This is a genomic window from Sphingobium sp. (assembly GCF_036170395.1).
In the GTDB taxonomy this organism is placed as follows: Bacteria; Pseudomonadota; Alphaproteobacteria; order Sphingomonadales; family Sphingomonadaceae; genus Sphingobium.
Genome location: NZ_JAVHPD010000043.1, coordinates 1 through 54978 on the forward strand (window position 1 = coordinate 1; position 54978 = coordinate 54978).

Consider the following 54978-nt stretch of genomic DNA (forward strand, 5'->3'; position numbering starts at 1 on the left):
ACGATCCGGCCATCTCGTTTGTCGTCAGGCGGCCAACATAACTGTCGTCACACAGGGTCGATCCCTGCGGCCATGAATACCTCTGTGACGACTGCAAGAGCCTGCGCGGACAGCGGCACCACATTCGCTTTGCCATTTTTCGCTCGGTCGCCCGGGACGGTCCAGACCTTCGCCTTGAAATCGAACTCGTCACAAGCTGCATCGAGCACTTCTCCCCGGCGTTGAGCCGTAAGGACAAGCATCTGCACAAGGTGACCGAACGGATAGCCATCCTCGACCGCAGATTGCCATAGCGCCGCGAGTTCTCGGTCGCTGAGTACGCGATCACGAGGTTCATTCCGCTTCGGACGCCACGCGTCCCGGCAGGGATTAGCAGGTATATGCTCGAGTCTGGTAAGTGCCCACGTGTAGAAGGTCGAAAGATGGCGATAGACGATCCGGGCCATCGTCAGGGTTTCCTTGCCCCGCTCGAATGCGATCTTCTCAACAAAGCGGCTCACGTCACCTCGGGTAATGGAGTCCGCGAGGCGGTCTCCCAGCTCGGGCTCAATGTACTTTCGGAAGACTCGATCGAACTCCCTCGCGCTGCGCTTTTTGCCCTCGATCTGCTGGGACAGATACGTCTCGTAGAGCTCGGCGACCGTACCGACGCCCTTTGACCCCTTCCTCTTAGCACCCGGCTTCCTGGCAATGCTCTTGCCTTGCTCGACATCGACAAGCAGATCGCGCGCCTTCTTACGCGCATGGGCTAGGGTAAAACTCGGACCATGGCGTCCGATGGTCACATTCAACCACTTGCCCTGAACCCGCTTGCGCAGAATGTACGTCTTGATACCACTGGCACCCATGCGGAGCCTCAGGCCGGGGACGATACCATCGGCCAGCTCAATTTGACCAGCCGCCGGCGCCTTGAGCCCTGCGATCTTCGCGTCCGTCAAACCCACTTTGTTCGCCATATGTACCTGCTACCTTAGGTAGCTTTTTGTAGTGGATACTGGCGAACATTTCAAGAACAATGCGGACTGTGAATCGCAGATTTCCGCCATTTTTGGAAACATGCGGATGCGCTAGGACCCTCTGATCATGGCTCTTAATCAGCGGGTCCTTGGTTCGAGCCCAAGTGCGTCCACCACTACTTTCTTAATAATTTCAGTGACTTGTCACAGTAACCTAAGGTCGATTTTCGATCAAGATTCCGCTGGTGTGCAGCAAACTGTGCAGCAGATTTCACGTGATGCGAGGCTCCCAGAGGTTCGGGAATGTTCCTGCCAGTGACGCCTTGTTCGCGTGCGCCGACCTCAAAATCTGCCGTGCAAGACCTGACTTGAGGCATCTAGCCCTGGCTTGTGAACGAGCCTTATGCTGCTCACGGAAAGCCGATTCGCAAGCGACGTTCGGGGAAGGCTTTGCCTGCGCACCGTTCGGAACTAGCGGACGTTCGGTCTGCTATCGTGAAAATTGGCTATGGGTTTCCTGGCCGCGATGCCAGAGCCTCATCCCGGGCGGCCTTTCGCTGATCCAACCAGTCATCGATCTCGGAAGCTATCCAGCGGTTCGTGCCTACGCCCAGTTTGATCGGTGCGGGAAAGCGCCCCTGCTTGATCAAGCGTGCCACATGCTGGCGGGTGAAAGGAATATCCTTCGCCTTTAGATCGGAGAATGCCAGCAGATTACGCATTGCAACGTCCGATCGGGTCGCCTGCCGACTTCAGTGTTGTGGTTGAGGGATTGGGGTCTTCGACAGTTGTCTGTCCGCTGCTTCCGCTTCCTTCCCTCTCCCTTCCCTTCCGGCCGATTTGGAACGGTTGGACCGCCATCCGGCCATTACGCGAACGCGTTCGCCGAAGCTGATCGTATGAGTCCGCATGGGAATAGCGCATGGATTGCTACCCTGTGGGCAACGCAGGCAGGCCATGACGCGCAGCCAATCTAGCATTTCCGGAGCGGCTTCCAAAGGACGAAGATCGCGCTTTCAGGCAAGCAAATGCCGCATATTGCGTTCTCGCTTATCATTCCCGCGGCGGGATCTCGTCGCTTAGCTCCGGTGTATGCCACCGCCCGCCCGGAACAGTTGTCAGCCTGTCCCTAAATAATATAGGGGGGTATAGTATGGCACACACATCTCGAAACGACTCCGATCTCATGGCGCGGGTCAAACGCATCGCAGGACAGGTCGCAGCGGTCGAACGCGGCCTCACTGACAAGGCGCCCTGCGCCGATATTCTCCAACTCGTCGCGGCGGTGCGCGGCGCTGTGAACGGGTTGATGGACGAGATCATCGTCGAGCATCTCAATGAGCATGTCGCACGGCCCGGCCTTGACGATACCGAGCGCGCGGCCGGCGCCGCGGAGCTGACAACCGTGATCCGGCGCTATTCCAAATGACTCGCGATACGGACGTCTTGCGAAGCGCCGAGACCCTCGCGCACGATCACAACTTCCTGGGCGCGAGCCATGACGAGAATGCGCGGCGCACCCGCATCGTCGTCGTGCTGACCTTCGCGATGATGATCGGCGAGATCGCCGCCGGCTATCTGACCGGATCGATGGCGCTGCTCGCGGACGGCTTCCACATGGCGACCCATGCGGGCGCGCTCGGCGTCGCGGCCTTCGCCTATGGCTATGCCCGGCGCCATGCGCGCGATCCGCGCTTCACTTTCGGCACCGGCAAGGTCGGCGAGTTGGCCGGCTTTGCCAGCGCCCTCGTGCTGGCGATCATCGCGCTCGGTATCGGCATCGAGTCGGTCCGGCGACTCTTCGCGCCCGCCGACATCGCCTATGTCGAGGCGATCTGGATCGCGATCCTCGGCCTGATCGTGAACCTCGTCAGCGCCTGGCTGCTCGGCAGCCATCATCATGGCCACGGTCACGAGGGCCATCACGATCATCATGCGCACGACCATCACGGGCATTATCGCCATCATCACGAGCACGACAACAATCTGCGCGCGGCCTACTTCCATGTCCTCGCCGACGCGCTGACCTCGCTGCTGGCGATCGCCGCGCTGCTTGCCGGTTTGTTTCTCGGCTGGCGCTGGATGGATGCCGCCATGGGAGTCGTCGGTGCGGTCGTGATCGCCCGCTGGTCATTCGGCCTGCTGCGCGACAGCTCGGCCGTGCTGGTCGACGCGGCCGCCAATACCGAGCTTGAAGACGAGATCCGCGAGGCGATCGAGGACGGCGATGCCCGCATCACCGATCTTCACGTCTGGCAGGTGGGTCCGGGCAAGTTCGCCGCGATCGTCGCTCTGGTCGCGGAACGACCCTTGCCTCCCGGGGATTATGCCAGACGGGTCCGGGTGCATGACGAGTTCGTCCACGTCACGATCGAGCCGCACCCCGCCAGAGAAGAGACCGGGCACATATGCGGGCTGTGTAGTCGCTGACCGTTGGTCTGGATCCAGCTGCGTTGGCCGATCATCGCAAAGCAGCTGTGGCCCTATTTGTCTGCGGGTCAATCGGATCGAACAATATCCGCTCGATGAAGATGCGCCGCAGTTCGGAGCGGTCGCGGGTTTCATATCTGGCCGCAATCATCGCCGCGCCGCCATTGGGGTGAGAGATCCTGCTTGAGCGCGGTGAGCACCGAATCCGATATCATCTCGATGCACTTGCGCTCGATGGCGGGCAGATCGCCGTAGATGAGCTGACGCGGGAACCGCATGCGCTGGCCCGCAAAGAGGATCGAGAAGGCGATATGTCCCGTCGGCATACCGAGGCTGAGCGTGGCTTTCAGATGATCCTCCAGCTTCGTGCCCGGCGCCCCGGCCTCGATCTCGCGCATCCAGCGCGGGCTGCCGCCCATGTTGGCGGCAAGCTCTATTTGCGTGATGCCGCGCAGGTTCCGCTCGTGCCTGATCCGCTCGCCGGACAGCAGCTTGATCTCCCTGAAGATCGACGTGTCGACGGCGGCAAATTTATCGTCGGGCTCCATGATCTCGTCCTCCGCAGCAACGCGTCCTGGCGCGATGGATCGCCCGAAATATCTAATTAGCCCAGACGGTCGTCCGCAATAATAGATGCCGATGATTTTAGAGGAATATATCTACCGAATAGGCATGAATACGTGCCCGCACCAGTCGAATACGGTATAGTCGGCATTTCGTTGCCGAATTCATCCAAAATGGGGTGTTTCGGAGTTTATTTTCCGAAAGTGCGACAGAGCGGCGCGAACGAACCCATCATACCGAAATAAAGCTATTTTCGAGCAATTCCGGCTAATTTCGAAGCTGGCGGCACTCAGCTGCCGGGGCCTGTTGCAATCGACTTCGAATCCCATCAGTCAAACCTCGTTCCGAACAACTCAAGTCGAATCGGGCCTGATACTTCGGATCGTTAAGTAACTTTAACCTTGGCGCGTTGCGCCGACATGGAGTCGTGCATGAAGCCGATTGCCAAAGCGATGACGGCTGCCCTGGGCGTCCTCGTCCTTACGACGACAGCCTGCGCGACGCCGGACAATCGCTCCCAGCGCCTCAGCTCCATGCCGGACGTGGGGCGGCATCGGACCATCGCCGCGACGGCGGACGGCTTTGTGATCCGCGCGGCGGCATCGGCCCCGGCGGAGAACGGCGGCCTGTCGGCCACGGCCCGTGAACACATCCCGGTAGGATCGGGCACGCATCTCGATGCGCGCCTGCTCTCACCTCCGGTTAGCGCCATTCAGGAGATTTCGCATGCGCATCCGTAAGCTCGGGCCAAAGATCGGGGCAGCAGCCCTCGCCCTGCCTCTGATCCTCGCTGCCCAAAGCGCCGCCTCGGCGCAGCAAGCCGATCCGCTCGCCGCGGCGGCGCGCGAAGCCGAGAGCGAACTGCGGCAGACCTTCACCAATCTCCAGTTCGAGGATTTCGGACCGGCGCCGGTCAAGGGTCCGATCTACCAGGCGAGCGCGGGTGGTCGCATCATCTACTACGCGCCCGAGAGCGAGCACCTGCTGTTCGCGGAGGTCTACGACCGCAACGGGCAGAATCTGACCGCGCTGGCGCAGAATTCCACTGCGGCGAGGAAGCTCGCCGCGATCGACACCAGCAAGGCCCTAGCTATCGGCCCCGAAGGCGCACCCGTCGTCCTCGAGTTCACTGATCCCGATTGCCCCTACTGCCGCGCGCTCGACCGCTTCTGGGCAGCAAAGGCCGCCGAGGGCAAGCCGGTGCGCCGCCTCATCTTCTTCGTCTCCGGCATCCATCCCGAGGCTGCCGCCAAGGCCGAGCATGTCCATTGCTCGCCCGACAAGGAAGCCGCGTTCAAGGCGATCTACGCCGGTGCCGCTCCCGCGCAGTTGCGCAAATGCGCGGAAGGCAAGGCGCGGGTCGAAGCCGACGCCGGCGTCGTGCGCAGCGTCGGGATCACCGGCACGCCGACGCTGATCGCGGAAGGCAAGATCATCTCCGGCTTCCGGCAGGCCGAGATCGAGGAGTTCCTCGCCGGGACGAAGGCGCTCGCCAATGCCGGGCGCTGACCACGTCCCGATCCCTGGTGCGGCGATCACCGCGCCAGCCCCATGCCGGCGGCGAGACCCGAGACGGGCCGTCCAGCCTCGCCGCCGGCCGACAGCGATCCCCATCGATGCCGGCAAGCAGATCCCGGAGCGGCCCATCTTCACAGGAGCAAATGCATGTTGAGGACCATCGGTCGGCAGACCGTCTCGCTCGCCAATGTCGGCATCCCTTTGACCGCGCTCGCGCTGCTCGGCGCCGGTGGGGCTCACGCCTTCTCCGCGCCGGCCGCGGGTGACCTCGGCTACGACATCTACGATATCGTCGTGAACCAGGGCGTCAAAGGCCCGCTCGGCTTCGTCGGCGGCGTCGCCGCCTTCCTGTTCGGCGTGAGCAGGCTGTTCTCGAACATCATGATCGGCATCCCGACGATCGTCGCGGCGGTCTGCCTGATCAAGGCGGACTCGATCCTCCAGACCTTCGGGATGGTCATCTGACGGTTCGGTCCGTGGTCCGCCCACGCGGACCGCGGGCCTCAACGGGCCAGCGCGCACAGGCGCGATGGCGAGACAGCCCACGAAGTTCAACCGGCTTCGGAAGGGAGGTCACGACGCAAGGAGGAGAAGGCTCATGAACGAGCGGCTACCCCAATATCTGCACAAGCCGGTCCAGATCCTGTGGTTCGGATCGGACGAATTCGTGCTGGTGATCACCGTCATCTTCGTCGCCGTAGTCCTCGGCGGGATGCTCGGTTGGGCGCTCGTTGCGGGTCTTCTCCTTTTCGTCCCCTGGCTTCGCACCAAGCCGCGCGGGTTCATCCCGCACATGGCCTGGCGCTGGGGCCTCGTCAGCTTTCGCAACTATCCGGGTCCGACGCAGACCCGCTTCTTCGAGTGAGTCCAAGCGATGTTCGGACGCAAATCCCCCGACGCGCCTCCACGCGACCCCCTGCTCGGCAAGCCCGCAAGCTTCGGCATGCACCGCTACCTGCAGGGCGCGAGCAACCTGTTCGAGGAGAACCGGCTGCTGAAGCTCGCCGTGATCGGCCTGTTCGGCATTACCGCCGTGCTCGGCACGCTCATCTACACCTCGAACCAGAACACCCGCACCGTGGTCGTGCCGTTCGGCAGCGGCGGCGACCTCTATGTGACCGGCAGCGAGCCGTCCGAGGCATACCTGCGCACGATTACGCGCAACGTGGTGTCGCTGTCGGGCACCTATTCGGCTTACTCGGCGGACCGGCAGTTCCAGGAGCTGCTCTCGATCGTCCACCCCTCGACCTACAATAGCGTGCGCGACAGTCTCAACCGCCTGCTCGACGAGCTGGCCGACAATCCGACACTCTCGATCGCGACTTATATCCGCCCCGATCAGCCGGTGACCTGGACCAGGACCGAGATCCTCGTTCCCGTCGAAAAGGTGCGCGTGATCGGCGGCGTGATCCGCAAGTTCCGGGGCAATCTGCGGATCCGATACGTGATCGACAACGGCCGCTTCTGGCTGACCGCCCTCAATGAGGAGAAGTTTGATGCACAGCCCCGCTAAGCGGCTGCTGGCGCTCGGCCTCGCCCTGATGCCGCTGCCCGTCATGGCGCAGACCATCGTCGCGCTGCCCGACCAGACCAGCACGATCCGCCTGTCCAACCGCGACATCAATCATGTGATCTGCGCGGGCGGCGAGATCGAGGACGTCAAGTTCTCCGCCGAGAAGGCGATCGCCGTCGAAAAAGCCGGACGCGACGCGTGGATCAAGTTTCTCGTCCGCGAGATCGACGACGCCGGTGCGGTGACGCGGACTTTCGTGACGGTCCCGTCCGAATTCTTCATCACCTGCAACGGCGCGGTCTTTGCGCTTTACGCCGAACCATCCGACATTCCGGCGCAGACGGTGACGTTGCAGCCGGGGGGCGCCCAGCGCGCGCAGGCGAACGAGGAACTGCTCGGACCGCTGGTCGAGGAAGAACGCGCGGTCTCGATCACGCTCTCGATGCTCCAGGACCGGATACCGGCGAGCTTCACCAGCGTCGCACCGCGCTCGGGCCCGCTCCGCCTGGGGCTGCTCCCCGATGCCAGCATCGAGGAACGGCGCCGCATTGAGGTCGACGGCTCGGGCCTCTCGGCCTCGGAGTATCTGGTGTCGGTGGCGAGCGACACGCTGCTCGACGAACGCAGCTTCCTCGACAGCGCGCTCGGCGCCAATATCTTCGCGGTCACGCTCGACCGCGGCACTCTGTCGGCGGGCGAGACGGCCCGGCTGATCGTCGTGCGCCGGGGAACCATACAATGAGCCCCGCCGGTCCCAATGATCGCAGCCCCGGCAATCGCGGCGGTCGCGGTGATCGCACGCTTCAGGACCGGGACGGCGAACTCGACCTCGACGGTTTTCAGGAGGAACGCGTTCGTCCCGACCTCGCCTCGCGCGGTCCGGCATTGCTCGATCTCAAGGCGCGCTGGCAGACGCTGAGCGCGCGCCAGCAGCTGCGCTTGAAGCAGCTCGGCGTCGCCGGCGTGATCGGCGCGCTGGGGCTCGGCCTCTATTCGGCGAGCGGCGACAAGGCCGAGGAAGCCGCCGCGCCGCCGAGTTCGCATCTCGACATGGGTGCGGGACTTCGCGGCGACAGCCTCGAGATCAAGCTGCGCGGCGACCTGAAGAAGATCCTCGACGGTCAGACGCTGCTCGGCGAGCGCGTGACCGCGATCGAGGAAGGCAAGATCGTGCCTGGGACCGGCACGGCGGGCGCGATCGACGGCGACCTGCCGCCGGCGATCCCCGGCGCGGTTCCCGACTTTCCCGAACCGCCCGCGACCGGCGACATCGATCCATCGGCGTCCGCTCCTCCGGCGCCTCCCGCGGCCCCGCCCGCACCCCCTGCTCCGCCGGTCGAAAAGACAGTGGGCGCGATCGGCGCGGCGACCGCGCCGGTCGGCGGCGGAGATGCGGCAGCGGGCGCTAAAAAAAAGGCCCGGACGATCTATTTGCCGCCTGGTTTCATGAAGGCGCGGCTGCTGACCGGGATCGACGCGCTGGCGAGCCGGGACGCGACCAACAATCCCGAGCCGCTGATCGCGCGTGTCCAGGCGCCTGCCGTGCTGCCCAATGACGTCAAGGCCAACCTCTCCGGCTGCTTCGTCATCGGCAACGCCACCGGCAGCCTCGCCAAGGAGCGGGTCGAAGTCCAGCTGGTCTCGCTGTCCTGCGTCGACTTCGACGAACGCTCGGTGGTCGATCAGCCGATCAAGGGCTTCTTCGTCGATGCCGACGGCAAGAAGGGCCTCTCCGGCAAGGTCGTCACCCGTGCCGGCGCGGCGCTGGCCCGCTCCTTTATCGCGGGCACCATCACCGGAGTCGCGCAGACGGTCGAGAACACGGTCGGCAATGTCTCGACCTCGGCGCTGGGCTCGGTCCGCACGCTGGATGCGGGCGACGCGGCGCAGGCGGGCATCGCCGGCGGCCTGTCGCGCTCGTCGGACAAGCTGACAGACTTCTATCTCGATCTCGCGCGCCAGGCCGGCCCCATCGTCGAGGTCGGCGCGGCCAAGGATGTCGTCGTCGTCATCCAGGAAGGCGTCAGCCTCGAAATCAAGCCCACCGCGGGGAGCAAATTCTGATGCGCCCGCCAGCAAACACCAGGGGAGTACGTCCCATGTTTCATCGTCCGCGAGGCCGCGCGATCCGGGCCGCTGCATTGATCCTCACGCTTCCCTTGCTCGGCGGCTGCGCGACGCTGGGATCGGTGATGTCGCCCTACAGCGAGAAGTTCAGCTGCAAGAACGACGATCATGGCCAGTGCATCCATCCCGACAAGGCCTATGCCGACGCCGTGGCTGGCGTGGCGTCGAAGTCCGATCCGGCCGTCACCAACGACAGGAAGCTGCTGAAGGACGGCAAGCCCGCGCGCGGTTCCGGCAAGGCAGGCACCGCAAAGACAGGGTCGGGCGCGTTCGCGGGCTATCGTGACTCCGTATATCGCGAACTGCAGGGCCTGATCGAGCAGCCAGTCACGCCGATGCTGAAGCCCCCGCGCACGGTACGCACCCTGATCCTGCCCTATGCCGATCGGCAGCGGCCCGACCGGCTCTACATGCCGCGCTATGTCTATTCTTTGGTCGAGCGCCCGCAATGGGTTGTGGGCGACTATCTGGTCACGCCCGTATCTCCGGCATCACGCGCGAACGTGCTCGAACAGGTCAGGGATCGTGCCGACGACGGCCAGAACGACACGGGACCGCGGCCATGACCAGCTACCAATCGGGCATGACGCTCGCGCGGCTGCGCCGCAGCGTCGAGCGCGACAGCTATTCCGACTATCTGCCGCTCGCCGCCTGGGTCGAGGAAGAGCAGGCCTTCCTCACCATCGACGATGGCTGGGGCTACGCCTGGGAGCTGGTTCCCACCGCCTATTTGTTCGCGCATGTGCATGAGGCGTTGCTGGGGCTCCTCAATGTCAACTTTCCCGAAGGGACGATCCTCCAGCTTCAGAGCTTCGCCGATCCGCTGGTCGAAGGCGCTCTCGATGCCTTTCTCGATCTCAAGACGCGCCCCGATCCGCTGATCCAGGCATCGGCGCGGCGGACCTTCGACTATCTCCAGGCGGGAACCATGGGGCTGAAAGCGCTCCACGGCATCCCGGTCCGCAATTTCCGCACTTTCCTCTCGGTCAAGGCCAGGGCGCCGATGGACAGCGATCTGCGCCGGCAGATCGAGGAGCAATTATCCAAGCTCGGTATCCGGCCGATGGGGGCGGGCGAGATCGTTAGTTTCTATCGCCGCATCTTCAACGGCGTCCATGCCGCCGCGCCCGGCGTGTTCACCCAGACCGCCGATGTCCCCTTGCGCCGCCAGATTATCGACGCGGGACCGGCGCTGCGTTTCGACGGACCGGAAGTGTTTCTCGGCAACCAGGTGGCGCGCTGCCTGACCCCCAAGTCGCCGCCCAAGCGGATTACCGCCGAGCGCGCCAATCGCCTGACCGGCGGCATGCGCGGCTCGGCCGAGGACAGCGACCAGATCGGCGGGCCGTTCCTCTTCACCCTGAACGTGTTGTTCGACCATTCGCAATTCGAGATCCACAAGCGCGCGCAGATCCTCTCGGCGCAGAAGGCCGCGGGCAGCTTCGCGGTCGAGGTCGGCAAGCAGATCGAGGAGATTTCGTGGATCCTGGACGAAGTGGGCAACAGCCGCTTCGTCTCGGTGATCCCGACGCTCTGGGTGTTCGGCCGCGATCGTCACCAGGCCCGCGAGATGGCGGCGCGCGCCAAACGCCTCTGGGAGAGCGAGCCGCTGCCCTGGATGGTGCAGGAGGAAAGCTACCTCAATCCGATCCTGCTCGCCGCGAGCCTGCCGTTCGGTCTCTATCCCGAGCGCCGCACGGTCCGCATGCTTCAGCGCGATTTCCGCGTGCCGGTGCGCGCGGGCGTGCTGATGTCGCCGATCCAGACCGATTTCCGGGGCGGCGGCCGGCCGGCGCTGCTCTACACGGGCCGCAAGGGTCAGCTTATCACGCTCGACCTCTTCGATCCTCGGATCAACAATTACAACTTCATCGTCTCGGCCGAGTCCGGCGCGGGCAAGAGCTTCCTGCTCAACAACCTCTGCCAGCAATATTTCGCGCAGAACGCGCTCATCCGCATCATCGACATCGGGGGCTCCTACCGCAAGCTCTGCTCGCTCTGCTCGGGCCGCTACATCGACCTCGGCGAAGAGCATCTCGTCCTCAATCCCTTCGATCTGGGCTTGGCCCTCGACGGCGACGATCGCGAATCCGCGATCAGCATGGCCGTGTCGATCGTCGCGGAAATGGCCAATGCCGCGACCCGCAAGGGCGTCACCACCTCGGAATGGAACCTGCTCAAGTCCGCGGTGCAATGGGCGATCGACAGCGGGCGGGCCGAAGCCGGGATCGACGCGGTGCGCGAATGGCTGGGAGCCTATCCCGCCAACACCGCCTCCGATCTCGACCGCGTGGACCATCTGGTGCCGACCGCGCGCGAGCTCGCCTTCAACCTGCGCGATTTCGGTTCGGACGGGGCTTACGGCCACTATTTCAACGGGCCTTCGACCTTCGACATTTCGAGCGACGAATTCGTCGTGCTCGAACTCGAGCGCCTGAAGGCCATGCCCGACCTGTTCAACGTCGTGATCATGGTCGTGGTCAACGCCGTCACCCAGGAACTCTACCTGTCGGCGCGTGACCGGCCCCGCTTCGTGCTCTGCGATGAAGCCGCGCAGTTCATGACGCGCAGCGACGGGCAGGATCTGTCACGGCTCGCCGAGGCATTTTCCCAGGGGTATCGCCGCGCCCGCAAATATCGCGGCAGTTTCGGCATTGTCCTCCAGAGCATGAACGACCTCATGCTGTTCGGCGGCACCGGCCAGGTCATCCTCGAGAACGCCGCCACCCGCTTCCTGCTGCAGGGCTCGACCTACGACAAGGCGGTCGAGAACAAGATCCTCGACTATTCGGGTTTCGTTCTCGATCTCCTGAAATCGGTCCGCAATAACAAGCCCAACTACAGCGAGGTGTTCGTCGACTCGCCGCTCGGGCTCGGCATTGCACGCCTCGTCGTCGATCCCTTCTCCTACTGGATCAACACCTCGGCGCCCGAAGATGTCGCGGCCTTCGAGGCGCTGGTGCGCCGAGGCCGATCGCCGCTCGAGGCGGTCTGCGATCTTGCCGGCGTCGATCCCGCCGAGGTCCTCGGAAACGCGGGCCAGACGGACAGCGCCGTCGCATTCAAGCGGGGTGCGCGGTCATGAGCCGGCGTTTTGCCTCCCCCGACCAGCTGCCGCTCCGGCTCGTCGAGAACGGCGACAATGACCTCGAACGGATCGTCGAGGCGCGCGTGGCGAAGCGCGCCGAGGCCGATGCGCTGCGCTGGCGGTTCCGCCTCGTCGTCATCGAAACGGTGATGATCGCATCGCTGGTGCTCGTCGCCGGGCTGGTTCTCGAGCAGCCGACCGGACTCGTCCTGCGCAGCGCTGCGCTGGTCGGCGCTGGCTGCTTCCTGACCGGATTGCTGATGATCGCGCTGACCGGTGCCGTGAGCCGGTTGCTCGCGAAATTGCGGAGGCCTCGATGATCCTCGACCCGCTCCCGCCCCAAGACACCAATCCCCTGGCGGCCGTTCAGCGCCGGCCCGACGAAACGCTGCACGCCTACCTGCTCCGCTGCCAGGAGGAACTGAGCGGCCGGATCCAGCTGCTCGCGGCGGTCCGCGATGCCTATATCCAGATCCTGGGCATGGAGCGCATCCGCTGGCGGCGGTGCAAGCTCCTGCTGGCGTTCACCGGGCCGGTGATCGCCAGTCTGGCCTATGCGGGCCTTGCTTGCTGTGCAGCCACGGACAGCGTTCCCGCGCCGCTCATGGCCGCCCTGATCGCCTGTGCCGGGCTCGCCGGCGCGGCGCTGGCGCTCGCCGTCGCGCACATTCTCGATCGGCTTCCCGATTGGATGGCCGCGCGAAGGTCACGGAGATGGCGATGAACGGCATCTTCTCCGCCTCGCCCTGTCCGTCCTCGATCCGCCTGCTGGTCGGCACGCATCTGCTGCTGATCGTGCAGTCGGGGCTGGTGCTGTGGTCGGCCCCGGACCTCGGCGGCAACCAGGCGCTCATCTGGCTGACCCTCGTGCTCGGCCTCTCGGCGTTCATCTGTGCGGTCTGCGGCGAAAGCCGCACGCCGCCCGTGCCGTGGAGGGAGCGCCGCCGTGGCCGATGATCGCACCCGCCAGCGCTGGCCCATCGTCGCCTTCCAGTCCGCGACGATCGCCGGGCTCCTGGCCCGCGCGGTGCTGATCGCGTCGTCCGCCCGTGCCGACACCTCGACCATCGGCCGCACCTGGCCGATCGCCGAGCCCGACGCGATGGCCGAGATCGAGGCCCGCGCCGCGCAGCAGCCGCCCGATATCAGGGCGAAGTTCGGCCCGCGTTCGGCATGGAGCGCGCTCAAGGGTGCGACTCTCGCCACCGCGCGCGAGAATCGTGTGCGCCATGTCGTGCCTTTCTACACGCTCGACCAGGAAATCCGTCTGCCCGACGGCAAGCTGCTCTATCCCAAGGGCTTCACCTTCAACCCGCTGACCTATGTCTCGCTGCCGCAGCGCCTCGTCATCGTTCACCCCCGCGATCTCGCCTGGGCGCTGAAGACGGCGACGCTTACCGACTGGATCGTCCTGACCGGCGGCGGCGATCCAAAAGACGATGCCCTGTCGCTCGGCGAACGCCACAGCCGCGCGCTGTTCATGCTCGAGGAACGAGTGAAGGACCGGCTCGGCCTCACGGTCGCGCCCGTCATTGTGCGGCAGGTCGGACAAAAGCTCGAACTCACCGAAGTCAACCTGTCAGCCAAGGGAGGGCGAGGCCAATGACCCGCCTTGCATCCGCTCTGCGCGTCGGAGCCGCCGCGATCCTGCTGTCGCTGCTCGCGCCCACCACGCCCGCGCATGCTTCCAAATGCCCTTCGGACACGGTGTTCAATCCGATCACCAAGGTCAGGTGGAATTGCATCTTCCCGATCACCATCGGCGGCGTGCGCGTCGGCAGCTACGACAAGCTCGACAAGGCGCTCGACGCGCAGTCGGCGTCCAAGCCGCTCTGCGCCTGCCGCAAGGGCGCGACCTTCTGGTTCGGGGTCAAGGTCAGCTTCTGGACACCCAACCGCATGGTTGACGTCGTCACCGAGCCCGGCTGCATGATGGCGCTCGGCGTCGACCTCCTGCCGACCGGCGGCAAGCTCCAGGGCAGCCAGTCGTCGATCTCCGACGGGACCAACACCACCAAGCTGTTTGCGCAGGCGCATTACTACATCGCGCCGGTCTGGAAGATGCTCGACATGTTCACCGACCTGCCGTGCATCGAGGATGACGGCTTCGATGTCGCGATGATCACCGAGGTTCTGCCGACCTGGCAGTCGGGCACGCTCGGCGCGATCATCCAGCCCGAGGGCATCCTGTTCGGCAATCCGGCAGCAGGCCTTGCCTGCATGGCCGACAGCGCCGCCGCCGCCGCGGGCAAGACCATCGATCCCCTGTTCTGGTGCATGGGGTCGTGGGGCGCGACCTATCCGGTTGCCGGCGACATCCATATGGGCGACCGGGTCGAGGCCTGGGCCGGGCTGGCGGCGCGCACGACATTCATGATGGGGCGCCTGGGCGCACTCACCATCCATTCCGAGGACGGCTGCTCGTTCAAGGCTCAGCCGATTTGGACCAAGAGCCGCTACAAGCTCCAGATCATGGAGCCCGTCAAGGGCGGCAAGTGCGTCAACATCGGCCGGCCCGGCGCGCTCTGGACCAGCGGCAAGCATGCGCCGGGCAAGGACAACGCCCAGTTCATGCTCTTCGAAAAAGCGATCTGCTGCGCGGGGATTTCCACGCCATGAGCCGGTCGCTTCCCCCATCCCGCGCATCCGGCACGGGCGGTTGTCCCGCTCGTCACGGAAGGCTCCCCACCGTGAGCGGGCGCGCGGACGGAGCGGCGGCGGTGCCCCCTGCCGCCGTCGCTCCACCTATGGTCAGCGCGGCCGAATGCCCCCCATCGTGGGCGGCAGGCCCCCCTCATGCCGCGCCGGTGGCGGCCGCGCTGACCACCTTCGAGGGCCAGGCCGTCTTCCGGATACTCTCGCCCGGATCCAGCGCATTCCGCGCGGGAGACGTGTTCCGGTTCCGGCGCGGTTCACGCGGCACGCGGGCGAGGCAGCCATGAAAGTGCGCTGTCTCCTCCTGCTGGCGGCGACCGCCACTCTACCAATGTCGGCCTCGGCGCAGACAGTCGAGGATCGCGCCCGCGCCGCCGCCGAGGCCTCGCGCGCGAAGACGTCCGACAGCGATGCGATCCAGGAGAACTATCTGACGCCGGGCCTTGCCGGGCAGCCGATCACGACCGTCGACAACAGCAAGACGTTCAACCCGAATATCGCGTGCCAGAAGACGGCGACGCTGCTCGAACTGCTCGCGCAGCCTGCCGGAACGGGGGACATCGGGACGCTCCGCATTTCGCGCGACAAGGATCTCGACGGCAGCGTCGACCAGACATTGACCTTGCCCGTGCCGGTGTCCGGCATCTGCGCCAACGGCATTGTTTCCTGCCAGCCCGGCACCTGGAACCAGTGCAAGACGTTCAAATGGGATGTCGCCTCGAGCGGCGACCTCAAGCTCACCGAGGTCGGGTTGACCGATCTCGCCGGCTGCTACTGCATCAACAACAGCTGCGGCGCGAACCTGGTCTGGGGCAATATGGCCTCGGTGCTGAAGGACCTGGGTGGCGGGGTGATCGGCGCGCTCACCACCGCCGATCCGCGCGTCGGCGTCGCGCAGGCCGCGATCGACGGCCCGGTGATCCGCTATACCGGCGCGCAAAGCACCGCCTGCACGCCCAATCCGTCGCTGCCCCAGACCGCCTATCGCGCCAATCCGACCGCGATCCAGGGTGACGCCTCTGCGGCGTCGACTTCGAGCAGCATCTTCCAGGCGCTCAAGGCCTCGCCCGCTGGCGTCGGCAAGGCGGATCAGGTGAGGCTCTGCACGATCGAGCGGGAAGTGACGCTGGCGCCGGCGATCTATGACGACATCATCAGCGTTTCCGGACAAGTCCAGTCGGTCACGAGCTGCGGAACCGACTGCCGGCGCTACCGGATTGGCGGCAACGGCAATTGCTCGGCCGCACCGCCCATATTCACGGCGACGTTCCAGGTTCTGAGGCCAGACGGCCTCGTCTCTGCCCGCATCGTCCGGCAAGACGCCAATGACTGGCTGCAATCACGCGTCAACGGCGAGGTCGTCGGCTATGCCGGCAAGCGGCCGTGGCTGGGCGACGCCCTGCCTTCGGGCGACTGCAACGTCGATGCCGAAACGGTCAACCTGACGCCGATCGATCTCACCGAACGGTTCCGCGCTGGAACGGCGGCGCTCGGCGTGCGCGTGCGCGGCGGCGGTGACGGCCGTTGGGGCTGGGTCGATATCGAGGTCCGGGTCGATGCGAGCTGCGGTGTCTCCGAACGCCTCGTCGATCTCTGCTCGGGCTATGCCGCCGATTCCGCCTGCCGCCTCGATGGCGAGACCGTCGACGGCGTGCAGACCGTCAGGAACGGCGTCGGCACCGGCCTCACGCCGCTACCGCAAACGCGCCTGTTCGGCAATGGGATCTGCACGATCCGGCTGACCCGCGATTTCTTCAAGCGCGAGCGCCGCTACAAATGCGCCGTCGATCTCGGCTCGCCGACGCCGCCCGATCTCAGCCGCGGCGCCTATATCATCGACCATTCGACCGAGGCGCTGCTCGCCGACCGGGTGAAGACCGCCGATGACGGCTATACGACGTCGTCGCGTCCCTTCGCGCTACCCGATCGCGGTACGGTCCCGGCCTGCGAGCCGGTCTGCAAGACACGCGCGCCCAAGGCTAATGACGGCGTGGCATTGGATGGCGTCGTCAGCTCCAAACAGAACGCGCCCACGGGTTGGGACACATTCTACTACGCTTGCAAGACCGGCAGCGCGGGCGGTGACATCTGCCCCGCCGGTCCGGGCGAAGAGATCGTCTCGGCCTGCGGCTGTCTCGACGATTTTCCCGAAGCAGTCGTGATGATGCAGACTGTCCGTCTCGGCGGCGCCGATCTCGTCTGCACCGGAGAAGTGCGATGATCTGGCGTCCTCTCCTCTGGCCGACGCAGGTTGCCCTGATCGCGCTCGCCATCTGCGGGTTTCTACTCGCCGGTCAGTTCGCTCCGGCGCAGGCGCAGCAACCTGTCTGCGCGGTCGACCTCGACGGCAATGGCGATGCCGGCGATCCCGGCGAGGTCGTGAGCTGCTCGGCCATGGCCGACGACGCCTGGCTTTGCCCGACCCAGCAGACGATGTGCGTCGCCGATGCGCAGGGCGCCTATAGCTGCCCGCTCGGATCGCAACATCAATGCCTGACCCCCGTGGGCGGCGGCACGCCGATGTGCTCGCCCAATGCCTGCACCGGCAGCGACGGGACGGGAATCGAGGACGATCCCGTTGTCGATGATCCGGGCGCGCCCGCTGACGGTGCGGTCGATGCCGAAGGCCATTGCCTCGGCAACATCGAGATCTTTGCAGGCCGGGCGACCCGCTGCCGACCCGCTGGTCTCAGAACCACCTTTTCGAACTGCTGCAAGGACAGAGGCAAGATCGTCAAGGACGGCATGGGCGGATCGATCTCGTCGATCGGCACCAAGATCGCGGTCGCCAAGGGCGTGTTCACCGGCATGAAGGCCGCCTATGGCGCGTTCAAGGCCGGCGCGACCGCGGGCCAGGCCGCGACGTCGGGCGCGAACGCCATCATCGCGGGCATCGATCCGACGTCGATCGCGATCAGCCTGGCGATCAACTTCATGATGGATTTCCTGCTCTCGGGCTGTGACCAGCAGGACATGGAAGTCGGCATGCTCCGGGGTTCGGGCATGTGTCATGAAGTGGGGACTTATTGCAGCTCTAGGATTCTCGGCATCTGCGTGCAGAAGTCGAAGGGCCATTGCTGCTTCAACACCAAACTTGGTCGCATCATCCAGGAACAGGGCCGGCCCCAACTCAAGAGCTTCAACCGCGTCGGATGGGGCACGCCCAAGAATCCCTACTGCCGCGGCTTCACGCCGGAGGAATTCCAGGCTCTGGATTTCTCCAAAATGGACCTTTCCGAATATTATTCCGAGATCGAGGCCCGCGCCCAGGCCGACATCCAGATCGACATGAAGGACAAGATCGATGCCTATATGCAGGTTATCGGCCAATAGCGCGCGCCCTCTGGCCATCGTGATGGCGATGCTGATTTCCGCCTCCGCGCTCGCGCAGGACACGCCGCGCCCGGACAATGCGCGCGATCGCGCCGCAGCCGAAGGCGATGCCGCGCTTGACCGGCTCGAACGCGCCACGGCGGCGCGTAAGCAGGAAGCGCAAACGCGCGGTCCGACCGCGCTACCCACGCCATCGGAAGAAACCCGCCGCCGCGCCTTCGATGGCTTGCGCAAGCGCGCACCATCGCCCGCCATGGATGCACGCGCTCGGGCGGCGCTCGACAAGGGCAAGGATGCCATGGCCGCCGAGCGCGAAGCGATGGCGCGGCGTTTGGGTCACGCGCTCGGGCTCGAGGCGCCCGACATGGAAGCGGTCTTCGGCGTCGCCGCGCCGCCGAGCGCCAAAGGCTGGGTGCCGGTCCTGTTCGTCTCGTCGTCCATGCCGGTAACGACGCTGCGGACCTATGCCGCACAACTCGAGAAGGCGCGCGGCATCCTCGCCTTTCGCGGCATGCCGGGCGGCCTCACCAGGGTCGCCCCGATGGCGAAGCTCTCGGCCGAGATATTGCGGCATGATCCCGGCTGCGAAGGTCCGGCCTGTGCGATGCGTGACGTGCAGCTGATCGTCGATCCGCTGATCTTCCGCCAGCATGGCGTCGCCCGTGTTCCCGCGCTGGCCATGGTCCCGGGCGATCCGGCGCTGCCTTACTGCGAACGCGAGGACGAGAGCCCGCGCGCCGTCCATGTCGTCTACGGCGACGCGGCGCTCTCCGGACTTCTCGAAGAATATGGCCGTCTCGGCGGCAAGCAGGAGGTGCGCGATGCTGAAGCTCGCCTTCGCTGCTGCTAAATCGGCCTGGGTGGGACTCAAGGCTCTGCCGCTGAAAGCGGCGGTGGCGCTCGGCAGTTCCGGGCTCGGCCAGCCACCGCGCCCCAGGCAGCTCTGGAAAGCGTTCGGGATCGTGCTGCCGATCGGGCTGCTGACCTGGTGGGCGATCCCGCAGGCGACGATCGTGATGAGCCCGTCGATCGATGCATGGGCAGTCCGCAATGCGCCGGGGCCGATCGGGCGCGGCGATTTCGTGTCGTTCACGCTGTCGCACCCGCTCGCCGGCCCCAAGCCCGTCCAGGTGACCAAGATGGCGCTGTGCCTGCCCGGTGATCGCATCGACTGGATCGAGAAGCCCTCGCCGATGCATCCGGGCGAATGGGATGGCTGGTATTATTGCAACGAGACCCTGCTCGCAGTGAGCAAGCCTTTCGGCCATAACGGTCAGCGTCTCGAGCACTGGCGGCCGATGATCAGGACCATTCCGGCGGGCATGGTCTATGTCGGCTCGAGCCATGCGAGCGGGTTCGACAGCCGCTATTACGGCCCGGTCGCGATCGCGCGGCTCCGGCGCATGGAAAAGCTGCTGTGAGCCGGGTCCGCCTTGCCCTCGCCGCGGCGCTGCTGCTGGCCCCGTCGTCCGCGCTGGCCCAGGGGTCGGGCGATGGCCGCACCGGCTATTGGTGGTATCAGCCGCCGCCGAAGCCGGCAGAGGGGGAGCCCGATCCTGACGCGCTGGTGAAGCCGGCCATCCCGCCGATGGCGGAGCTCGCCACCTGGACGCCGCCGAAGATCAGGAAGCTGATCGAGCAGCAACGCGACTACGCCGCGACGGTGCTGACGGTCGATGCGGTCGCGGATTTCTGGCGCTTGCAGGATTTCGCGAGGCGCAAGGCGCGCGCCTTCGCGGGAGTCACCCAGATCGCCATGCTCCAGAATCCCGAACTCAGCGCGAAGTCCGCCAATCCGATGGTCGGCGAGGCCCGCGACCAGCTTTCCGCGCAAAAGGATCAGGTCCGCCGCCAGTATCTGCGCGGCCGCGCCAATGAGTTCGCGCTGGTCATGTTTTCACGCTCGACCTGCGGCTATTGCCGCGTCCAGTGGCCGATCGTCCAGCGCTTCCAGGAGGAGATGGGCTGGCAGGTCACCCTGATGGACATCGACCGCAGGCCCGAGCTGGCCCAGCGTTTCGGGGTCGAGATCACGCCGACGACGATGGTCATTCGCCGAAACAGCCAGCAACGCATGGTGATCGCGAGCGGGGTCGAGGCTTATCCCACTCTCATTCAGACGGCCTATCAGGCGGTGCGGCTGCTCGCGGGCGATATCCGGCCCGAACAGTTCCTGACCGGGGCCGGCGAAGAGGACGGCTTTTTCGATGCCCTCTCGGCCGGGCCGGTGTCCGCCACCGATCCCCGCGCGCTCGGCGGCGATCTGGTCGGCGCGAGCCTGGAGCCGCAGCGGTGAAGCGGCTCGTGGCCTCGGCGCTGGCCGGCCTGCTCGTGGGCGCTGTCCCGGCGTCGGCGCAGGCTCCGACCCGCGAACAGGCGATGCGCGCGGCGATCCATCCCGTCGCGACCGAAGCCGAGATGCGCGGATGGCTCGCCCGCGTGCCGGTGACGCGCGACTGGCCACCCGATTTCGCGGGAACCATGAAAGGCCAGGGACCGGCCTTCATCGTCGAGATGAGCACGGCACCGGGCTGCATTCCCTGCGCGGACCTGTGGACCAGGCTCGGTGCGCTCGGACAACGCTATGGCTGGAAGGTCCGCACGATCGGATCGCAGGAAGCGATGCTGCGATCCGGACGGCTCGGCTTGCCCTGGGTCGGCCATCCCGTCGCGTGGGTGCGCCCGGTGTCGGACGCCAACCGCATCATTCCGGTCGCCATCGGCACCGATCACGAACCGAACCTCGCACGCAATCTCTATCTCGCCGCCAAGATGCTGACCGGTGTGAAACCGTCGGTCGGCGTGCGCGGCATGTCCAAATTCACCGGGATCGTGGGCGTAGCCTCACCTCCCTCATCCAACCGGGCGAGGAACTGACATGGGGAGCCGGATCCTCGCCCCCTCCCACGAAGGTTGCTTGTCATGGCTACCCTGCGCCGCCGCCTGACCCTGCTCGCGCTGCCTCTCCTCACCACCCTCGCCACAACCTCTCCCGCTTCCGCGCAAAGCTGGGCGGAGTCATGGTTCGACAATGTGACCTACACGTCGCCGGGCAGCTTCGAGGATCAGACCCGCGGCTACATCACCGCGGGCGGCATGTCGGGCCGGGTCGACGTTCACAACGACTATCTGATGAGCGTGACGCTGCCGAAGATCAGGGCGGGCTGCGGCGGTATCGACATGTTCCTTGGCGGCATGTCGTTCCTCGATCCCGACTATCTCGTGCAAAAGCTTGAAAGCATCCTGCAGGCCGCGCCGGCGGTCGCCTTCCAGTATCTGCTCGAAACGCTCGATGAGAAGATGGGCAACATCATCTCGAAGATGGAAGCCGCCACCAACTTCCTGAACTCGATCCAGGTCAACGACTGCCGCCTCGCCAACCGCATGGTCCAGATCGCCAAGGGCGACGACAATATGAGCGGCATCATCGAGGAGATGACCGGCTACAAGTCAGTCCGTGAAGGCTTCTCGAAAAGCTATCAGCAGAGCCGCGAGAAGATTCAGGCCAACCAGGGCAACCCGACCGAGGACTTGAAGGACGCGCTCGAGAACTGCCCTGCCGAAGTGACCGAGATCTTCAAGACCGGCTCGCTGCTGGCCCATGCCGCGGCGCGGGTCGGCGCGTCTGAATGGGCGGGAGTCATGCGTGCCCGCGTTGGCGACGTCTATATGCGCTGGGACGCTATGGACCGCGTGCCGTTGTTCAGCGCGATTCCATCGTGTCCGCGCCAGGATACCGAAAGCGTCGACGATTTCCTGACAGGCCGGGTCCAGACCCGGGCCATCGCCGTGCCGCCCACATCGGCAGACTGCTCGGTCGATGGCAGCGGCAAGGGCGCGCTGATCCTCGCGCGCGGCCGGATGGAGTCGATCGCGGTGAAGATCCGGACGCGCGCGGCGTTGACGCCCGAGGAGCGCCAGTTCGTCGCCAATGTCCGCACCCTGCCGATCTACCGCCTGCTGGAATGGGGCGTGCGGCAGGGCATGGTCGACAGCGTGATCGGCGATACCGATGAGCTGGTCGCACTGACGCTCGCCTATCAGATGCTCAACGATCTGACGCGCAGCATCGATTTCGCCGTGTCCAACGCCGAGCGCGGCGCGAGCGCGGCGGGCGCAAGCGACGCGGGCAATGCCAAGGTCTGCCAGACTCGTATCCTCTCCAAGGGGATCGAGCAGCTCGGGGGCCTTCGAGACGAAGTGCTGCGCCAGCGCGCGCAGATGCGTCAGTCCTATATGGCCGCGCTCAACCAGGCGAACCTCTCGGCGAACTATGCCGGCGTCGTTCGCCAGCGCGACCGTGATGCGCGCGACGCCGCCGGCGCCGCCGCTAACCGCAACCGCTGAGCGAGGGCCGCGCCATGATCCGTATCCTTCGCGCCCTGTCGGTCCTGATCGCTCTCTTCGCGGCGACGCCCGCGCTCGCGATCGACACCAGCTTCCATACCTATGACGGCTTTGCGGAGACCGTGGACGCCTTCCGCCTGGTGTCGATGATCTTCGGCGATCCGCGCTACGAGACGCTGGTGCTGATCGTTGCGGTGGTCGGCATCGGTCTCGGCGTGCTGCTCGCCAGCATCCGTGGCTCGGGCATGGGGTTGGTCGGGTTCGGTTTCCAGATGCTGATCGGCGTCGGCCTGTTCGTCGGCATGGTCGCGACCACGGGCACCGTCCATGTCTATGACCGCGTCCGCAACGCCTATCAGCCGGTGGGCGATGTACCCAATCTCATCGTGCTCGTGGCGGGCGTCACCAACATGATGGAGCGCGCGCTCGCCGAGGTGATCGACGACAATACGACCGATCCCCACGCCAAGCTCGAGTTCGGCGCGGGCGGCCACACGTTCGATCTCTTCCTCAATGCGGCATCCCCGCGCGGCCCGATGACCGACACCTTCCTCGATGCGACGATCAAGGATTATGTGCGTCAATGCTATCCGGTGGCACGTGTCTCGCCCGCCTACGGCGTTGACGACGACATGCTGTTCCGAACCGCGACCGATCTGCCCGCGGCCTTCGCAGGCATGGCGGGACCGGCAACCTTCAGCACGGTGTTCACCTCCACCGACAAGGGCGGCACGACGGTGAGCTGCACCGAAGCCTGGGAGCATATCTCGACCCGGCTTTCCGAGCCCGCGCTGTTCGACAATTATGTCGCGCAGGTCTGCACGCGCACCGGATACGACATCGCCAATGCCACCCAGCTTCAGCGCTGCCGCGCCAATATCGGCGAACTCGGCCAGATGATGATGGATGCTCCCCAGTCGCTCCAGCAGTTCCTGACGAACGTGATGCTCGGCAGCACCGTCGGCGACGTGCTGTTCGAGGACAGTCCGGCAACCGCCGCGCGCGTCATGGCCAATCGCGCGGTGGTTTCATCCGGCCTCGCCACCATGTCGACGGCCAATGAATGGATGCCCACGATCCGGGCCACGGTCTTCGGAATCATGCTGTTCATGATGCCGATCGCGCTGCTGTTCATCCTGACCCCGATCAACCTGCGCGTGGCCTCCTTCGCGCTCGGCCTGTTCGTGTTCGTCGCGCTATGGGGCGTGATCGATGCCGGGATCTATCAGCTCACGCTCGGCCGGGCGACCGATGTGCTGGCCGAGATGCGCGCGAACAATGTCGCGGCCAACGCCTGGATGCTCGCGCCATCGTCCGCGATGAAGGCGCTCGCCATCTTCGGCAGCTTCCGCACGGCTGCGGCGGGGCTTGCCGGCGCCTTCGTGTTCACGGTGTTCCGCTTCTCGGGCAATGTGTTCACCTCGTTCACCAGCGGAGCCCTCGGTGTCCAGGGCCAGGGCACCGCGGCCGCCGCGCCGCTCGCGACCAGTGAGGGCTATGCCGGTGCGCTCGAGGCGCAAGCCACGGCGGCCGGCACCATGGCGCGGCGCGGTGCCGCGTCGAACTTCGGGGACTTCGGGGAGCGCTCGACCTTCGGGGCCAATCGCGCGTTCGGCGCCGCAAGCCGCGTGCTCGCTGAGCATGGCGGCGGAGCGAACGGCACGGCCGCCTTCGGCATGGGCAAGCTCGACGCCGCACGCGAGCTCGGCGGGCTCTCGCCTGCCCTCACTGGACGCAGCCTGACCGATCCCGAGACCGTTCGTGCCGTGCGCGACAATGCAGCGACGACAGCAATCCACAACTTCGCAGAGAAGGATGCGCTGCGCACGCTCGGCACGGGCTATTTCGGGCAAGGCCAGGCGGGCGAAAGCGCGTTCGCCGCCTTTACGCAACGGATGGTCCAGTGGAAGGCGTTCGGCGATACGCGCGCCTACGACATGATGATGTCCGGCGCGCAGCGGCACTTCGAGCGGAACGGCTATGACCAGAAGGACGCGGCGCTGAAGGCCTCGACGGTGATCGCGCAGGCGTCGGCCGATCCGACCTTCGCCAAGCTCATCGCCAACACCTTCGATCAGGAGCAGATGCTGAGGAACGACCTAACCGCCGCCCAGGTCCAGGTCGGGGCGATGGAAGGCCGGCGCGATTTCGCGGGCGACAATGTGGCGCGGATCGAGCGCGGCAATGTCGCGACCGAACAGGCCCATCGCACCGGCAGCAATGAGGGCCAGCGCAATGCCGCATCGATGCTCGGCCTCGGCGTGCAGGAAACCTCGCGCCGCATCGCCTTCATCAATGCGCTCTCGGGCGAAGCCCGCTCCTCCGCCATCACCCAACTCTCGCGCTCAACGGGGCGCAACGAGGCGCAGGTCATGCGCGCGCTCGAAACCTATAATGCCGCCGTGCAGGTCGGCACCGCCGACGGCGCTACCGCCGAGGCGGCGCGCGAGGGGACCAGCGTCTATGGGCGCACGCGCGAGGCGGCTGGCTACGATTTCGCCGAGCGGTCGGGCAAACTCGATGCGCAGCGCGAGGTCGGCCACGATGGCACGCGGTCGGCCGCTCGGATCGGCGAACAGCGACGGCAAGCCGACAATGCCGGGTTCGCAGAGGGCGCGGCGGCCGCGGGCATGTCGGTCCGGCAGGCGGCGCGGCTCGACAGCTTCATCCGCACCTTGAGCCAGGGCGCTGGTAATCAGGTCGATATGGCCGAAGGCGGCGCGGCCGGGATCGCCGATCGCGCGCGCAACGAGCGCCTGACCCGCATTGTCGACAATGAGCGCCTGACCCGCATGCAGCAACTGCTGGGCGAGCATGGCGTGCAGATGTCCAAGCGCCAGATCGCCATGGCGCAAAATGGTGACCTGAGCCTCAATCTGACGCCGGAGACCGCAGCGCAGATGTGGCGCGGTGGTCTGATCAACGAGAGCCAGCTCGGTGCGATCGCCAATGGCGGGCGTGCGCGATTTTCGTTCGCCGACAACGATGTGCTGGTATCGAGCTCGGTCGGGTTCCAACAGTCGGCGCGCAACGACACCAGTACGCGTTTCGAGGCGGGCAAACAGGCCGGGCCCGACACGATCGAGCATTTCCTGAGCAGCGGCGAACAGGGCCAGGCCATGATGCAGAACTGGCTGCGCGGCGGGTTCGAGATGGACCGGCACGGCAACTGGCGGCTCAATCCGCAGGTAGCAGATACGCTCACCAGGGACGTCCAGGCGATCATCGCGCAGACCGGATGGCAGCGGGGGCTGTCGCGCTCGGCGCAGGATCAGGTCACGATTGGTACGTCTGTCGGTGCTCATGTCGGAGGGAGTATCGACTCTCAGGAATCCGAAGCTATTGGCGGCCGCGGACAACCGGCCGGCAAGGGACAGCAATCGAGCCAAACGCCGACCACCCAGAAGGGCCGTTCCACCTCGGGACGTGTCGGCGGAAGTCTGGGGTTCGAGAGCCGTGATGTTGGCATTTCAACGGAGAATGCTCAGTCGAGCCTGGATATCGTGAACTACGACGTTCGAGAGGCAATTGCTGCCGCCGAACGTGCCGCGGCCCGGTCCAGCGATCCGGCTGCAACCTTCTCCCGCGAACTGTCAGATCGCATCCTTGGCCCGGATGGCATGCGTAACCGCTACCTTCAGGACGCGGATTCCGGGCGCGCGACATTCGACGTTACTGGCCCTCTCACATCGGTTGAACAGAACGCGGTTCTGAAGGGCGGGAGATTCTCCACGGACATCGAGGGCAGCCCGGGCGATGGCGACAGCAGCTTCAAAAAACGCTGATACGAGCGCCATTGTTAGGGCTTATCGGATTGCCGATGTATAGCGCCCCGGAGCGCGGATCGTGGATATCGCTGCCGGCTCGGATATCTTCCATAGCGCGATCATGCTCTTCCCACAGACGGGCAATTCTAGCCCGCGCCTCATCGGATATAGGATCGCCCTCGCCCTGCGGCGCAAATGCCGTCAGCCAATCCTGCGCGTAACCGACACCCAGCGCCAGGAGCGCAGTCATCGGGAAGAAAAGCACATTGAGAAAACCGGCAGGCGCGCTGTCGTAGAAGGCCTCCAGCGGCGCGATCTTCGTGGACGCCGCCATGCCGATCCACCAGACCGGGATCGTGGCCCACCACGCCTTTGCATACCACGGACGCCACAGCCAATCGGCTAGCCTCAGCCGCGGCGCTGCAGGATCGGTTGGGGGCATGTCGGCTGCGGTATTCATCGATAGTTCCTCGCAGCCGACTATAGCAGAGATCTTGTCATTGTTCCATCATTCATAGCCGGTTTCGTGCGGCAAATCGCACTGGAACACTGGTTTGACCCCGCTGATTCTGTTCTCTGCAAGCCGATCTGGAGCGCGCCTCAGCCTTCGGGTTCCGATGTGGATATGGTCGCGCGAGTGACCCCGGTGTGGAGCTCACGTCGAAGACAAACGACATTGCACGGCGCATCGCGCCCTGAACGCCTAGAACTGGCCTGCAGCTCTCAATTCACGTTCGAGTGTCGCAAAGGGCAATATGAGCGTCAGCGGTTTGTCGTGCAGCGGAATAGCGCCGTAGCCGGCATACCAGTCCGCGGCGCGCTCGTTTTTGGCGTCGATGATCAGCATAACCCCGCCGACCTCGGTCGCGACGCGAATGCATCTGCGCCCGATCGCGCCCAGGAGCTGACCCCCGAGCCCTTGCCCCTGCACACGCAGATCCGTTGCTAGCCGCGCGAGCCGGAAGCCCGGCACCTCATGCCTGGCGAGTCCTCGCCTCGCCAGTTCTGGCGTATCCGCATGATCCATGCTGCCCGGAGCGATGCTGTAAAAGCCGAGAACCGTCTTGCTGTCGGTGTCGTCGATGGCGAGGAACGTCTTCGCCCCGCCTGCCTCGTGGCTTTGCCGCGCATAACGCTGCAAGTAGACGTTCAGATCATTGTCGCCGCAGTCGAATGAAGTCCGGTCATGCGCTTTCGAAATCGCTTCCTCGTGCCATGAAGGAAGCGTCATGCCAACTTCGGCATCGCGGCGATGGCAGCGCGCAGTTTCGCATTCACCGGCGGCGGGTTCTCGAGCAGATCAAGAACGAGCAGGCTGTCTCTCTCGCTCAGTTTCGTCCGCTCCGACTCTTCGATCACGTTCTCGGCCTCGCGCAGCGCCGAACGTGTGACAAAGGTCGTGAGATCGGTATGCTTGAGCGCAGCCGCCCGGGCAAGCAAAGCCTTTTGCTCCGGCCGAATCCGCAGGCTCATGCGTCTGTTGTCTTCCACTACTGCTCGCGGCATTGTGTGCCTCCACTCGTACAGCTTCAATTGGTACACCCTTCCGCTGCCGTTCGTCAAGCAGTGTACGCTTTGAAAGAGCACCGGGGCGCTTGGGGGCGTTAACGCGCTTCCCCACTCACCACCTTTCCGATTCTACTCCACCGCCTCAACCAACCTCCACCCTTCCGCGCTGCTCGCCGCAAAATGGTCCAAGCCGTATCTGGCGCATCGTCCGCTCCCGCAACGCGATGTGAGCTATCCACGCTCCGGCTTGTCGTCGGCGCTCTCGGGCACCTTGCTATCCCTGTCCTGGCCATCACGGATGACCTGAGCATCGATGATCGCGCGCGCGACCAGCTCCGAGCGCCTGAAGACGCCGTAGCGTTGCTTCGCTCTCGTTATGAAATACCGAACCGTGGTTTGGGCGATCCCGAGGATCTGGCCGATCTCCCAATCGGTCTTGCCGAGCGCGATCAGCGCCGTGCATTCTGCCTCGCGGCGCGTAAGCCGGGGAACATTGCGGTCGTGCATGGCGTGATGGAGATAGAGGCCCGCCCTGAACGCGAAGCCGGCGATGATCTGGAGCGTGGTCATCAGCGATGGCGTGATCTCGATCGGTTCCGGGCGGGCGAAGGTGCATGACGCGTAGGACTCGCTCGGGATGTGTAGCGGCACGGTGACGCCGTGAACGATCCCGTAGCGCCCCGCTTCCTTGAAAAGGGCATGCTGGTGATCGGCAAGCTCGACGACGTTGCTGATCTCCTCCCAGCCGAACGGCCGATCGAGAAGCTGGCTCACTTCATAGACCGGGTCGATAACATAATAGTGGTTTGCGATGTAGGATTGGACGAACTTCGCCGGATAGTTGGTGACTACCATCGAGCACTCGACCAGCCGCGGCAGACCGCCGTGTTGGACCAGCGCGATATAGGGAAAGCCCATTTGCCTGGCGGCATCAGCCAGTCCGTCGCGCAGTGCGTCGGTCGACGATGCCATGTTGAGACGGGATAGCGCTTCAAGCAGGCGGGGTCCGACATACACGGGTTTCTCCTCCTCGCCGGCGCAGATCTTCGTCCAGTCGCAGGCTTCCGCTCCGACCAGACTAGGCGGAAACTTCTCGAAGAAGGGACGCATCTGCGGTTGTCTTAGCGTCTTGCGGACGACAACTTTTCTGATCGCGTGAGCTTGAAAAGCAATTTTTAGCCGAATCGAGGCCGGTCGTGCTAATATTCATAAAGGATGGATCCTTTGCTAGATTTGAGGGGCCTGCTGCTGCTCCAGAGCGGCCGTGATTATGGCGGCCTGCATGTGCGGCAGAAAAAGCAGTATCCTCGCCGCCTCTGGATGAGCAATCGGGAAGGGCGCGCGGACGTTCATGTTCGCCCCGTTGGGAGTATTGTCGGTCATCATTCAGTCTCTTTGGCGTAAGAGGTTGACTGACCGACCGGCCTTTTTCCAGCAATGCGGGATTCTACGCACCAGGGTCTGTTGCGCGCCGCCTAGCGCTATCGCCGTCGCAACCAGGCTCGCGATCGAACTAGCGTCGAGCTTGCGCATGATTCGGGCGCGATGAATCTCAGATGGCCGATTTGCCGCAACACTCAGGGTATTGGCGTAACCTGCTGGTATAGGTGCTGGATATTGTCTGGTCTGGCGAGATCGTGACCCGGGCTCATCACGGCGGCAGCGCCAGCAGCAATTCCGAAGCGGAACGCTTCGGCCGTATCCCAGCCGATCGAGATCGCAAAGAGCATGGCGGAGAGGAAACTGTCACCGGCGCCAACCGCACTTTTCGCCTCTATGGAGGCGGCCGGCAGAAAAAGCTGTCCGGTGGCAGTGGCAAGGATTGCGCCGTCATGGCCCATGGTCACGGCGACATGCGCGGCTTGTCCCGATCGAACGATTTCCATTGCGGCATTGGCGATCTCGTCGGGTGTCGCGAGTTTCTGGCCGGTGAATTGCCGCAACTCGCCGATGCTGGGTTTTACGAGAAAGATGCGGCCTTCCTGAAGGCCACCCTTGAGACCGGGCCCTGAACTGTCGAGCACAACCGGGATATTGCGTCGGTGCATCAGCGCCGCGACCTGACCGTAGAAGTCACCGGGCATACCCCGGGGTAGCGAACCGCTTAGGACCATGAATTTGCACTGCGCGTTTTCAAGCTGGGCAAGACACGCCTGCCATTCGACAGGCTGGATTGTCGGGCCGGGCGGGACGAAGCGGAATTCCTTGCCGCTTTCGATCTCCAGCACGGCAGATGCAACGCGGGTGTGGCCCGCGATGGTGATGCGATTGCGAACAAGCTGATGAAGGTCGAGCAGGCCGTCGAGCGCATCGCCCGTTGCGCCACCCGCCATATAATAGTTTCGAGCATTGCCGCCGAGGCGGACGAAGACCCGGGCGACGTTGATGCCGCCACCGCCTGGGCTGTAAAACTCGGATTTTGTCCGCATCTTGCGCGTGTGGAACATGCGATCGACTTCGTAGGCGACGTCGATCGTGGGGTTCAGCGTCAGGGTGGCAATGTTCGTCATTCTGCCATTGAGCGGGCCGGCCGCATTCCGGTCTATCCGCAATATCCCCAATTCAACCGGCCCATATTCGCGGATGTGATCGAGGATCGACGACGTCGCGGTCAGCGCGATGTGCTCGGCCAGTACGGCAATGCCAGTTGACGCGGCCCACTACGGGATATCTCGCATAGCTCGAGTTATAGGGGTGTCTAAGGGTCGGACTGTTGCAGACCAAGCAGGAGCAGAGTGAGCCGATGAGTAACGAGCCCAAGATCACCTTCCACGGCGCTGCAGGGACAGTCACCGGCTCGTGCATGGAACTGCACTATGGAGGGAGTACTGTGCTTATCGACTGCGGCCTTTTCCAGGGATCGCGGACTCTCGAAACGCTCAATCGGGACCCATTTTCATTCGATGTGCGCAGGATCGACGCGGTCGTGCTGACCCATGCGCATATCGATCACAGCGGGCTTCTGCCCAAGTTGTCGGCCGAGGGCTACCGTGGCCCGATCTACTGCACTCCCCAGACCAAGGATCTTCTCTACTACATGCTGCCGGATGCCGGACGGATCCAGGAGAGCGAAGCGGAGCGACGCAATCGTCGGCGTGATCGCAGGGATGAAGTGCCGTTCGAGCCGATCTACACCGAAGCGGATTCGATGGCCGCTTACAGCCTGTGCGACACGGTCGAACTGAATGAGTGGTTCGAGCCGGTACCGGGCTTCAGGACCCGGTTTTGGAATGCAGGGCATATTCTGGGGTCAGCGTCGGCCGAGATGCACGTCGGAGGCTCGCACCTATTGTTCTCGGGAGACCTTGGACCGCATCACAAGGCATTCCATGCGGATCCGGAAGCGCCGGTTGGTTTGGACCATGTCGTGTGCGAAAGCACCTATGGCGACCGGGTTCGGGAGGATGTCTCGATAGAGGAACGCCGGACGCAACTCGAGGCGGAGATCAAGGCCGCCCTGACCCGCGGCGGCAATCTGGTGATCCCAGTGTTTGCACTTGAACGTACTCAGGAATTGCTGCTCGACATCGCGACACTGATCAACACCGGGCGTCTGGCATTTCCGCAGGTGTTCATCGATTCTCCGTTGGCGACACGGGCGACCGAGGTGTTCGCCAAGCACGCCAACGACCTTGAAGACATGGGTTCGGGGGAGATCTTCCATCACCCGTCGTTCCACTACACCGCCACCACCATGGAATCGATGCGGCTGAACACGATGTCGGGCGCAATCATTATGGCCGCGTCCGGCATGTGCGAAGCGGGGCGTATTCGCCACCATTTGCGGTACAATCTCGCGCGTCGGGAATCGACGATCCTGTTCGTCGGCTTCCAGGCGGCTGGCTCGCTCGGCCGGACGATCCTCGACGGTGCCAGTCGCGTCCGGATCTGGGGACAGGACGTCGCGGTCCGTGCCCAAATTCGTCGGATCGACAGCTATTCCGCGCATGGCGACCAGACGGATCTCAAGGAATGGATCACGGGGCGGATGCCGATCAATGGCAGTCTTTTCCTGGACCATGGCGAGCCAGTCTCCATCGAGACGCTACGCCGCTTGATGCAAGGCGAAGGAGTGTTGTCAATCGTCACGCCGCAGATCGGCGAGACCTATTCGTTGCCCACAGGAGCGCCGGCCAAGCGCCTGAAGACGGGCGATGTCGAATTGCAGAGCGCGGTTGGGCGGGATTGGCAGAACGACTATGCCGATTTCTCGGTCCGGTTGAAGAAGGAACTGCAGGATATCGAGAGTGCGTCGGCACGGCGCGAGGCGCTTGCCCGGATGGGCGAGATCCTGCGTTCCTACCAGTCCCACCGCGAGAAGCGGAAGAGCCGGCAGGATTAGCTGCCCGAAGCTCCTTGCTCTGCTCGACCAGGCCTATCGCCCGAAGCTGATGGGGAACCTACTTATGGGCGCACCCGGGTGCGTCCTCTATCACGCTTGCATAGGCATCTACGGAGTAAGACATGTCGAACACACCGCATAATTTGAGCGAAGAGTTTCCGGGCCAGTTGGACAAGATCCATGCGCTGAAGGTCTCAAACCCGAGCTTTGCACAGTTGCTCATCGACTATGATGAAGTGAACGACGAAATTCACGTGGCCGAGACCAATGTCCAGCCGACGTCGCACGATCATGAAACCGAGCTTCGCAGGCGCCGCTTGGCGATAAAGGACCGGATCGCCGCAGCACTCTCGAATTAGCCCAATGGGTCAAGGGGTCTTGCGCGGCGCTGTCGGCCTTCGGATACGCGCCGGCGGGAAACGGCTCATCTCATGCACGCTGTATGATGAGGTAGCTAAGGTACGCCACGTAGGCACTCACGAAGAGGCCACCCTCGCCCCGCGTGATCTTGCGGCCGCTAACGAAAACCGGAATGCAGAACAACGCTACGCCTAGCATCACCGGGATATCGATGCCGATAAGGTGAGTGTTGACGTCGATGCCATCGGCCGGAATGAGGCAGGTCACGCCAAGGATCACAAGAATGTTGTAGACGCTGCTGCCGATCAGGTTGCCGATGGCGATGTCACGCTCACCTCGGAAGGTGGAAATGATCGTGGTCACGAGTTCGGGCGCTGAGGTGCCGATGGCGACGATGGTCAGACCTATGAATGCGTCCGAGACGCGCCAGAGACGTGCCAAACCGACGGCACCCTCGACGAGCCAGTCGGCGCCGGCGACGATGATGACAAGGCCGGCGGCAAGCATCAGCATCTCGGTGGCCGCCTGGCGATTGGCGAGGCGCCGGGGCCCGTACTCACGGGCAAATTCCAACTTGACCTTAATGCTCTCTTGCCGGGCGACGCGGATGACCGCCAGCGTGAACGCCGCGCCCATGGTGACGAGTAGGAGCCCCTCCAACCGCGAGAGCGTGCCGTCCCATGCGAAGGCGAGCAGCGTGGCCGAGGCGATGACGATCACGGGGAGTTCCAGGCGCAGTGTCTGCATCTGGATCGCCAGCGGCCGCAGCGCGGCGCTCAGCCCGAGGATAAGGAGGATGTTGACGGTATTGGTGCCGGCGATATTCCCCACCGCAAGCGAGCCGTTGCCCTGAACGGCGGCATCGATGCCGACAGCCAGCTCCGGAGTGCTCGTTCCGAGCGCGACGACGGTGAGTCCGATCAGCAGGGGTGAAACGCCGAGGCGTGCCGCCAGAGCCGACCCGCTTCTCACGAGCAGTTCGGCGCCAGCGATCAATGCGGCAAGCCCGACGCAGATCCAGACGATCGCAAGAGTCATCGGGAGGTCAGTCTGCCTTGCGCTTCGCGGGATCGGGCACGAGGAGGACGTCGCCGGGCACGGCATCGATGATCTTGCGCGCCGTGCTTCCGATCAGGGCTTCATAGACCATGCCGCCGCCATGAGTCCCCACCACGGTGAGATGGCGCCGCGAAGTCTCGGCATAGTCCTGCAACAGCCGCTCGGGCACTCCGTTTTCGATCATGCGGCTGACCATGCGAGCCGTATCGGGCGCGATCCCGGCTTCGGCCAGGAACTTGTCGGTCGCGTCCTTGCCATAGTCCTCGAATTGCTTCTCGACTTCCGCGCGGCCGAGATAGCCGGCAAAGGGCACGTCATAGGCGTGGAAGAGCGAGATGCCCGCATCTGGGAAGAACCGGACGGCCGTCTCGAGCGCGACACGGGAAGACTTCGAAAAATCCGTCGTGACGAGCATGTTGTGATAGCGCTCGAAGGCGCGGTCGCGGACGATGAGAACGGGAACGGGAGACTTGCGGATCAGCCGGTCGACAGTGTCGCCAAGGAACATGCGCGCCAGTAGTTCGTCGCGGGCGACGCCGGTGACGATCAGCTCCGCATGGGATTTCCGGATGACCTTCAGGACGACATCTGCAGGCGCTCCCGCCTCGACATGGACTGCGATGTCGATGTTCGGGTCCTCGCGCACCAGATCCCGGAACATTCGATCGCGGACCTTTCGAACCGGGTCAGGCGGGCGACGCCAGGATGGCTGGTCGCGCAGGCTCCCGAACAGGGTAATATCGTCGGGTGGGGCAAGCGCGTGGATGACTGTGAGTTCGGCCTGCCACGCCTTGGCGACCATCAGGGCCCGGTCGAGCGCGCGGTCGCAACGATGGCTGAGGTCGGTTGCAAGCGCGATACGTTTGGGGAAAGTGTCCTGGGTCATTTCGTCCTCCTAGTCGTTGAGTTCCTTGAACCAGCCCAGACGCCGCATGAGGTGCTTTTCGCCCTCGAGCAGGAGCATGAGAGCCGCGCCGGCGAGCACGAGCAGCGCAAGGTCGTCAACGGTGAGCGGTCGCGAGCCGAAGATCGCGTTCATGAACGGGGCGTAGGTGAAGAGCGCCTGGCCAAGGAGCAGGATCGCAATCGCGATCAACACGGCGGGGGTTCCCAGCGCGCCGCGCCACGTCAGGGACGTCATGTGCAGATAGCGGACGTTGAAGAGGTAGAAAATCTCCGCGACGATGAACATGTTGACGACCATCGTGCGCGCCACTTCGAGGCCGCGGCCCTGATCGAGCGTGTGGAAGAAGAGGCCGAGGGTGACCGCGGCAAACAGCACGGACACCAGCACGACGCGCCACAGGAGAAATGGCGAAAGCAGAGGCGCGCCGCGTTTGCGTGGGCGACGCTGCATTACGCCTGGCTCGGTGGGTTCGAAAGCGAGCACCAGACCGAGCGTCGCGGCGAGGATGAGATTGACCCACAGGATCTGGGTTGCTGACATTGGCAGAGCAAATCCCAAGAGGATCGCCAGAACGACCGCCAGTGTCTCGCCGCCATTGGTGGGGATTTCCCAGGAAATGACTTTCCGGATATTGTCGTAAACGGTCCTGCCCTCGCGTACGGCGCTGACGATCGATGCAAAATTGTCGTCGAGGAGCACCATGGAGGCGGCTTCCTTCGAGGCTTCGGTCCCCTTGATGCCCATCGCCACGCCGACATCGGCCTGCTTGAGCGACGGGGCATCGTTCACGCCATCGCCGGTCATGGCGACGATCTGGCCCTGTGCCTGCAGGGCGCGGACGATGCGAAGCTTGTGCTCGGGACTGGTCCGGGCGAACACGGAGATGCGAGCGACGATCCGTTCGAGTTCCTCGTCCGAGAGCTTCTCGATATCGAGCCCGGTCATCGCTTGCGGATCGTCGGCAAGCTCGAGCTGGCGCGCGATTGCCAGCGCCGTCGCGGCATGGTCTCCCGTGATCATCTTGACGGCGATCCCGGCCGAGCGGCATTCGGCGATCGCCTCCTTCGCCTCGAGGCGCGGTGGATCGATGAAGCCGACCAGTCCGAGCAGCCGGACGCCGGCCATGACGTCGTCGAACGAGATGCGCTCTGCATCCGACGGCATGGGCTTCGCTCCAAAGGCGAGGACACGCTCGCCCTCGTTTCCGGCTTCAGCGATGGCGCGTTCCCAATCGCCGATGTCGTCGGGCGAGGTCATCGCGAAGAGGGCCTCGGGTGCGCCTTTGACGAGGAGAGCCGTCGCTCCGTCAGACCCACGACAAAGCGTCGCCATGAAGCGGTGCGCCGCATCGAACGGGATCTCGTCGAGCCGCTCCCATTCCGTACGTTCCAGTTCCGGGTCGACGGCAGCCTTCATTGCCAGGGCGAACAGGGCGCCTTCCATGGGATCGCCCTCGACGCGCCAGTCTTCGCCAACCTTGCGCAGTGACGCATCGTTGCACAGGATACCACAGCGGATCAGCGGCATAGAGGCCGCCATGGCGTCGGCCTGATCGCCTGTTCCCGCGATCTGGAGATGTCCCTCCGGAATGTAGCCTGAGCCGCTGGCGATCATGGTGTGCCGGGCGGAGATGATCCGGCGGGCCGTCATCTCGTTGCGCGTAAGCGTGCCGGTCTTGTCCGAGCAGATCACCGAAGTGGCGCCGAGCGTTTCAACCGCAGGGAGCTTGCGGATAACGGCATTCCGGGAAGCCATCCGGCGCACGCCTATGGCAAGCGTGATGGTAATGACTGCCGGCAGACCTTCCGGCACAATGCCGACGGCAAGCGCGACAACGGCGATCAGAGCATCGATCCAGTCGTAGCCCCGCACCAGAACGGCGAACGCAAACAGCGCCAGGCCTCCTGCGAGCACGAACCAAGTAAAGCGACGGGCGAACTGGTCGATCTGCTTCAGCAGCGGCGTCACCATCGCTTCGACGGACTGGATTAGCTCGCTGATCCGTCCGATCTGCGTGTGGGGCCCGGTGGCAACGGCAATTCCGTTCGCTTGTCCGGCGGCGACCAGCGTGCCGGAGAAGGCCATGTTTCGCCGGTCTGCGAGAACGGTCTCTTCGGGCAGCACCGCCTCCTGCTTCTCGGCCGCGACCGACTCCCCGGTCAGAAGGGCTTCGTCGATCAGGAGGCGGCGGGCATGGAGCAGCCTGAGGTCGGCCGGGACACGATCGCCAGCTTCGATGAGGACAAGATCGCCAGGGACGATCTCGGAGACCGGGATCGTCTGCCTGATGCCGCTGCGGACAACGCTCGCCTTTGGCGCGATCATCTGCTGGATCGCTTCGAGAGCCTGTTCCGCCTTCCCTTCCTGGATATGGCCGATAACCGCATTCACAATTACGACGGCCACGATGACAGCCGCATCGATCATATGGTCGAGCAGCGCGGCTGCCAGCGCCCCGGCGATCAGAACGTAGATCAGGGTATTGTTGAACTGGGCCAGAAAGCGCAGCAACGGGCTCCGCCGAGGCGACTTGGGCAGCGCATTGGGACCAAAACGGGTAGCTTGTCGGCCTACTTCCGAAGGCGAGAGGCCGGTAAGATCCACGTCGAGGATCTTGGCGATCTCGCTGCTCGGTAACGCATGCCAGCACACTTCTTCCAAATCGATGGGCGCCGACATCAAGCCTCCTTGGGATAGGTTCGGATCATGGGAATTGAGCACACGGAAGCGTGGGCCAGACCTCGCTTCCTTTGGTTCCTGAACTGGGCTCCGAAGTCCTCCAATTCGATCGATAACTGGGATCAACTAGCTGGAGAGACCGGGTAGATCGCAATCCGGTTATATCCGTAGAGACGCTGCTCCCACCGCCCGATAGGCTGGGGTTTAGAAATGGACGAGTGCGTTCGCAGGACCCGCGCTGGGTGCGATCGGGGTGTTCGCGAACCGCAGGGTAGATCGCCTCTGCGGACCTCGAACAAGGCTGGCATGAACGGCCCATCCCGCTAAGAGTCCAAGGAGACACCGACCCTCCCCGCTTGTTCGAGGCCGCTTTTGGAAACCGTAACGCTTGTCCTGACTTTACTTTTCGCCGTCGTCGTAAGCGGCATACTGGCTCGGTTGCTTCCGCTCCCGATACCGCGGCCGCTGGTGCAGATCGCCCTGGGCGCCGCAGTCGGACTGGTCGCAGACTGGCGCGTAACGCTCGATCCGGAGATTTTCTTCCTACTCTTTCTGCCGCCGCTCTTGTTTCTCGATGGCTGGCGCATCCCGCGGGAGGATCTGTTCAAGGATCGGTCGACCATCCTCGAGCTTGCGCTTGGACTGGTCGTGTTCACTGTGCTGGGCATGGGATTCTTCATCAACTGGATGATCCCGGCGATGCCGCTTGCGGTGGCGTTCGCCCTCGCCGCAGTAGTATCGCCGACCGATCCGATAGCGGTCTCCGCAATCGCCCAGCGCACCCCCGTTCCCAAGCGGATGATGCATATCCTCGAGGGAGAATCCCTGCTCAACGATGCCTCGGGTCTCGTATGCTTGCGTTTTGCGGTCGCCGCCGCGTTGACTGGCGCCTTTTCCCTGGGGGAGGCAGCGATTAATTTCCTGTGGGTCGCGATCGGCGGAATCGCCGTCGGGATAGCGCTGACCTGGCTTGTCGGTTGGGCGAAGAGCATCGTCACGCGATACGTGGGCGAGGAAAGCGGCTCGCAGATCCTGATTAGCCTGCTCATCCCGTTCGGCGCCTATCTGATCGCCGAGCATCTCCATTGTTCAGGAATCCTCGCAACCGTCGCAGCCGGGCTTACCATGGGTTTCGTTGAGGCGCGCGGGAATGCCCTGGCTGTCACACGCATCCGAAGAACAGCGGTGTGGGACATGATCCAGTTCACCGCCAACGGGGTCATCTTCGTGCTGTTGGGCGAGCAACTGCCAACGATCCTCGCCGATGCCGCCGATACCGTGCGTCTCACCGGTCATCACGAACCGTGGTGGCTGGGTGTTTATGTCATCGCGATCAATTCTGGACTCGCAGCGCTTCGTTTCGCCTGGGTGTGGTTGTCGTTCCGCCTGACCTTGTTCCGTCGGCCGGAGGACCGAGAGCGCCCGAATTGGCGGATCATCGGGGCGATGTCCTTCGCCGGTGTGCGAGGCGCGATCACGCTGGCCGGTGTGCTCACCCTCCCGCTTGCGATGGTGGACGGCTCGCCCTTCCCCGCCCGCGATCTCGCGATATTCCTGGCGATGGGCGTGATCATTCTGTCGCTGATTGCCGCATCCATCGGTCTGCCCTTGATGATGCGGAGCCTCGAGATGCCACCCGAGCCGACGGGAGAGGCCGAGGTGGATGCCGCGCGCGTTGCTGCCGCGGAAGCGGCGATCGGCGAGATCGAACGAACGCAACATCGCCTCGCCAACGGCAAGAGGGATCCGGACACTTACGTTAATGTCGCGTCGCGGCTCATGGATTTATACCGTGATCGGATCGATCATCAGATCGCCGAGCCCGAGCAGAAGGATGTTCACCGGCGCGACGAGAAGATCGAACGCGAATTGCGGCTCGCCGCGCTCAAGGCCGAGCGGGAGGAAATATCCCGGCGGGTTCGCAACCGACAACTGGGCAGCGAGGCCGCGCGCAAGCTCATCCGAGAACTGGATCTCTTCGAGACGCGGCTTGCAGGATGAGATAGTGCCTCGCCTGTGAGGCATTTCGTTATGAAGCCAGCGCGGTCAGGATTGGAAGGAGGCGCGCCATGCCTCGCCCGTTATGAAGCCCTGCGACCGAAATTCAGCTCAGGAGAGGTATTTTTCATGAACAACAATGATCTTGCCAAAAAGATCGCCCGTGAACACGGCATCACCAAGGCCGATGCGCGCAAGCTTGTCGATGCGATGTTCGCCGGGATTGGCGAGGCCGCGGCGAAAGGTGGGGAAATCTCATTCAACGGCTTCGGCAAGTTCAAGGTCAAGGACAGCCCTGCGCGGGAAGGCCGCAATCCGACAACCGGCGAGGCAATGACCATCAAGGCATCGCGCAAGTTGGGCTTTTCGGCCGCCAAGGCCTTGAAGGACAAGCTCAACCCGTAACCCCGATCGGCGGTGCCTCTTAGCATAAGCCGGGGCGGCGCGATCAGATCGCTCAACCGAGGGCCAACGAGCCTTGTCGTGGGTGCTGTGGCGGTGCTGACTGGGCATGGCCTGTCTGGAGCAGCTTTCGAGCGATGGGAGAAAGCGTGTAGAACGCTTGGCGCTGGGTGCCGCGATTATGGTGGTCGACCCGATAGCCCTGATAGTGCCGATGCAGGATCCCGGCGCGAACGAGAAGGATTTCCTTCACAGGAGACTTTGCAGCATCGTCTTGCAAAATGCTCTGCACAACTTCAGCGGAAGTCGTCGGACCAATCGTTCGGGAGAACGGCCTGGAGCCTGGTGCCGCGCCGCAGAGCAAATGCGGAAGCCGCCAGCCGCTCGATCTTGCCGCACCACGCGGCGATGTTCTTCTCGACGCCGCCTTGGCGCACCGGACCGAACTTCGTGATCCGCAGCGGCTTGAAGCCACAGAAGCCGAGTATCTGGCCGCGCCAGCGCCGCACCACCGGATTGCCGTAGGCCCAGCGCAGATACCAGGACGGCGTATCGGTGGTGATGAGCACATCAGCCGAGCGCCCGGCTAGCAGCCGGTCCCAGAGGGGATTATCGCGGTGATAGCGGAAGGCGAAGCCGGGCAGCAGCACGCGGTCGATCAGCCCCTTAAGCTGGGCCGGCTCGCTGCCCCACCACATCGGGAAAGCGACAACGAGATGGTCGCAGGCGGCGATGGCGGCGCCGACGCGCTCAAGGTCGGGCTCCCAGGGCTGCACGACTTTGTAACCGTGCCGCAGGATCGGATCGAAATCGAGATCGCGCAGGGCGATGCGCTCGACTTCCGCATCCGACGCGACCTTGGCGTGATAATGGTCGAGCAGATGCGTGATGAGGCGGCCATCGTCGGGATGCCCATCGAGAATCAGAACACGCATCCACCTGGCTCCGCCTGCCTTCAGAGTAAGCCGGTCATATCACATCCAGCGCGCAATCACGTGACGCTCGCCAGGAAAAGCGCCCCGCCTGATCGGACGCGCCGCGGGGTCGGTTAATTCGCGGCCAGGTCGTATTCGCTCGTGGCGCATGGCAAGAGACCGGCAGCGCAACCGCCCTTCCAAGGGGCCCCTCCTATGTTTCACACTGCAGCGTTCCGATTGCTGCGCGGACACGCCCTTGGTGATCAGAAGCTCCCCGTGAGATTGAATGAACCATAGCGCGTCCACCGCCCCGGCGGCGCGTTGGGCGCGTCGCGAAGGAACCGACCCTTGGCGAGCAACAGGCCATCAAACTCGAAGCGCAGCCGTGTCGGCATAATCCAGTAGCGAACGCGCGCTTCGATCTGGTGTCCCGCGAAACCGCCCGATTGTGCTGAGCTATCGCGCACGCCGGTCGTGGAGAAGCTGTCTTCGTCGGCGGCGAGCCACATCGGCCGGTAGACCGCGAACCAGTCGAGCCGCTTGCTGGGCGTCGCCTCGATCCGGACGCCCGGCGTCATGATGTTGGCGCGAGCAACCGCATTGTAGAGGCCGGCGGGCGCCAGATCGGCGCGCCGCATCCCGAACAGCGTGTCGAACCGGCCGAAACGCCCGCCCGGCTTGTCGCCGCTCGCGCGGTCGAACTCGACCGAAAGACGTGGTTTCCAGGGTCCGGCGAAGCTGTAGCCGACATCGGCATGGATGAAACTGGCGCTGACCGACTGCCGGGCCGCGGTCGGCACCAATGAAGCGCTCACATGGCCGACCTGGTATAGCGCCTCGATCTCGTAGTCGAACGCGCCCGTGCGCGGCTCGGCGATGAGCCTCCCGCCGAAGGTATCGAGCGAGCGGTCGCGGGTCGGACGGCCCGGCGCGTCGCGCTCGCCGACGTGGAAATAGGTCAGCTCCGCCGTCGCCGGACCGAGCGCCTTGGCCTTGCTGAGCTGGCCGCCCCAAAGAACGAGATCGAAGCTCTCCCTGTCGAGGCGCACCTTGGAATCGCGGATGCCTTCGTTGTCGTCGGGCAACCGGACCTGTGGCAGCGTGTAGATGAACGTGGCCTTCCAGCCCTGCGGTGCCGAGATGTCAGCGCGAAGCCCGGTATAGCCGTTGGTGGTGTTGCGATAATCGTCCGCGGCCACGAGCCGCCGCGATCCCAGGTTGAGCGTCATGCGGCCTGCGGTGAGCGTGAGCTTCGTGCCCCGGCCGAAGGCGCCGTTGAAGTCGGCTGCCACATAAGCCTGGACCGGCTCCAGCGTATTGACCTCGTTGGTCGTCACCGGCGTTCCGGCATCGTCGCCCCAGACGCGGCTGTCGAACAGCTCGACTCCGAACCGGACATCACCCTTGCGGTATTCGGCGAGGATGTTGGTGCGCAGGTTCACAAGCTCGTCGCTCGTGTTGAACCCGGCTCGCGCCTGTCCGTCGATCGCCTCGTAGCGCAAGCGGACCGAGCCCGAGAGCGTCAGGCCGTCCTGCGGCGGCGGCGCCTCGACACGCGCCGGTGCCTGCTGCGCCGAGGCAGGTTGCGCGACGGCCGCGATCAGCGCGGCGGGCGATAGGAGATATATATGTTTCATCGAATCGCTGACGATGATACATATGCACTATGACCGACACAACCGGCTGCGAGCATTGGCTGGCCTTGCTGCACCAGCTTCCGGCGAAGCCGCCCTATCTACGCGTCAAGATCTGGCGCCGCCTGCAGGCGATCGGCGCGGTGCCGCTCAAGAACGCGGTTCATGTCCTGCCGTGGCGCGAGGACAACGAAGCCGCCTTCCGCGCTCTGCTGACGGAGATCACGACGAGCGGCGGCGAGGCGGTGCTGATCGACGCGCAGATGATCGACGGGCAGAGCGACGCCGAGCTGCGCGCCCTGTTCGATGCCGCACGCGACACGGACTATGAGGAGTTGGCGCAGGCCGCGCGCCGCTTGCTCGATACGGGCCCGCCGTCGGGTCCCGAGATCGCCAAGCTCCAGCGGCGGCTGGCCGAGATCGTCCGGCTGGACTTCTTCGGCGCGCACGGCCGGCAAGGCGCGGAGGCGGCGCTGCGCGACCTGGATGAGCAGCGCTACGCCCATCCGGATATCGGCCGCACGGGCGAGCCGGCGCCGCTTTCGCCTGCCGATCTCAAGAACCGTGTTTGGGTGACGCGGCGCGGCGTCCATGTCGACCGCATCGCCTGCGCCTGGCTGATCCGCCGGTTCATCGACCCGAAGGCCAGCTTCAAGTTCGTCGATGCGAAGAACCATGCGCCCGAGGCGGGCGAGCTGCGCTTCGACATGGTGGACGCGGAGTTCACCCACGAAGGCGATCGGTGCAGCTTCGAGACCTTGCTGCTGCGTGCCGAGCTTGAACGCGATCCGGCATTGGCCGTGATCGGCGAGATCATTCACGACCTTGACATCGGCGACGGCAAGTTCGGCCGGCCCGAGACGCCGGGGCTGGGCGCGATGCTGTCGGGCGTCTGCGCCTCGACCGACGACGATCTCCAGCGCATCGCCAGTGCCGGCGACGCGCTCGACCAGTTCCACGCCTATTTCAGCACGAGAAAGACCGAGCGATGAGCATCGCCACGACCGAGCTACCCGCAAATGCAGCCGCACCCGCGAAGGATCACGGCATAGCTTTCGGCGAGGCAGTGCGCGTCTGGGCGCGGATCGCGTCGCTGAGCTTCGGCGGGCCTGCGGGGCAGATTGCGGTGATGCATCGCATCCTCGTCGATGAGAAGCGCTGGATCGGCGAGGAGCGGTTCCTGCATGCGCTCAACTATTGCATGTTGCTGCCCGGCCCCGAGGCGCAGCAGCTCGCCGCCTATATCGGCTGGCTCTTGCACAAGACCAAGGGCGGGCTGGTCGCGGGCGCGCTGTTCGTGCTGCCCGGCTTCCTCGCCATTCTCGCCTTGAGCTTCGTCTATGTGCTGCTCGGGGCTTCGCCGCTGATCGAGGGGCTGTTCTTCGGTTTGAAGGCTGCGGTGCTCGCGGTGGTGATCCAGGCGGTGGTGCGGGTCGGCTCGCGCGCGCTCAAGAACAACGTCATGCGCGGGATCGCGGCGGCGGCTTTCGTCGCCATCTTCTTCCTGCGCGCGCCGTTCCCGCTGATCGTGCTGGCGGCGGCGCTCGGCGGCTATGTCGGCGGGCGCCTCGGCTTTTCCGCGTTCAAGGGCGGCGGCGGGCACGGCCCGGGCGGCGGCAACGTCGTCCACGATCGCGATACCGCGCTCGGCGAAGGACTGCCCGATCATGCCCGGCCCGATCTCGCCTGGTCGCTCAAGATTTCGGGGGCGCTGCTGTTCCTTTGGCTGGCGCCGGTCGCGGCGATGCTCGCGCTGTTCGGCCCCGACGACGTATTCAGCCGGATCGCGACCTTCTTCAGCCAGATGGCGGTCGTGACCTTCGGCGGCGCCTATGCGGTGCTCGCCTATGTCGCGCAGGAGGCGGTCGGCACCTATGGCTGGCTCCAGCCCGGCGAGATGCTGGATGGCCTCGGGCTCGCCGAAACGACGCCGGGGCCGCTCATCATGGTGACGCAGTTCGTCGGCTTTCTGGCGGCGTTCCGGGATTCCGGAGCATTGCACCCGCTGGTCGCGGCGACATTGGGCGCGGTCCTCACGACCTGGGTGACGTTCGTGCCCTGCTTTCTGTGGATCTTCGCGGGCGCGCCCTTCGTCGAGCGGCTGCGCGGCAACCGCGCGCTGTCGGTCGCGCTCGGCGCGATCACCGCGGCGGTGGTCGGCGTGATCCTCAACCTCGCGCTCTGGTTCGCGATCCACACGCTGTTCCGCGAGGTGCGGACCGTCGGCATCGTCGGCGGCGGGTTCGACGTGCCGGTGCTCACGTCGCTCAACCTGCCGGCGCTCGTTCTCGTCCTCGGCGCGGCGGTCGCGGTGTTCCGCTTCAAGGCCGGCATGATCCCGGTACTGTTCGCCTGTGCCGGCCTCGGCGCGGCCTATGTGCTCATCGTTTGAGAAGGAGAGGTTGGGTGACGGAAGTCTCACGACGCACGGCCGTCAAGGCCCTTGGAACAGGAGCAGTTGCAATGGCAGCAATGGATAGCGTGGAAGCGCAGCAACCGGCGCCGGCCCCCGCGCCGGCCTTTGCCGGCGGGTATCAGCCCAAGCCCCTGAAGTTCGATCCGGCGAAGCTCGACGGCCTGTCGGAGCGGCTGGTCCGCTCGCACTGGGAGAACAACTATCAGGGATCGGTGAAGACGCTGAACGCGGTTCGCACCCGGCTGGCCGCCGCGCTCGCCGACAGCGAAACGCCGCCCGCGCTCTATGGCGGCCTCAAGCGCGAGGAACTGCACCGCACCGGCTCGGTGGTGCTGCACGAGATCTATTTCGACGGTCTGGGCGGCAACGGCCAGGCCGCGGGCTCGGTGCGTGAGGCGATCACCGCAGCGTTCGGCTCGTTCGCGACCTGGGAAGCCGAATTCCGCCGCACCGGCATGAGCCTCGCGGGCGGCTCGGGCTGGACGATCCTCGCCTACAATCTCCACACCCGCTCGCTCAATAATCATTGGGCATGGGATCATATGCACGGCGCTGCGGCCGGCGTGCCGCTACTCGTGCTCGATATGTACGAGCACAGCTTCCACATGGATTACGGCACCCAGGCCGCCAAATATATCGACGCCTGGTTCAAGAACCTCGATTGGGAGGCGGTCGATCGCCGCTACGCGCAAGCGATCGCCGCCGCCCGCACCTGACACAGGAGGTTGCCATGAAATGGGTCACGCGCGAGCGCCCCAAGATCGACCGGATCGCCTGTCCCTGGCTGGTGGCGAGGTTCATCGACGAGGCGCCGGAGTTTCTCTATGTGCCCGCCGACCAGGTGTTCGCGGTCGCGCAGGCCGAAGGCGCAATCGCCTATGACATCCCCGGCGCGGAGCTGAGCCATGTCGGGGAGAAATGCAGCTTCGATGCCTTCCTCGACAGATACGGGCTGACAGAGGACGCCGCACTCCAGCAGCTCGCGGTCATCGTGCGCGGCGCCGATACGTCTCGGCTCGACCTGACCCTGCAATCGGGCGGCCTGTTCGCCATCTCGCTCGGCTTGTCGGCGATCTACGCCGACGATCATGCGATGCTGGCGCAGGGCGCTCACAATTCTCCAGAAAGCTGAATGAACCGCGTGCGTGCCGATGAAAGGAACCGAGATGACGTCCATCAAAACCGCCGCATGCGCCGCTGCGCTGCTCTTCGCACCGCTATTTGCCTCCCCCGCCCTCGCGCAGGCGCGCGATCATGGTGCAGCCGGCCAGTCCCAGACGCCGCAGGGCCAGGCCCCCAAGCCGCGGGAAGTGCCATGCCCGATGATGCAGAGGCATGATGAAATGAAGATGGACGGCAAGGCGATGCCACAGGGCGGTGCCCAGCATCCTACCACGGGTAACGTGACAGGCGGCACGGCCGAAACGAAATGCATGCACCACGGGGCCGCCGCGACGCCCGCTCCGGCACCCGAGGAGCAGCACAACCACGACCATCCGCCCACTAGCAAACCGCGGTAACGCGGCCGATCCCACGAAGGGGGAAACGATGACCGGTTTCAGCAGGAACTTCGCGATCATGCTCGCCACCGCGATCGTAGCGGCGGCGCTGTTCTGGCTGCTGCGCGACCATTGGGGCCATGCGCTGGGGGCGCTGCCCTATTTGCTGTTCCTGGCCTGTCCACTCATGCACCTGTTCATGCATCATGGCCACGGCGGTCACCAGTACCATAGCGGCGGTGATGCTTCGCCGCCCTCGCGGACGCCCTGACAATGGCGCCGACGGCGCTCGGCGATCCAGGTCGCCCGACGCAGCGGCCACGGCATTTTGAATCGAGACGCCTGCTGCCCGCCGCAGCGGTCGCGGTTTTCGCCCGGCTCGACGACCAAACCCGTCTTGCCGCGCATATGGAGAAGCCGTCCGCGATGATGGGCGGCGGACGGATGACCTACGCGTTCGACGCGAACCGTGGCATGGCCGTGGGCTCACTCATTCATATGGGCGGGTCCGCCTTCGGCCTGACCATGGCGGTCGACGAGGTCGTGACCGAGCGGACGCCGCCGTATCGCAAGGTCTGGCGCACGGTTGGAACGCCGCAGCTTGTCATCGTCGGCGGCTATGAGATGGGCATTCGGATCGCCAACGCGCCCGGCGGCTGCGAACTGACGGTCTGGATCGACTATTGGCTGCCGCGCGGTTGGCTCGGCGCGCTGCTGGGCCGGCTGCTCGGCGGCTTCTATGCGCGCTGGTGCGTTGGCCGCATGGTCGCCGACGCCGCAACGGCCTTTTCGAGTCCAACCGGCGCGCCGTCCGCGGCATAAGCGGCATATGAACATCGGCCAGGCTTCGGAAGCGAGCGGCGTCTCGCAGCGGATGATCCGCCACTATGAGAATCCCGGCGCCGCCGCGCCGCGCCGCGGCAGCGGCTATCGCGACTACTCGGCAACCGACCTTCATCGTCTCGGGTTCATCGCCAATGCGCGTGACCTTGGTTTCCCGATCGAGGATATCCGCCAGCTGCTTGACCTGTGGAACGATGGAGAGCGTTCGAGCGCCGAAGTGAAGGCCCTCGCGATGGCAAGAGCCGACGAGCTTCAGCGCAAGGCGGCCGCGCTCGAGGCTATGCGCCGCACACTGGTGGAGCTCGCCGAGCGCTGCGATGGCGACGACCGGCCCGATTGTCCGATCATCGCCAGCCTTGCTGACAATGATCGATGTATCGAATAGCGCAGGCGTCAGTGGGAAAACAGCAGCGGAATCGATGCCCCGCCAAGCAGGTCTCGGGTAACGCCACCGAGGACCATCTCGCGGAGGCGGGAATGTCCGTAGGCTCCGAGCGACAGCACTGCGACACCGCGCTCACAAGCAGCTTTGACCAGCGCCTCAGCGTCAGACAGCGCGGTCGCGTGGATAGGGACCACCGACGACATGAACCCGTGCCGGGCCAAGTGGTGAGCAATGTCCGCACCCGGCTCGGAACCGTGGCCCTTTGCCGAGGGCTGCGCGTCGAGAACCAGCACGTCGACCTTGGCCCCCGGCGCGGCGAAGGTCGTTGCATTACGCAGGGCATGTGTCGCCTCGCGCGTCGCATTCCAGCCGATCGCGAGATGCTCGATCGCACGCGGTTTGTGTCCGTTCGGAGCGACGAGAACCGGCCGGCCCGACGCGAACAATATGCGTTCGATCGTTTCGCGCCGGATTGGCGGATAGTCGTAGTTGTCGGCCGGGCCGAACAGGACGATATCGGCGTAACGCGCGTAGACTGCAGCCTTCCCGTAAATGATCGCCGGCTGGTCGGAAATCGTGCGGACCTCGACATTGGAGGCGCCGGCAAGCTTGGCAATGCGCTGCTGCTTGGCTTCGACCGCCTCCGTATAGTCCTGAAGAAAGGAATAGGGTGGTACGATCGTCAGCGCATAGTCCGCCGACGGAAGCGCCGAGAGGATGACGATGGATAGATGGGCATCATGGAATTCGGCAAAGGCGAGCGCGTCATGCAGGAACTGCTCGTCCGTGTCGCCGGTATCGACCACGGCGAGAATATCCTTGATAGCCATTCTTACCTCCGCTTGTCGGCATTTTGCTACCGCGTGCCGGAGAGGGATTCATTTGGGTGTTCTACGTAGTCGTTTCGCGTCGACCACCGTGAGCTGTCTGACCAGTGCCTGGCCGAGCAGCGGCCCAAGGGCGACAGCATTACTCGGATGAGCTATGCTGTCAGTGGTAACTATGCGGCACCCGATCGCCTTGAGGAGTTCCTCCGCTCCCGGAGCGAAAAGGCCATGGACTGCAAGACAGATCGGGGCTGGAAACCCCTGAGCGGTGATCTCGCGCGCGGCGTGGGCGAGCGTCTGTCCCGAAGAGATCACGTCATCGACCAATATCGGAGTACGCTCCCTCCACACCGTCAGATCCGAGGCTGCGATAAGGACATCCCGGTCGCCCCGGCGCAACTTGGTGAATACGGCGTGCGGCGCGCCGATATGTGTGGCGATAGCTCCGGCCCATTGCTCGCTTTCGCTGTCGGGACCGATGATGAGCGGCCTTTCGACGTTGTCGCGAACCCACTCGGCAAGAAGTGGCGAGGCTGCCAGCGACTCGGTCTCGATCGAATAGATCTCCTGCAGAGCGCGGTAACGGTGCAGATGGGGATCGACCGTGATGAGCCCGTCGAATTCACATGAGATGAGCTGCGCGAACTGGCGGGAGGTCAGGGCCTCGCCATCCTGAAAGCGGCGATCCTGCCGCATATAGGCGAGATACGGGGCGACAAGTTGGATCGAGCGCGCTCCGTTTTCGCGCAACAGCCGCGCCGTGAAAAGCAACTGCAGGAACTGCTCATCGGCGCGCGCGAGCGTGCACACCACCGCGACGGCGCACCCCGCCACCAGTGAGTGGAGCCGAACATAGCTTTCGCCGTCCGGGAAACGGCGCAATTCGAGCTTGCCGACCGAGAACCCGGCCCGGTCGGCGATGGTGCCGGCAAGCCGCTCATTTCTGGGCATCGGGAACAGCGTCATCGTCATGGAGCGATCATGAGCATGTCTGGATTAGAGGCGGCGTAGGCTAGGCCGTAGGCCATTTCACCCTGGGATTCCGCATGAAGGGTCAGCAGGGGCTGACCGGCGATTATGTCATCGCCGAGGCGCACATGCAGGCGCATTCCTGCCGCCGGTGTATCCGGCGCACCGGCAAGTTTTGCCAGACGGGCGATCCGGCGATTGTCGATGTGCGTGACACGGCCGCTGTGGGTCGCAACGATCGGGTGCGTGAGCCTTGCCGTGGGCGGCGTGCGCATTCCGCCTTGGGCGTCGCATATTCGCTGGAATTTCTTCCACGCGTAGCCATCGGTCAGCGTGCGTTCGGCAAGTGCCCGCCCCGCCCCCGCCGCGGCCGCCTCGCCGATTTCGAGGATGACGCCCGCAAGGACGCAGGCGCGATCGCGAAGATCCGGAGGTGCGTCGGGGTCACCCTTGAGAACGGCGATCACGTCACGGGCCTCGAGCGCGGGGCCGATCGCCCTGCCGACCGGCTGCGCTCCATCGGTCTGGATGCAGCGGGTAACAAGGCCGAACCGGCCGGCCACGGATGTCCTCGTCGCGGCAAGACGGTCGGCGGCTTCCGCGCTGCGGACCTTGGCGGTCGGCCCCACGGGGATGTCGAGCACGACGTGGGTGGCGCCGGCGGCGATCTTTTTCGACAGGACCGAAGCGATGAGTTGTCCTTCGGTGTCGATGTCGAGCGCGCGCTCGACGCCGATGAAGATATCGTCGGCAGGACTCAGGCAGACCGCTCCGCCCCAGGCGAGGCATCCGCCTTCGGCCGTGACCACCCGTTGCATGGCGTCAAGATCGAGATCGATGCTGGTCAGCGTCGCCATGGTATCGGCCGTGCCGGCTGGCGAGGTAATCGCCCGTGAGGACGTCTTTGGCATGGTGAGGCCGCAGGCGGTTGCTATGGCGACGATGATCGGAGTCGTGCGATTGCCAGGCAAGCCGCCCACGCAATGCTTGTCGACTATGATTCCACCGGGCCAGCTCAGGCGGTCGCCGGCATCGACCATTGCCTTGGTGAGATGGTAGGTCTCGTCCTCGTCGAACGGCAGCGCCGCCGTGGCGGTGAGGAAAGCGGCAAGATGCACGTCCGCATAGCGGCCGGCGACAACGTCCTCGACGATGCTGCTCAATGCGGCGGCATTCAGCCTGTGCCCATAGATGCGTTGGCGGACGCAGGCGATCGATTCAAGCGGCGGCGCGTGGCCGACGTCCACAGTGGTCCCTTCGTCTACTCCAAGTGCTTCCCAGGCAGCTTCGGAGAGACCAATCTCATCCTCCGCGAGGAACGCGTCATCGACCTGGAAGAGCGTCGCGACGATCGGCCGGCCGCCGTTGCGGACAAAGATCTGGGTGTGCGGGGCGAGACCTTCGGCATGGCACACCGGACTGTCGGTCCGCATGACGGCGACCAGTTCGTCATGGGTATGAAGCCGCAATCGGCGCGCGCGCGCGATAGACGGTTCGACCCGGCCCGAAACACCGAGATCGTATTGCCCTTGCAACGGATCGGCGAGACCGCCGGCAGGATTCTGGATCACGCGGCGATAACCACCTTCAGAGCCTGGGTATCGGCCGCATTCGAGAAGGTCTCATATGCGCCGAGGATGTCATCGAGCGCGAAGCGATGGGTAACCAGTTGCTCCGGCCGGAGCCGCTTGGATTCGACCGTCTTGAGCAGCATCGGCGTGCTGACGGTATCGACGAGGCGGGTCGTGATCGTGATGTTGCGCGACCAGAGTTCTTCCAGATGGAGGTCGACTTTCGCGCCATGCACCCCGACATTGGCGATCACGCCGCCCGGCGCCACCAGTTCCTCGCACAGCTCGAACGTGGCGGGCACGCCGACCGCCTCGATCGCCGCGTCGGCGCCCTTCCCTCCCGTGAGATCGCGAACCATGCGAACGACCGCATCGCGCCCGCTGTTGAACGTGTGCGTGGCGCCGAACCTGCGCGCGACGGCCAGGCGGTTGTCGTCAAGATCGATCATGACAATGAGTGCCGGCGCGTAGAACTGCGCGGTGAGCAGGGTGGCAAGTCCGATCGGACCCGCACCCACGATCGCCACGCTGCTCCCCGGCGCAACCTTGCCATTGAGGACACCGCATTCATAGCCGGTGGGAAGGATGTCGCTGAGCATGACGAGCGCTTCCTCGTCCGCTCCAGCCGGAATCGGATGGAGGCTGTTGTCGGCATGGGGGATGCGGACGAATTCCGCCTGCGTTCCGTCGATCCTGTTGCCCAATATCCACCCGCCGTCGGCGCAGTGCGAATACATTCCCCGGCGGCAATATTCGCAGCGCGCGCAGGACGTGATGCAGGAGATCAACACGTGATCGCCGGCCTTAAAGCTGCCTACCGCGGAGCCGACTTCATCGACAATCCCGACACCTTCATGGCCGAGCACCCGGCCCGGTTCGCAGGTAGGGACATCACCCTTGAGAATGTGCAGGTCGGTGCCGCAGATCGTCGTCTTGGTGATGCGGACAATCGCGTCGGTGGGGGCCTGAAGAACCGGCCTGGGGCGCTCGTCCAGGCTTTTCTGACCAGGGCCGTGATATACTAGGGCTTTCATGGCACGCTCCGTTTGCAGTCATTTTTGAGCAATCGTCAGTGCACGAAGACGATTGGCAATCGCTGGTGCGCGATGAGTTCGCGCGTCACGCCGCCCAGGACAAATTCCAGGGCTCGCGAGCGTCCGTAGCCCCCGATGACGAGCACATCGGCATGCTGCTCGGACGCGAAGATCTGCAGCGCGCCCGACGTCCCGTGTTCCGCCGAACCGATGGCGTGAACGACGGCATTGTGACCATGACGGGCGAGATGGCGAGCGACCTGAGCCCCCGGCACGGGCCGGTCGGATCGATGGCCGTCGAGCGAGTCCACGACGATGACATCGATCGCCGCGCCAGACTCGACCAGATCAAGGACCGTCCGGGCCGCGCGGAAAGCTTCAAGCGAAGCGTTCCACCCAAGCGCGGCATGCGTGATGCGCGCCGGCCGCCAGGTCGCCGGCACAACCATTGTAGGTACGCCCGCGAACATGAGCACTTCGATGACATGGCGGCGCAAGCCGTCGCTCTGCCAGCTACCGGCTCCGGGGATGAGGGCGATATCCGCGTACTGTCCCTCAGCCTTGGCGAGGCCGGGGAGAAGGCCGGGCGCTTCGAACAGCGCATGGACCTCGACCTGAACCGAAGCACCTCTGGCGCGCTCGCGAACCGCCGCGACATGCTCTTTGCGCAGGGTGTCCGACGCCGCTATGGCTTCGGCGTAGGCCATCGGATCGATCGCTGCCGCCAGAGCAAGGTTCTCGGTTACGACGACGATCGTGAGCGTCGCCTCATGGATGTCTGCATAGGCTAGCGCTTGATCAACCGCGGCCAGCGAAGAGGGCGTGCCGTCGACAACGGCGAGGACGTCCTTAATGGATGTGTTCTTGTTCATGGTCGCACCATGGTTCCGAACGACCGGCGTGGCACTCCGTAACTTTACCAAGGGCGACTTGCGTTGAGCGCGCGCCGGATAACAGGCTGAAATCGCTTCTAGCGTCGATAGTCTCCCGGTTCTCCCGGAAGGAGAACGGCCGCGCCAACCAGAGCGCCTGCGCGCACCCGTTCCAGGGCGATGTTGGCATTGGCAAGGGAGAACGCGGTCGCGACCGTCTTGACGCGAGCCTTCTGCACGATCCTGAAAAAACTCGTCCCATCGTCCCGGGTGAGGTTCGCGACCGAGGCGATCACGCGTTCGCCCCAGAGATCGGCATAAGGGAACGCAGGGATGTCGCTCATATGAATACCGGCGCAGATGACGCGCCCGCCTTTGTGAACCACGCGGAGCGCGAGAGGAACCAGCGCGCCCACGGATGCGAAGAGGATCGCGGCATCGAGTTCCACCGGAGGCCGCTCGTCCGACGATCCGGCCCAGGCGCAGCCGAGCGACCGGGCGAAGTCCTGGCCCTCGCGATCGCCCGCCTTCGTGAAAGCGAAGACTTCCCTGCCCTGCCAGACGGCGATCTGCGCGATGATATGCGCCGCGGCGCCGAAGCCGTAGAGCCCGATGCGTCGCCCATCGCCGGCGGCCCGCAGTGATCGCCAGCCGATGAGCCCCGCGCAAAGCAGCGGCGCCGCCTCTTCGTCCGAATAGAGATCGGGAATCTGGAAGCAGAAATGAGCGTCGGCGACGACGTGGGTCGCATAACCCCCGTCCCGCGTGCATCCGGTAAAGCCCGGCGTGTCGCACAGATTTTCCTGCCCGGAACGGCAATAGTAGCAGTAGCCGCAGCTATGGCCGAGCCACGGAACGCCGACCCGGTCGCCTGGCCGGAACCCGGTCACACCCTCCCCGAGCGCGGCTACGATCCCTACGATCTCATGGCCCGGAATGATCGGAAGCCGGGCCGCCACTTCACCGTCGATGATGTGGAGGTCTGTCCGGCAGACACCACAGGCGGTTACTTCGATCAGCAGTTCCCCCTGCCCCGGGTCCGGAACGGCGCGGGCGACGAGTCGGAGCGGGCCGCCCACCGCGCCGAGTTCCATCGCCCACATGCCCGTCATTGAAGCTGCTTCGACACGATGACCAGCGTCGCGTCGCCCGGATAAGCCTTCACCGTGAAGCCCGAGTCCCGCTCCACTTCGATGGCCTTCTGGTTGAGCCGGCTCTCGACCGCTTCCAGCGTGCGGCTGCCCCGCGCCTTCGCATAGTCCGCGGCGCGGTTGAGAAGCGTCCAGCCCACGCCCCGGTGCTTGTAGTCCGCCCGGACGGCGATCGCCACTTCGGCGCGATCGCCCGACGGGTCGATCGCGATCATCGCCGATCCGACCAGCGTTCCGTCATCGACGAAGGCCAGGAGATCCTCGGTCTGCTTGTGGTCGACATCGACCATGGCCGCGATCCGGTCGTCGGACACCTCGAGCATCGCCGTGAGGAAACGGAAGCGGAGATCCTCGGGAGTGACCCTGCCGAAAAAGTCCTTCAGCACAGGGCCATCGTCGCGCGCGACCGGCCTCACGGACAGCCTGAGCCCCGATCGGGTCACCACCTCGGTGGAGGAAGCAATACCGGACATGCGATCACCTTTCTTCGATCTCGGCCCATGCAGAAAGGATCATCAGGATAACCGACCGACGGGCTCGATGGGCTTGGGAAGTCTACGTAACCGAAGCCGCCCTCATCAGGCCATCTCCGAGATGGCCCTCCGGAACTGCGCGAGCGCAATGGTGAAGAAAACGCCCCCGATCGCAACTATGGCGAGGAGCTGAGGCCACACGACATCGATACCCGCGCCGCGAAACAGGATAGCCTGGCCCAACTCCACGAAATGGGTGGTCGGCGCGGCCAGCATGACGTTCTGGACGACTTCCGGCATGCTTTCGCGCGGCGTCGTGCTACCGGAAAGCATCTCGAGCGGCAGCAGGACGAGGACCGTGAGCATCCCGAACTGAGGCATGTTACGCGCGATGGTGGCCATGAAGATGCCGATGGACGTGGTCGCGAACATGGAGAGAGCGGCCCCGGCGAAGAACAGCGACAGCGATCCCGCGACGGGAATGTCGAGCAAGGCCCGAACCACGAGGTTAATGGAGAGAAACGACGCCAGCAGCACGACCAGCCCCATGGACCAGACCTTGCTCGACATGATCTCGAAAGGCGTCACCGGCATCACGAGCAGGTGCTCGACAGTGCCGTGCTCGCGTTCCCGGATCAGCGCCGCGCCGGTCAGGATGATCGACAGCATGGTGATCTGATTGATGATCTCCGCGAGCGCGCCGAACCAGGACTTGTCGAGAGTCGGATTGAACCGCGCGCGCAGCTCGAGATCGACGGGCATGGCCGCCTGCCCGCGATAGCCCTGCACGAAGGCGGTCACTTCACCCAGCGCGATCTGCTGGATGTAGGAGC

The 54978-nt window shown here is 64.6% G+C and carries 58 protein-coding genes and 1 pseudogene (1 of these 59 only partly in view); 36 read left to right on the forward strand and 23 right to left on the reverse strand.

The window, feature by feature from the left end; all coding sequences use genetic code 11:
- Positions 1-47: 47 nt before the first annotated feature.
- Positions 48-956 (reverse strand): tyrosine-type recombinase/integrase, encoded by a 909-nt coding sequence (locus V2B31_RS11440; RefSeq protein WP_328278592.1) that lies wholly within the window; start codon positions 954-956, stop codon positions 48-50.
- A 506-nt stretch (positions 957-1462) separates the two neighbouring features.
- Positions 1463-1678: a helix-turn-helix transcriptional regulator gene (locus tag V2B31_RS11445; RefSeq protein WP_086485633.1), complete on the reverse strand. Its 216-nt coding sequence runs from the start codon at positions 1676-1678 to the stop codon at positions 1463-1465.
- Between the two features lie 431 nt (positions 1679-2109).
- Between V2B31_RS11445 and V2B31_RS11450 the strand changes: the two genes are divergently transcribed.
- Positions 2110-2385, forward strand: coding sequence for a metal/formaldehyde-sensitive transcriptional repressor (locus tag V2B31_RS11450; RefSeq protein ID WP_086485632.1), 276 nt, complete (start codon positions 2110-2112; stop codon positions 2383-2385).
- Entirely contained in the window at positions 2382-3386 is a 1005-nt protein-coding gene (dmeF, locus tag V2B31_RS11455) for a CDF family Co(II)/Ni(II) efflux transporter DmeF (protein WP_086485631.1), read from the forward strand. The genes V2B31_RS11450 and dmeF overlap by 4 nt, the downstream gene beginning before the upstream one ends.
- Positions 3387-3517: 131 nt before the next feature.
- On the opposite strand, the gene V2B31_RS11460 is transcribed toward dmeF, so the two are convergent.
- A complete protein-coding gene (locus V2B31_RS11460; protein WP_086485630.1) occupies positions 3518-3934 on the reverse strand; it encodes a helix-turn-helix domain-containing protein in 417 nt (138 codons plus the stop codon).
- Positions 3935-4381: 447 nt separating this feature from the next.
- On the opposite strand from V2B31_RS11460, the gene V2B31_RS11465 reads away from it, so the two are divergent.
- The 22 genes from V2B31_RS11465 to V2B31_RS11570 all read left to right on the forward strand — a co-directional run bounded on the left by V2B31_RS11465 (position 4382) and on the right by V2B31_RS11570 (position 26316).
- Complete coding sequence (locus V2B31_RS11465; protein WP_086485629.1) at positions 4382-4690, forward strand: hypothetical protein; 309 nt, start codon at positions 4382-4384, stop codon at positions 4688-4690.
- Entirely contained in the window at positions 4677-5459 is a 783-nt protein-coding gene (locus V2B31_RS11470; protein WP_160985502.1) for a DsbC family protein, read from the forward strand. The genes V2B31_RS11465 and V2B31_RS11470 overlap by 14 nt, the downstream gene beginning before the upstream one ends.
- 156 nt (positions 5460-5615) lie before the next feature.
- The gene (locus V2B31_RS11475) at positions 5616-5933 is read left to right on the forward strand and encodes a hypothetical protein (RefSeq protein ID WP_086485627.1); all 318 of its coding nucleotides are present in this window, start codon (positions 5616-5618) and stop codon (positions 5931-5933) included.
- Positions 5934-6066: 133 nt separating this feature from the next.
- A complete protein-coding gene (locus tag V2B31_RS11480) occupies positions 6067-6333 on the forward strand; it encodes a type IV conjugative transfer system protein TraL (RefSeq protein WP_086485626.1) in 267 nt (88 codons plus the stop codon).
- Between the two features lie 9 nt (positions 6334-6342).
- The gene (locus V2B31_RS11485) at positions 6343-6981 is read left to right on the forward strand and encodes a TraE/TraK family type IV conjugative transfer system protein (protein WP_086485625.1); all 639 of its coding nucleotides are present in this window, start codon (positions 6343-6345) and stop codon (positions 6979-6981) included.
- On the forward strand, positions 6965-7723 hold the full coding sequence (locus tag V2B31_RS11490) for a type-F conjugative transfer system secretin TraK (protein ID WP_086485624.1): 759 nt from the start codon (positions 6965-6967) through the stop codon (positions 7721-7723). The genes V2B31_RS11485 and V2B31_RS11490 overlap by 17 nt, the downstream gene beginning before the upstream one ends.
- Positions 7720-9045, forward strand: a complete 1326-nt coding sequence (locus tag V2B31_RS11495; RefSeq protein ID WP_086485623.1) for a TraB/VirB10 family protein — start codon at positions 7720-7722, stop codon at positions 9043-9045. The genes V2B31_RS11490 and V2B31_RS11495 overlap by 4 nt, the downstream gene beginning before the upstream one ends.
- A gap of 35 nt (positions 9046-9080) precedes the next feature.
- Positions 9081-9674: a TraV family lipoprotein gene (locus tag V2B31_RS11500; RefSeq protein ID WP_086485622.1), complete on the forward strand. Its 594-nt coding sequence runs from the start codon at positions 9081-9083 to the stop codon at positions 9672-9674.
- Complete coding sequence (locus V2B31_RS11505; RefSeq protein ID WP_286866163.1) at positions 9671-12193, forward strand: TraC family protein; 2523 nt, start codon at positions 9671-9673, stop codon at positions 12191-12193. Before V2B31_RS11500 ends, V2B31_RS11505 begins: the two co-directional genes overlap by 4 nt.
- Complete coding sequence (locus V2B31_RS11510; RefSeq protein WP_086485620.1) at positions 12190-12516, forward strand: hypothetical protein; 327 nt, start codon at positions 12190-12192, stop codon at positions 12514-12516. Before V2B31_RS11505 ends, V2B31_RS11510 begins: the two co-directional genes overlap by 4 nt.
- On the forward strand, positions 12513-12920 hold the full coding sequence (locus V2B31_RS11515) for a hypothetical protein (protein ID WP_086485619.1): 408 nt from the start codon (positions 12513-12515) through the stop codon (positions 12918-12920). The genes V2B31_RS11510 and V2B31_RS11515 overlap by 4 nt, the downstream gene beginning before the upstream one ends.
- Positions 12917-13153: a hypothetical protein gene (locus tag V2B31_RS11520; RefSeq protein ID WP_086485949.1), complete on the forward strand. Its 237-nt coding sequence runs from the start codon at positions 12917-12919 to the stop codon at positions 13151-13153. The genes V2B31_RS11515 and V2B31_RS11520 overlap by 4 nt, the downstream gene beginning before the upstream one ends.
- A complete protein-coding gene (locus tag V2B31_RS11525; protein WP_254908046.1) occupies positions 13143-13802 on the forward strand; it encodes a conjugal transfer protein TraW in 660 nt (219 codons plus the stop codon). The genes V2B31_RS11520 and V2B31_RS11525 overlap by 11 nt, the downstream gene beginning before the upstream one ends.
- Positions 13799-14815, forward strand: a complete 1017-nt coding sequence (locus tag V2B31_RS11530; protein WP_328278608.1) for a TraU family protein — start codon at positions 13799-13801, stop codon at positions 14813-14815. The genes V2B31_RS11525 and V2B31_RS11530 overlap by 4 nt, the downstream gene beginning before the upstream one ends.
- A 319-nt stretch (positions 14816-15134) precedes the next feature.
- Positions 15135-17072: a hypothetical protein gene (locus tag V2B31_RS11535; protein WP_086485617.1), complete on the forward strand. Its 1938-nt coding sequence runs from the start codon at positions 15135-15137 to the stop codon at positions 17070-17072.
- Positions 17069-18184 carry a conjugal transfer protein TraN gene (traN, locus tag V2B31_RS11540; RefSeq protein WP_086485616.1) on the forward strand — a complete coding sequence of 372 codons (1116 nt, stop codon included), beginning with the start codon at positions 17069-17071 and terminating at the stop codon, positions 18182-18184. Before V2B31_RS11535 ends, traN begins: the two co-directional genes overlap by 4 nt.
- Positions 18156-19034, forward strand: coding sequence for a type-F conjugative transfer system pilin assembly protein TrbC (locus V2B31_RS11545; protein ID WP_086485615.1), 879 nt, complete (start codon positions 18156-18158; stop codon positions 19032-19034). Before traN ends, V2B31_RS11545 begins: the two co-directional genes overlap by 29 nt.
- A complete protein-coding gene (locus V2B31_RS11550) occupies positions 19006-19605 on the forward strand; it encodes a S26 family signal peptidase (RefSeq protein ID WP_086485614.1) in 600 nt (199 codons plus the stop codon). Before V2B31_RS11545 ends, V2B31_RS11550 begins: the two co-directional genes overlap by 29 nt.
- Positions 19602-20480 (forward strand): conjugal transfer protein TraF, encoded by an 879-nt coding sequence (locus V2B31_RS11555; protein ID WP_140159567.1) that lies wholly within the window; start codon positions 19602-19604, stop codon positions 20478-20480. Before V2B31_RS11550 ends, V2B31_RS11555 begins: the two co-directional genes overlap by 4 nt.
- The gene (locus V2B31_RS11560) at positions 20477-21061 is read left to right on the forward strand and encodes a hypothetical protein (protein WP_086485613.1); all 585 of its coding nucleotides are present in this window, start codon (positions 20477-20479) and stop codon (positions 21059-21061) included. Before V2B31_RS11555 ends, V2B31_RS11560 begins: the two co-directional genes overlap by 4 nt.
- A 45-nt stretch (positions 21062-21106) precedes the next feature.
- Positions 21107-22531, forward strand: a complete 1425-nt coding sequence (locus tag V2B31_RS11565) for a conjugal transfer protein TraH (protein ID WP_086485612.1) — start codon at positions 21107-21109, stop codon at positions 22529-22531.
- 14 nt (positions 22532-22545) lie between these two features.
- Positions 22546-26316: a conjugal transfer protein TraG N-terminal domain-containing protein gene (locus V2B31_RS11570; RefSeq protein WP_086485611.1), complete on the forward strand. Its 3771-nt coding sequence runs from the start codon at positions 22546-22548 to the stop codon at positions 26314-26316.
- Here V2B31_RS11570 and V2B31_RS11575 read toward each other — a convergent pair.
- From V2B31_RS11575 to V2B31_RS11600, 6 genes are all read right to left on the reverse strand, one after another.
- The gene (locus V2B31_RS11575) at positions 26303-26758 is read right to left on the reverse strand and encodes a hypothetical protein (protein ID WP_048577673.1); all 456 of its coding nucleotides are present in this window, start codon (positions 26756-26758) and stop codon (positions 26303-26305) included. The two genes, V2B31_RS11570 and V2B31_RS11575, sit on opposite strands and share 14 nt — an antisense overlap.
- Positions 26759-27001: 243 nt before the next feature.
- Positions 27002-27529 (reverse strand): hypothetical protein, encoded by a 528-nt coding sequence (locus V2B31_RS11580; RefSeq protein WP_048577672.1) that lies wholly within the window; start codon positions 27527-27529, stop codon positions 27002-27004.
- A complete protein-coding gene (locus tag V2B31_RS11585; RefSeq protein WP_237449632.1) occupies positions 27526-27771 on the reverse strand; it encodes a type II toxin-antitoxin system TacA family antitoxin in 246 nt (81 codons plus the stop codon). The genes V2B31_RS11580 and V2B31_RS11585 overlap by 4 nt, the downstream gene beginning before the upstream one ends.
- A gap of 267 nt (positions 27772-28038) precedes the next feature.
- The gene (locus V2B31_RS11590) at positions 28039-28917 is read right to left on the reverse strand and encodes a LuxR family transcriptional regulator (RefSeq protein ID WP_286866151.1); all 879 of its coding nucleotides are present in this window, start codon (positions 28915-28917) and stop codon (positions 28039-28041) included.
- A gap of 117 nt (positions 28918-29034) precedes the next feature.
- Positions 29035-29193 (reverse strand): hypothetical protein, encoded by a 159-nt coding sequence (locus V2B31_RS11595; RefSeq protein ID WP_158500997.1) that lies wholly within the window; start codon positions 29191-29193, stop codon positions 29035-29037.
- Positions 29194-29384: 191 nt separating this feature from the next.
- Positions 29385-30317, reverse strand: a complete 933-nt coding sequence (locus tag V2B31_RS11600) for a 1-phosphofructokinase family hexose kinase (protein ID WP_048578303.1) — start codon at positions 30315-30317, stop codon at positions 29385-29387.
- Between the two features lie 233 nt (positions 30318-30550).
- Here V2B31_RS11600 and V2B31_RS11605 point away from each other — a divergent pair, with 233 nt between their 5' ends.
- Both V2B31_RS11605 and V2B31_RS11610 read left to right on the forward strand, forming a co-directional pair.
- The gene (locus tag V2B31_RS11605; protein WP_086485946.1) at positions 30551-32149 is read left to right on the forward strand and encodes an MBL fold metallo-hydrolase; all 1599 of its coding nucleotides are present in this window, start codon (positions 30551-30553) and stop codon (positions 32147-32149) included.
- A 122-nt stretch (positions 32150-32271) separates the two neighbouring features.
- Positions 32272-32508 (forward strand): YdcH family protein, encoded by a 237-nt coding sequence (locus V2B31_RS11610; protein WP_086485610.1) that lies wholly within the window; start codon positions 32272-32274, stop codon positions 32506-32508.
- Positions 32509-32578: 70 nt separating this feature from the next.
- Here the strand turns inward: V2B31_RS11610 and V2B31_RS11615 are convergent, their stop codons facing one another.
- Genes V2B31_RS11615 through V2B31_RS11625 form a run of 3 tightly spaced genes read right to left on the reverse strand, consistent with a single transcriptional unit; the run spans position 32579 to position 37154 of the window.
- Positions 32579-33547 carry a calcium/sodium antiporter gene (locus tag V2B31_RS11615; RefSeq protein WP_086485609.1) on the reverse strand — a complete coding sequence of 323 codons (969 nt, stop codon included), beginning with the start codon at positions 33545-33547 and terminating at the stop codon, positions 32579-32581.
- A gap of 7 nt (positions 33548-33554) precedes the next feature.
- A complete protein-coding gene (locus V2B31_RS11620) occupies positions 33555-34454 on the reverse strand; it encodes a universal stress protein (RefSeq protein WP_086485608.1) in 900 nt (299 codons plus the stop codon).
- 9 nt (positions 34455-34463) lie between these two features.
- Positions 34464-37154: an HAD-IC family P-type ATPase gene (locus tag V2B31_RS11625; protein ID WP_086485607.1), complete on the reverse strand. Its 2691-nt coding sequence runs from the start codon at positions 37152-37154 to the stop codon at positions 34464-34466.
- Positions 37155-37526: 372 nt separating this feature from the next.
- Here V2B31_RS11625 and V2B31_RS11630 point away from each other — a divergent pair, with 372 nt between their 5' ends.
- Together V2B31_RS11630 and V2B31_RS11635 are read left to right on the forward strand one after the other, a co-directional pair.
- A complete protein-coding gene (locus V2B31_RS11630) occupies positions 37527-39155 on the forward strand; it encodes a Na+/H+ antiporter (protein ID WP_086485606.1) in 1629 nt (542 codons plus the stop codon).
- A 126-nt stretch (positions 39156-39281) separates the two neighbouring features.
- Positions 39282-39557 (forward strand): HU family DNA-binding protein, encoded by a 276-nt coding sequence (locus tag V2B31_RS11635; RefSeq protein ID WP_086485605.1) that lies wholly within the window; start codon positions 39282-39284, stop codon positions 39555-39557.
- 52 nt (positions 39558-39609) lie between these two features.
- Here V2B31_RS11635 and V2B31_RS11640 read toward each other — a convergent pair.
- From V2B31_RS11640 to V2B31_RS11650, 3 genes and pseudogenes are all read right to left on the reverse strand, one after another.
- Positions 39610-39792, reverse strand: a pseudogene (locus tag V2B31_RS11640) (hypothetical protein); the annotation flags it as partial.
- Positions 39793-39850: 58 nt separating this feature from the next.
- Entirely contained in the window at positions 39851-40489 is a 639-nt protein-coding gene (locus tag V2B31_RS11645) for an NAD(P)H-dependent oxidoreductase (protein ID WP_086485604.1), read from the reverse strand.
- Between the two features lie 245 nt (positions 40490-40734).
- Positions 40735-42108 (reverse strand): alginate export family protein, encoded by a 1374-nt coding sequence (locus V2B31_RS11650; protein WP_286866144.1) that lies wholly within the window; start codon positions 42106-42108, stop codon positions 40735-40737.
- Between the two features lie 29 nt (positions 42109-42137).
- Here V2B31_RS11650 and V2B31_RS11655 point away from each other — a divergent pair, with 29 nt between their 5' ends.
- From V2B31_RS11655 to V2B31_RS11690, 8 genes are all read left to right on the forward strand, one after another.
- Entirely contained in the window at positions 42138-43097 is a 960-nt protein-coding gene (locus tag V2B31_RS11655; RefSeq protein ID WP_286866143.1) for a chromate resistance protein ChrB domain-containing protein, read from the forward strand.
- Positions 43094-44497, forward strand: coding sequence for a chromate efflux transporter (chrA, locus tag V2B31_RS11660; protein ID WP_086485601.1), 1404 nt, complete (start codon positions 43094-43096; stop codon positions 44495-44497). Before V2B31_RS11655 ends, chrA begins: the two co-directional genes overlap by 4 nt.
- A gap of 71 nt (positions 44498-44568) precedes the next feature.
- Complete coding sequence (locus tag V2B31_RS11665) at positions 44569-45237, forward strand: superoxide dismutase (protein WP_254908043.1); 669 nt, start codon at positions 44569-44571, stop codon at positions 45235-45237.
- A gap of 14 nt (positions 45238-45251) precedes the next feature.
- Complete coding sequence (locus V2B31_RS11670; protein ID WP_086485599.1) at positions 45252-45653, forward strand: chromate resistance protein ChrB domain-containing protein; 402 nt, start codon at positions 45252-45254, stop codon at positions 45651-45653.
- Positions 45654-45687: 34 nt separating this feature from the next.
- A complete protein-coding gene (locus V2B31_RS11675; RefSeq protein WP_140159566.1) occupies positions 45688-46041 on the forward strand; it encodes a hypothetical protein in 354 nt (117 codons plus the stop codon).
- A 28-nt stretch (positions 46042-46069) separates the two neighbouring features.
- Positions 46070-46291: a DUF2933 domain-containing protein gene (locus V2B31_RS11680; protein WP_086485597.1), complete on the forward strand. Its 222-nt coding sequence runs from the start codon at positions 46070-46072 to the stop codon at positions 46289-46291.
- Positions 46292-46293: 2 nt separating this feature from the next.
- Positions 46294-46842 carry a hypothetical protein gene (locus tag V2B31_RS11685; RefSeq protein WP_217884242.1) on the forward strand — a complete coding sequence of 183 codons (549 nt, stop codon included), beginning with the start codon at positions 46294-46296 and terminating at the stop codon, positions 46840-46842.
- Positions 46843-46849: 7 nt separating this feature from the next.
- Entirely contained in the window at positions 46850-47248 is a 399-nt protein-coding gene (locus tag V2B31_RS11690) for a MerR family DNA-binding protein (protein ID WP_086485596.1), read from the forward strand.
- 8 nt (positions 47249-47256) lie between these two features.
- On the opposite strand, the gene V2B31_RS11695 is transcribed toward V2B31_RS11690, so the two are convergent.
- The 8 genes from V2B31_RS11695 to V2B31_RS11730 all read right to left on the reverse strand — a co-directional run.
- Positions 47257-48078: a universal stress protein gene (locus V2B31_RS11695; protein WP_286866138.1), complete on the reverse strand. Its 822-nt coding sequence runs from the start codon at positions 48076-48078 to the stop codon at positions 47257-47259.
- Between the two features lie 48 nt (positions 48079-48126).
- Complete coding sequence (locus V2B31_RS11700) at positions 48127-49047, reverse strand: ribose-phosphate pyrophosphokinase (RefSeq protein ID WP_286866136.1); 921 nt, start codon at positions 49045-49047, stop codon at positions 48127-48129.
- Positions 49044-50531, reverse strand: a complete 1488-nt coding sequence (locus tag V2B31_RS11705) for a thymidine phosphorylase family protein (protein ID WP_286866240.1) — start codon at positions 50529-50531, stop codon at positions 49044-49046. The genes V2B31_RS11700 and V2B31_RS11705 overlap by 4 nt, the downstream gene beginning before the upstream one ends.
- A gap of 80 nt (positions 50532-50611) precedes the next feature.
- Positions 50612-51649: a zinc-dependent alcohol dehydrogenase family protein gene (locus tag V2B31_RS11710; RefSeq protein WP_086485593.1), complete on the reverse strand. Its 1038-nt coding sequence runs from the start codon at positions 51647-51649 to the stop codon at positions 50612-50614.
- Positions 51650-51684: 35 nt separating this feature from the next.
- Positions 51685-52521 (reverse strand): universal stress protein, encoded by an 837-nt coding sequence (locus V2B31_RS11715; RefSeq protein ID WP_086485592.1) that lies wholly within the window; start codon positions 52519-52521, stop codon positions 51685-51687.
- Between the two features lie 98 nt (positions 52522-52619).
- A complete protein-coding gene (locus tag V2B31_RS11720) occupies positions 52620-53633 on the reverse strand; it encodes a zinc-dependent alcohol dehydrogenase family protein (protein ID WP_286866134.1) in 1014 nt (337 codons plus the stop codon).
- Positions 53630-54145 (reverse strand): GNAT family N-acetyltransferase, encoded by a 516-nt coding sequence (locus V2B31_RS11725; RefSeq protein ID WP_086485590.1) that lies wholly within the window; start codon positions 54143-54145, stop codon positions 53630-53632. Before V2B31_RS11725 ends, V2B31_RS11720 begins: the two co-directional genes overlap by 4 nt.
- A 105-nt stretch (positions 54146-54250) precedes the next feature.
- Positions 54251-54978 carry the 3' portion of an ABC transporter permease gene (locus V2B31_RS11730; RefSeq protein WP_086485589.1) on the reverse strand. The gene runs 400 nt beyond the window's last position, so the window shows 728 of its 1128 coding nt (coding positions 401-1128); its start codon lies off the right edge, out of view — the gene reads right to left on this strand; its stop codon occupies positions 54251-54253.

Excerpts from the sequence above, each read along its gene's own strand:
- V2B31_RS11440 (WP_328278592.1), bottom strand. The coding sequence starts at position 956 with ATGGCGAACAAAGTGGGTTTGACGGACGCGAAGATCGCAGGGCTCAAG.
- V2B31_RS11445 (WP_086485633.1), bottom strand. The coding sequence starts at position 1,678 with ATGCGTAATCTGCTGGCATTCTCCGATCTAAAGGCGAAGGATATTCCT.
- V2B31_RS11450 (WP_086485632.1), top strand. The coding sequence starts at position 2,110 with ATGGCACACACATCTCGAAACGACTCCGATCTCATGGCGCGGGTCAAA.
- dmeF (WP_086485631.1), top strand. The coding sequence starts at position 2,382 with ATGACTCGCGATACGGACGTCTTGCGAAGCGCCGAGACCCTCGCGCAC.
- V2B31_RS11460 (WP_086485630.1), bottom strand. The coding sequence starts at position 3,934 with ATGGAGCCCGACGATAAATTTGCCGCCGTCGACACGTCGATCTTCAGG.
- V2B31_RS11465 (WP_086485629.1), top strand. The coding sequence starts at position 4,382 with ATGAAGCCGATTGCCAAAGCGATGACGGCTGCCCTGGGCGTCCTCGTC.
- V2B31_RS11470 (WP_160985502.1), top strand. The coding sequence starts at position 4,677 with ATGCGCATCCGTAAGCTCGGGCCAAAGATCGGGGCAGCAGCCCTCGCC.
- V2B31_RS11475 (WP_086485627.1), top strand. The coding sequence starts at position 5,616 with ATGTTGAGGACCATCGGTCGGCAGACCGTCTCGCTCGCCAATGTCGGC.
- V2B31_RS11480 (WP_086485626.1), top strand. The coding sequence starts at position 6,067 with ATGAACGAGCGGCTACCCCAATATCTGCACAAGCCGGTCCAGATCCTG.
- V2B31_RS11485 (WP_086485625.1), top strand. The coding sequence starts at position 6,343 with ATGTTCGGACGCAAATCCCCCGACGCGCCTCCACGCGACCCCCTGCTC.
- V2B31_RS11490 (WP_086485624.1), top strand. The coding sequence starts at position 6,965 with ATGCACAGCCCCGCTAAGCGGCTGCTGGCGCTCGGCCTCGCCCTGATG.
- V2B31_RS11495 (WP_086485623.1), top strand. The coding sequence starts at position 7,720 with ATGAGCCCCGCCGGTCCCAATGATCGCAGCCCCGGCAATCGCGGCGGT.
- V2B31_RS11500 (WP_086485622.1), top strand. The coding sequence starts at position 9,081 with ATGTTTCATCGTCCGCGAGGCCGCGCGATCCGGGCCGCTGCATTGATC.
- V2B31_RS11505 (WP_286866163.1), top strand. The coding sequence starts at position 9,671 with ATGACCAGCTACCAATCGGGCATGACGCTCGCGCGGCTGCGCCGCAGC.
- V2B31_RS11510 (WP_086485620.1), top strand. The coding sequence starts at position 12,190 with ATGAGCCGGCGTTTTGCCTCCCCCGACCAGCTGCCGCTCCGGCTCGTC.
- V2B31_RS11515 (WP_086485619.1), top strand. The coding sequence starts at position 12,513 with ATGATCCTCGACCCGCTCCCGCCCCAAGACACCAATCCCCTGGCGGCC.
- V2B31_RS11520 (WP_086485949.1), top strand. The coding sequence starts at position 12,917 with ATGAACGGCATCTTCTCCGCCTCGCCCTGTCCGTCCTCGATCCGCCTG.
- V2B31_RS11530 (WP_328278608.1), top strand. The coding sequence starts at position 13,799 with ATGACCCGCCTTGCATCCGCTCTGCGCGTCGGAGCCGCCGCGATCCTG.
- V2B31_RS11535 (WP_086485617.1), top strand. The coding sequence starts at position 15,135 with ATGAAAGTGCGCTGTCTCCTCCTGCTGGCGGCGACCGCCACTCTACCA.
- traN (WP_086485616.1), top strand. The coding sequence starts at position 17,069 with ATGATCTGGCGTCCTCTCCTCTGGCCGACGCAGGTTGCCCTGATCGCG.
- V2B31_RS11545 (WP_086485615.1), top strand. The coding sequence starts at position 18,156 with ATGCCTATATGCAGGTTATCGGCCAATAGCGCGCGCCCTCTGGCCATC.
- V2B31_RS11550 (WP_086485614.1), top strand. The coding sequence starts at position 19,006 with ATGCTGAAGCTCGCCTTCGCTGCTGCTAAATCGGCCTGGGTGGGACTC.
- V2B31_RS11565 (WP_086485612.1), top strand. The coding sequence starts at position 21,107 with ATGGCTACCCTGCGCCGCCGCCTGACCCTGCTCGCGCTGCCTCTCCTC.
- V2B31_RS11570 (WP_086485611.1), top strand. The coding sequence starts at position 22,546 with ATGATCCGTATCCTTCGCGCCCTGTCGGTCCTGATCGCTCTCTTCGCG.
- V2B31_RS11575 (WP_048577673.1), bottom strand. The coding sequence starts at position 26,758 with ATGAATACCGCAGCCGACATGCCCCCAACCGATCCTGCAGCGCCGCGG.
- V2B31_RS11580 (WP_048577672.1), bottom strand. The coding sequence starts at position 27,529 with ATGACGCTTCCTTCATGGCACGAGGAAGCGATTTCGAAAGCGCATGAC.
- V2B31_RS11585 (WP_237449632.1), bottom strand. The coding sequence starts at position 27,771 with ATGAGCCTGCGGATTCGGCCGGAGCAAAAGGCTTTGCTTGCCCGGGCG.
- V2B31_RS11590 (WP_286866151.1), bottom strand. The coding sequence starts at position 28,917 with ATGCGTCCCTTCTTCGAGAAGTTTCCGCCTAGTCTGGTCGGAGCGGAA.
- V2B31_RS11595 (WP_158500997.1), bottom strand. The coding sequence starts at position 29,193 with ATGATGACCGACAATACTCCCAACGGGGCGAACATGAACGTCCGCGCG.
- V2B31_RS11600 (WP_048578303.1), bottom strand. The coding sequence starts at position 30,317 with ATGACGAACATTGCCACCCTGACGCTGAACCCCACGATCGACGTCGCC.
- V2B31_RS11605 (WP_086485946.1), top strand. The coding sequence starts at position 30,551 with ATGAGTAACGAGCCCAAGATCACCTTCCACGGCGCTGCAGGGACAGTC.
- V2B31_RS11610 (WP_086485610.1), top strand. The coding sequence starts at position 32,272 with ATGTCGAACACACCGCATAATTTGAGCGAAGAGTTTCCGGGCCAGTTG.
- V2B31_RS11615 (WP_086485609.1), bottom strand. The coding sequence starts at position 33,547 with ATGACTCTTGCGATCGTCTGGATCTGCGTCGGGCTTGCCGCATTGATC.
- V2B31_RS11620 (WP_086485608.1), bottom strand. The coding sequence starts at position 34,454 with ATGACCCAGGACACTTTCCCCAAACGTATCGCGCTTGCAACCGACCTC.
- V2B31_RS11625 (WP_086485607.1), bottom strand. The coding sequence starts at position 37,154 with ATGTCGGCGCCCATCGATTTGGAAGAAGTGTGCTGGCATGCGTTACCG.
- V2B31_RS11635 (WP_086485605.1), top strand. The coding sequence starts at position 39,282 with ATGAACAACAATGATCTTGCCAAAAAGATCGCCCGTGAACACGGCATC.
- V2B31_RS11645 (WP_086485604.1), bottom strand. The coding sequence starts at position 40,489 with ATGCGTGTTCTGATTCTCGATGGGCATCCCGACGATGGCCGCCTCATC.
- V2B31_RS11650 (WP_286866144.1), bottom strand. The coding sequence starts at position 42,108 with ATGAAACATATATATCTCCTATCGCCCGCCGCGCTGATCGCGGCCGTC.
- V2B31_RS11655 (WP_286866143.1), top strand. The coding sequence starts at position 42,138 with ATGACCGACACAACCGGCTGCGAGCATTGGCTGGCCTTGCTGCACCAG.
- chrA (WP_086485601.1), top strand. The coding sequence starts at position 43,094 with ATGAGCATCGCCACGACCGAGCTACCCGCAAATGCAGCCGCACCCGCG.
- V2B31_RS11665 (WP_254908043.1), top strand. The coding sequence starts at position 44,569 with ATGGCAGCAATGGATAGCGTGGAAGCGCAGCAACCGGCGCCGGCCCCC.
- V2B31_RS11670 (WP_086485599.1), top strand. The coding sequence starts at position 45,252 with ATGAAATGGGTCACGCGCGAGCGCCCCAAGATCGACCGGATCGCCTGT.
- V2B31_RS11675 (WP_140159566.1), top strand. The coding sequence starts at position 45,688 with ATGACGTCCATCAAAACCGCCGCATGCGCCGCTGCGCTGCTCTTCGCA.
- V2B31_RS11680 (WP_086485597.1), top strand. The coding sequence starts at position 46,070 with ATGACCGGTTTCAGCAGGAACTTCGCGATCATGCTCGCCACCGCGATC.
- V2B31_RS11685 (WP_217884242.1), top strand. The coding sequence starts at position 46,294 with ATGGCGCCGACGGCGCTCGGCGATCCAGGTCGCCCGACGCAGCGGCCA.
- V2B31_RS11690 (WP_086485596.1), top strand. The coding sequence starts at position 46,850 with ATGAACATCGGCCAGGCTTCGGAAGCGAGCGGCGTCTCGCAGCGGATG.
- V2B31_RS11695 (WP_286866138.1), bottom strand. The coding sequence starts at position 48,078 with ATGGCTATCAAGGATATTCTCGCCGTGGTCGATACCGGCGACACGGAC.
- V2B31_RS11700 (WP_286866136.1), bottom strand. The coding sequence starts at position 49,047 with ATGACGATGACGCTGTTCCCGATGCCCAGAAATGAGCGGCTTGCCGGC.
- V2B31_RS11710 (WP_086485593.1), bottom strand. The coding sequence starts at position 51,649 with ATGAAAGCCCTAGTATATCACGGCCCTGGTCAGAAAAGCCTGGACGAG.
- V2B31_RS11715 (WP_086485592.1), bottom strand. The coding sequence starts at position 52,521 with ATGAACAAGAACACATCCATTAAGGACGTCCTCGCCGTTGTCGACGGC.
- V2B31_RS11720 (WP_286866134.1), bottom strand. The coding sequence starts at position 53,633 with ATGACGGGCATGTGGGCGATGGAACTCGGCGCGGTGGGCGGCCCGCTC.
- V2B31_RS11725 (WP_086485590.1), bottom strand. The coding sequence starts at position 54,145 with ATGTCCGGTATTGCTTCCTCCACCGAGGTGGTGACCCGATCGGGGCTC.